Here is a 56,731-nt window from a genome sequence, read left to right as displayed (position 1 = left end):
CGGGTAAAGAGTACTACCGCTTTTTGCGACGCCATGACGCACAGCCTTGTCGAAGTCTTCAAAGCTGTAGTCCCCCAGGCCGGTTTTGTCCGGGGTAATGTTGGTGGAGTAAATCACCCCGATCGGGGTTTCCATCGGCAAGCCTCCGGCAAAGGGTTTGCCGCCCTTGGCGGTGTGGCAGGCCACGCAGTCACCGGCGCGGGCCAGGTATTCACCCTGTTTGATCAAGTCGGTTTCAGCAGCGCTCACCGAGCAACTGCTGAACAAGGCCAGGGCGGCGATAACAAATGCTTTCATGGTCGTCGCTCCTTATGCCTGAACCAGCGGGCCGGGGTTTTTCAGATACTGCTCGCGAATTGCCCGGGCTGACCAATAGGTCAGCGCTGCCACCAGGCCTGTAGGGTTGTAGCCCAGGCCTTGTGGGAAGGCAGACGCCCCTGGGACAAACACGTTGTGTACATCCCAGCACTGCAAGTAGCGGTTTACCGCACTGGTCTTCGGATCGGTTCCCATGATTGCGCCGCCGTTGAGGTGAGTCGTCTGGTAGGTCGCGGTGTTGAAGTGGTCACCGACCTTTTTGCCCAGCACGGCAATCGCCTTGGGGTTCATCGCCTCAGCAATCTTGCCCATTTTCTCGACCATGAAGCGGTTCATCTTGATGTCGTTTTCCTGCCAGTCAAAGGTCATGCGCAGCAACGGCAGACCGTAGGCATCGCGGTACACCGGGTCCAGATCGAGGTAGTTGCCCCGGTAGGACTGATGCGCACCGTGGGCGTCCATCGACACTTGGTGGGTGTAGTAATCCGCCGTGGCGCGCTTCCAGGCGCTGCCCCAGGCCGGTGTGCCGGGTGGGTTCGACGCGCCGGCAATCGGTCGACTACCCGCCTGGTTGACCCACATCGGCGAACCACCAACGAAGCCATGGGGGCCATGGTCGAAGTTGTCAGCGTTGAAATCATCCACCGCCACGCCATTGCCGCCGGCGCCGATAAAGTTATTGGTATGCACATCCTTGTCGAAATAGGCCTTGATCGTGGCCATGTTCTGATAAGCGAAGTTCTTGCCCACTACACCTTCACCGCTGATCGGGTCGTAGGGCTTGCCGATACCCGAGAGCAGCATCAAGCGCACGTTGTGGAACTGGAACGCGCCGAGAATCACCAGGTCTGCCGGCTGCTCGATCTCCCGGCCCTGGGCATCGATATACGTCACGCCGGTGGCCTTGCTCTTGGTGCTGTCGAGATTGACCTTGAGCACGTGGGAATTGGGCCGCAGTTCAAAGTTCGGCACCTGTCGCAAGGCCGGTAGGATGTTCACGTTCGGCGAAGCCTTGGAGTACATGTAGCAGACATAACCACTGCAAAAACCACAGAAATTACACGGCCCCATCTGTGCGCCATAAGGATTGGTGTACGGCCCCGACGTATTGGCGGACGGCAAGTTGTAGGGCTTGTAACCCACGTCAGCGGCAGCCTTCTGGAACAGTTGGGCCGAGACGGTATTTTTCTGTGACTGCAACGGGAACGGGTTGGAGCGGTCCGGTGCATACGGGTTGCCGCCACGGCCTTCGCCCACCAGTTGCCCTTTGACTGTCCATGCCTGGCCAGAGGTGCCGAAGACTTTTTCGGCATAGTCGAAGAACGGCTCCAGTTCTTCGTAGCTGACGCCAAAGTCCTGGATGGTCATGTCTTTGGGAATGAAGTTTTTCCCATAGCGCTCTTCGTAATGGCTGCGCATGCGCAACTCGATAGGATCAACCCGAAAATGCACACCCGACCAGTGCAACCCTGCACCACCCACGCCGTTACCCGGCAGAAAGGCACCCAACTGACGGTTGGGCAAGGCAATGTCATTCACACTATGGCGAATGGTCACGGTTTCCTTGGAGATGTCCTGAAAGAGTTTTTTACGAATGCTGTAGGTCAGTTCATCAATTACTTGCGGATAGCTGCCGTCCGGATAGGTGTCCTGCATCGGCCCGCGTTCCAGCGCCACCACTTGCAGGCCCGCTTCCGTCAGTTCCTTGGCCATGATCGCGCCCGTCCAGCCGAAACCGACGATCACCGCATCGACTTTTTTCATGATGTTCGCCACGTTTATGCCCTCTCGCCACGGATGGAAACAGCCGGGAAGGGGTATTGCTCGTTGCGTTCCACCCAATCCATGAAATCGGCGCGGGCGCCGGGAAAGCCGATCATGGTCCAACCGACCATACCTTTGTTGCCGCCATGGATCGGGTCGCAAAAGAACCCTTCCTTGGTGTTTTGCAGCAACAGGTTGAAGAAAATATTCGGCGCAACGGCGCCAAAATACGTGGCAGTTTCGCTGCCACCTGCTTCCAGGCGCTTGAGCAAATCATCCTGGGTAGCGCTGTCTTGCGCAGCAAAAGCTTTACCGTTGAACGCCTTCGACCAAGCATCCGTGGCAGCAATACCCAGTCGATAGATCTGCTTGGGCACCAATTTGCTTTGCCAACCCATCTCGGGTGGCGCATCAGCGTTGAACGGACCTTGCATGAACCACAAGGCTCCGCTGGCGTAAGGCGTATTCATCTGACGATCGATGTATTCCGGCGCACCGGCTTCCACGGCGCCTGGGCCTTGGGCGTCAGCGGGGATCAGGCGCGCCACCGCCGCATTGATGAAGGCCCATTCCTCGGCAGTGAAATAGCTCGGTTCATAGGCCTTGTCGCTGACCGGCGCCGGACTGGCCTGCACGGGTTCAGGCGTCGCCATCAGTACCGAGCCACCTAGCCCGGTACTGGCAACAGTGACCACAGGAATCAAGGTCAAGGATTTGCGTAAAAAGTCACGCCGGGGGTTGTCTCGATCTTGATCAGACATGGTGGCACCTCATCATGTGGTCACGGGTTTATCAGCCACTTCAAGGAGCGGCTTGTCGTTTTGGCAGCAAATGGGGCTCAAGGAACCCAAGAGATAGAACACGGCAGCAATTAATAGTTACAAATGATAGCAGGCTAAGGATCGAGCAGGATCGATTCAGCCTGGAAAACTTGTCGATCAACTTGTTTTTGCGTTGCGCTGTGAGCGATCAAGGGCTGGGGGGTTGCAAACAATCACGTCCGCCTTAACCCACGGCGGCCGGCCTCACGCCGAGAAAGGCCTGCAATGAGTCGAGCAACGGGCGCGCGTTTCCCGGAGCCAATACCGCCTCCCGAAACTCGCGCCCCGTTTGCGAGTTGAACAAGCCTTCGTTTTCAAAGCGTCGAAAAGCTTCTTTGGCAAGCACCCCGGACCATCGGTAGGAATACAGAGTGGCCGCATAGCCTTGCATGATGTGTGTCAGTTGATTGGCCGGTCGCCGCGCGGAAAACCCGTGGAGATGGCCAACTTGCGCTACAGCATCGTCAAATACCTGTTTGACGCTGCGCCCATCGCCCCACGTTCTGTGCAGTTCAAAGTCGAATAGGGCGGTGATCAACAACTGGGCCGTGTCCCAGCTGGCTTGAACAGAGATACGGGTCTTTTGTTTTTTCGCCAGGTCGTCCGGCAGCGGTTCGCCGCTCTGGTGATGACGGGACAACCAGATGAGGACCTGGGGATCAAAGCACCACTGCTCCAGGAACTCTCCCATGAATTCCGAAGTGTCCCGCCCGTAGCCCGATACACTCGCTATTTCCCTGCACTCGGCATTGGTAAGCACCTGCTGCAGGCAATGCCCAAACTCATGGAATAAAACCCTGAGCTGATTGTGATCAAGCAAATATGGAAGATCGACACTGTGCATGAAGTTGCACTGCAGGACCGCAATCGGACGCGTCAGTAGACCCTCGGCATTTTTGTGCCGATCACGCAACGCGAAGGTGTTGGGAGCCTGCTCTGACCCGGCACGCCAAAACGGCTCAACGAATATGTAACCCCTGACCTCGTCGTATTCCTTCACCTCGAACAGGCGAACAGACTCGGCCCACGAATCCACATCCATCCGCTCCACGAGCTGAACACCGAACAATCGGTGCAAGAGCTCGCACAAGCGAAAAAGCGTGTCGTCCAACATGAAGTATTCGCGAAAGTGTTCCGGCGAAATATCCGCTACTTGCTGACGAATTTTTTCCGCAAAAAAAGCGTAGTCCCACAGTTTCAGGTCGAAGACTCCATAAGTAGCGGCAACGGCCTGAAGTTGCTGGCGATCACTGGCAAACGCCGCTTGCTCACTTGCCACCTGTTTCTGGAAAAACGTCTGCACTTGACCGGTAGATGCAGCCATCTGCTCTTCAAGTGCCAATTGGGCAAAGTTCTCGTAACCCAGCAGCGTTGCGATCTCGTGACGCCCCGCCAGCACCACCAGCAGGTGGTCGCTATTATCGTACAACCCCGCGTGAGGGCCGATATCTGACGCGAGACTAAAAAACGCCTCACACACTTCCTGACGCAGCGCGCGGTTTTCGGCATCAGTAATCAAACGCCGAAACGTCTCGACTTCCAGCGTGACCAACCACCCCGTCAGCCCTTGCTCACGAGCCTTGGTCGCCATCGCTGCCTTGACGCTGGCCGGCAATCCCGCCAGCAACGTCTCATCTTCGACATGCTTGCTCCACGCGGCAGTCGCTTGAATGAGCAGGTCGATAAAGGCGCTTTCAAGCTGTTCATTGGCGTCTTTCAAGTCAGTCAAACGACCACGGTCGGTGGCAGATAAACTGACACCGGAGAGTCGGTACCGTGACAGAATTTTTTTCAGTACGCGTTGACGTCGTGGGTCGAAGAGCGCGGCTATCGGGCTTGCATCAAGACGCACATAAAGTGCGTACAGCTGCAGATTGACGGCCAGCTCGGCTCTATAGCTATTCAGTTGCAGATGGAAATCGCTGGCAGCATTCTCCCATTCGCTGTCGACGGCAGTCAGCATACTGACCATGCCTTGGGCAAGATCAAGACGGGCATGAACGTCATCCATGGCCAACACCAGATCATCCCACGTAGGGAACAGTGTCTGGGTTTGAATGATTTCATCCACTTGGCGGCGGCTATCGACAATCAGCGCCTCTGCCGCTGGGGCCAAGTGCGCGGTGTGCACCTGCGAGAACGGTGGTAGCTCAAAAGTTTGCAACAACGGATTCTGGTCAAGCATGGGTGCGATCCTTTTCGTCCTTGGACTGGAACGCAAAAGTCTAAGAACAACGCACCCGGACAACGCCATATCTATGTACATCGCCTCGCGCCTGGGTAGCGCGAAAGACGATGTTTGTTTCAGTCAGTCTTTCTTCAACTTGGGATTGGGAAAGAACTGCACTGTCTGCACCTTGGCGTCCGGCGCTTTCAGCGCCGATGTATTGACCCGCGTTCCCAATTCCTTGGGGACTGACAGGCCTTGCTCATTGAGCGTGTCGGAATAACCGCAGGCCACACATTCGCGGTGCGGCACGCTGTCTTCATTCCACATCATCAGCTTGTCCGGCTCACTGCACGCCGGGCAGACCGCCCCGGCGATAAAGCGTCGTTTGGTAATCACAGGCCCTTCACTCATGCTGCTGCGTCCTCACTCAGGCCGCTGTGGCGCAAGAGTGCGTCAATTGACGGTGCACGTCCGCGGAAATCGACGAACAGCACCATAGGTGCCTGGGAGCCACCGCGAGCGAGGATCGCCTCGCGGAACGCACGGCCGGTTTGAGCGTTGAGCACACCTTCTTCTTCGAACTTGGAGAACGCATCGGCCGACAACACTTCGGCCCATTTGTAGCTGTAGTAACCCGCCGCATAACCGCCGGCAAAGATATGCGCGAAACTGTTGGGGAAACGGTTGTAGGCGGGTGGACGCATTACCGAGACTTCGTCGCGCACGCCTTCAAGCACTTGCAATACGCTGCGGCCATCGCCGTGAGTGGCGTGCAGTTCGAAGTCGAACAGCGAGAACTCCAACTGGCGCACCATCATCAGGCCGGACTGGAAATTCTTCGCTGCGAGCATTTTTTCCAGCAAGTCCTGAGGCAGCGGTTCGCCGGTCTCGAAGTGGCCGGAAATCAACGCCAGGCCTTGCGGCTCCCAGCACCAGTTCTCCATGAACTGACTCGGCAACTCCACCGCATCCCAGGCCACGCCGTTGATGCCGGACACACCGGCGTGTTCGACACGGGTGAGCAGGTGATGCAAGCCGTGGCCGAATTCGTGGAACAGGGTGGTGACTTCATCGTGGGTCAGCAGGGCCGGCTTGCCGCTGTCGGCCGGGGTGAAGTTGCACACCAGGTTGGCCACAGGGCTTTGCAGTACACCGTCGCTCGTGCGGCGACGGTCACGGGCGCCGTCCATCCATGCGCCTCCACGCTTGTTGGCGCGGGCGTACAGGTCGAAGAAGAAGCGGCCGACGTGCTCGCCGTTTTCCTTGATTTCGAACAGGCGAACGTCTGGGTGCCAGGTATCGAAACCTTTCTGCTCGGCGATTTCAATGCCGTACAGGCGCTGGACGATGGCGAACAGGCCGCCCAGCACTTTGTCGATCGGGAAGTAAGCGCGCAGGGCTTCCTGAGACACGCTGTAACGCTGCTCACGCAGCTTTTCGCCGTAAAAACCACTGTCCCAGCTTTGCAGGTCCGCACAGCCTTGTTCAGCGGCGTAAGCCTTGAGCTGTCGCAAGTCCTGAGTGGCGAACGGCTTACTGCGCTTGGCCAGGTCGCGCAGGAAGCTGAGCACCTGATCGCTGGACTCGGCCATTTTTGTCGCCAGGCTCAGTTCGGAGAACGAGGCGAAACCCAGCAACCGGGCGAGTTCCTGACGCAGGTCGAGGATCTGTTCCATGATCGGGCCGTTATCATTCTGACCGGCATTAGGGCCTTGGTCCGACGCACGAGTGCAGTAGGCGGCGTAGATTTCCTCACGCAGCGCACGGTCGTGAGCGTAGGTCATCACCGCGTAATAGCTTGGAAACTCGAGGGTGATCAGCCAGCCATCGAGCCCCTTGGCCTGGGCGGCGGCGGCCATTTGTGCCTTGGCTGATTCAGTCAGGCCGGCGAGAGTGGCTTCATCGGTGACGTGTTTGGTCCAGGCCTGGGTGGCGTCCAGCAACTGGTTGGAAAATTTGCTGCCAAGCTCCGAGAGCTTACTCTGCACCTGCGCGTAGCGCTGCTGTTGCTCAGGCGGCAAATCGATGCCCGACAGGCGGAAGTCACGCAAGGAGTGTTCCAGGATGGTTTTTTGCGCCACGTCGAAACCGGCAGCTTCGGGGCTGTTGGCCAGGGCTTCAAACGCCTGGAACAGCTCGCGATTCTGGCCCATCTCGGTAGAGTAGGCGCTCAGTGCGGGCAGGCAGGCCTCGTAGGCTTCGCGCAACTCGGCGCTGTTGCACACGGCGTTGAGATGGCTGACCGGGCTCCAGGCGGCACCCAGGCGGTCATTCAACTCGTCCATGGCCAGGACAAGACCGGCCCAGGTAGGATTTTTACCCTGGGTCTGCAGGATGCCTTCGATGGCGACACGGTTATCGGCGAGGATCTGCTCGATGGCCGGCTGTACGTGCTCGGCACGGATTGCCGAGAACGGCGGCAGGTCGTAGGACTGCAAAAGAGGGTTGTTCGCGCTCACGGTTGGCACCTTGGCTGGAGAAACAGGTAAGACAAAGATGGGGCCATCTTAATTACAATCAACACCCACCGCAGCTATCAACAGAACAGAGAGAGGCTATCGTGACCCTTCGCACCTATCAGAATCACACACCGGCCTTGGGCGCCGGGGCTTTCGTCGACGCTTCGGCGGTGGTGATCGGCGATGTCGAGATCGGCACGGACAGTTCGGTCTGGCCGCTGACGGTAATTCGCGGCGACATGCATCGCGTCCGTATCGGTGCACGTACCAGCGTGCAGGACGGCTGCGTGCTACACATTACCCACGCCGGCCCGTTCAACCCTGACGGCTTTGCCCTGCTGATCGGCGACGATGTGACTATCGCCCACAAGGTCATGCTGCATGGCTGCACAGTTGGCAACCGAATCCTGATCGGCATGGGCAGCATTGTGATGGACGGCGCGGTGGTGGAAGACGATGTGATCATCGGTGCGGGCAGCCTGGTACCGCCAGGTAAGACACTCGCCAGTGGATTTCTATATGTCGGCAGCCCGGTTAAACAAATCCGCCCACTGACTGACAAGGAGCGCGCCTTTTTCACTTACAGCGCCGCGAACTACGTGAAGCTCAAGGACTTGCACCTGGCTGAGGGCTTCGACCGATGAACTTGCATCACCAAACCATTTTGTTCGACCTGGACGGCACCTTGACCGATCCTCGGGAAGGTATCACCCGCTCGATCCAATATGCCCTCGGCAAATTGGGAATCGACGAGCCCGACCTGACCAGACTCGAGCATTTTATCGGCCCGCCGCTACTTCAAGCCTTCATGCAGTTCTATGGCTTCGACGAGGCCAAGGCGTGGCAGGCGGTGAACTTCTATCGCGAACGCTTCAAGGTCACCGGGTTGTACGAAAACCGCGTGTTCGATGGCGTCATGCCGCTGCTGGAGGCGTTGAAAGGCCAGGGGCGCGAACTGTATGTGGCCACCTCCAAACCGTGGGAATTTGCCCGGGAGATCGCCCGGCATTTCGATTTCGCCAAGCACTTCAAGGTGATCTACGGCAGCGAGCTGGACGGCACGCGCACTAACAAGGTCGAACTGATCGCGCACATAGTCAACGAAGAAGGTCTGGACCCTACCAATACCTTGATGATTGGCGATCGCAAGCACGACCTGATCGGCGCGCGCAGCAACGGGCTGGATTCGGCGGCGGTGGGGTATGGATTTGGCAGCTTTGAGGAGTTGAATGCCGAGGCGCCGACTTGGCACTTTGAGACATTAGCCGATATGCACCAGGCGTTTTTGCGGCGCCCTTGAGAGTGTCTTCGCGAGCAAGCCCGCACATTTGACCTGCGTACACCGATCAAAATGTGTGCGGGCTTGCTCGCGAAGATGCCCTAAAGACCAAGACTCTCCAACTGCCTTAACGCCGCCTTGCGCTGCTCTATCGGCATCCGGCCCAACTGTTCCACCGCGCTGTAGAACTTCATCCAATCCCCGCCTTGCTGCTGAAACAGTGCTGCAAACGCCGGCACCCATTGGTCATACAGCCCAAAGGGCAGCAGTCGCGCATTGTTCATCGGCAAGTTCATCCAGGCGTCATAACGCTTGTCACCACCCCATTGGCTGTCGCGCAACTGATGGTATTCGCTGCGCATACGCTCGAACTCGGCCGTCTTGGCCTGGCGCATCACGTCGGCCGCCAGGGGCTGGGCATATAGTTTTTCCAGCCGTTGGCGGGTGTCGAGAATCAAGCGGATAAATTGATCACGCTGTTGCAACATGGCATGACTGGCCGGCGCCAAACCTCGGGCTGCACGCCATTGCCGGGTGCCTTGCTGCTCGACAAAGGTGGCAAACGACTCGTTGAACTCGGTGTCGTCCTTCACATAAAAACGCTGATGGGCCAATTCGTGGAAGATCAGCGTCGCCAGCCGCTCTTCGCCCCAGGCCATCATCGAACTCATGATCGGGTCGTTGAACCAGCCGAGGGTGGAATAAGCTTCGACCCCGCCTATCGACACGTCCATTCCACGTTGCTGCAACAATGCGGCTTCACCCCGCGCCGCGCCCTGATTGTAATAACCACGATAGGCCACGCAACCGGCCACTGGAAAGCAATGGTTCTGTGGCGACAAGGAAAACTCGGACGTGGCAAAGACATTCCAGACGACATAGGGTCGGCCGATATCGGCATACAGTCGGTAACTCTGGTTATCCGGCAAGTGCAGCTGTTGACTGGCAAAGGTGCGCGCTTTTTGGGATTGGGCCAAATGGTCGCGCAAGACCTGAGGCCGTGACGGGTCGGCAATCACCTTGGCCACCGGCTCCCGAGCTTGCAGCAGTTGCAATTGGCCGCTGGCCAGTTGGCTGTAGTAGCTGACACTGGAACAGCCGCCGAGCATCAAACACATCAGCCCCGCACATAAACGCCCGACCATCGCAAACCGCTCCTGGGTAATTGGCCCGCCAGACTAACTTGCTTGTAGGGCGTCTGCAGCCATCGGCGCTATGCTCACCTCATTCCTACCGGTGAGGGCCCGACATGCATCAGTTTTTACTTCCCCTGGCGGTGATATTTCTCAGCGCTTGTGCTTCGACACCCATTCCGCCAGCCGATCCACAACAGGCCTGGGTCGACTTCGCCACCCCGACACCAGGCGCCAAGCTGGTGATGGCGCAACGCCTGGACGGAAAATCGTTGAACGATGGGCGTTACTTCCAGGTGCCGCCGGGCAGCCACGAATTGATGGTGCGCTTTGATTTCGAGGTGCCTTCCGGGGGAGGCCTGGGCGGCGGGCTGAGCCAGCCACAGGACCGGACGTGCTTCATCACCGTGCAATACGACCACTTCGAAGCTGGCCAGCGCTATCGTCTGGAAGGGCGCTCACTGGCGTTTACCCCGAATATCCGGCTGTATAACGCCCAACGTCAGTTGTTGGCAGAAGAGCGCAGCGTCAACTGTATTCCCTGATCAGTCGTCGTTGCGCTGGTAGATGATGCGCTTGGTGCCGTTTTCACACGAGCCGACGATCATCGCGGTGTCATGTTTTTTGGCTTCTTCGGCAGTAATGATTTCGAGGGTGTAGGACGGAATGGCCTTGGCCTGGAGGCCGACCTCAATCTCTTTCCTGAGCTCTTCACAGTCCTTCGGAGCAGCCAGTGCCGACGTGGCCAAAGCACCGCAAATAATCGCCAAGGCAAAACGTTTCATGTGTGAAGCTCCCTAAATGCGCTGCGCACGGTTGTGCGCCAAGGCGGCATGATATGAGACCACATTTGCGAAACGCGAGTTCTGATTAACCTTTGGACAAAAAAGTGGGAGCACACCTGCGCGCTCCCACATGCACCTGCAATCAGTTAACCAGGGTGCCATCCAAGGTAATGGTGGCGTTGAGGACCTTGGACACCGGGCATCCTTCCTTGGCCTTCTTGCTCAACTCATCAAACTGAGCCTGGCTGGCGCCGGGGATCTTGGCCTTGAGGGTCAGATGCACTGCGGTGATCGCAAAGCCGCCCTCAACCTGGTCCAGGGTCACGTCGGCATTGGTGTCGATGCTGTCAGCCTTGAGCCCGGCTTCGCCGAGAATCATGGAAAAGGCCATGGAGAAACAACCGGCATGGGCCGCGCCGATCAGCTCTTCAGGGTTGGTACCCTTGCCGCCTTCAAAGCGCGCCTTGAAGCCGTAAGGGGCTTCACGTAGCACGCCAGTTTCGGTAGAGATGGAACCCAGGCCGGTCTTGAGGTCGCCTTCCCAGTGAGCGGATGCTTTTTTCACAATACTCATAGCTATCTCCCAGTAGTGGTTTTGCGTCAGTAAGGTTCTGAGGATAGATGGGCTGGCAAAGTTCACAAGATAGGAAAAACCGAGTGAAGCAGTAGGAAATTTCACATCCTCTATTGAATCTCGGGTATATGCCCTCATTGCATAGTCATGCACATGCAGCGGCAGGCTTTGGCTCGTCAAATCCTGCCCCCTTGGAGAAGCAGGCTTATGAAACCGCTGTCCGACGTAAAATTCTCGACCCTCGACCTGGTTCCCGTACGTGAGAACGGCAGCCCGGCGCAGTCATTGCGCAACTCGCTGGACCTGGCCCAGCACGTGGAAAAGTTTGGCTACACTCGTTTCTGGGTAGCCGAACACCATAATATGGATGGCATCGCCAGCTCCGCGACCTCCGTATTGCTGGGCTACCTGGCCGGTGGCACCTCGACTATTCGCGTCGGCTCCGGTGGCGTGATGCTGCCCAACCATGCGCCGTTGGTGATCGCTGAGCAGTTCGGCACGCTGGAAAGCCTGTACCCCGGTCGTATCGACCTGGGCCTGGGCCGCGCGCCCGGCTCCGATCAGATGACCGCCCGTGCCCTACGCCGTGAACGCTCCGGCAGCGCAGACGACTTCCCCCAGGACGTAGCCGAACTCATGGCCTATCTGGGCCCGCGCACCCCCGATCAACGGGTGATCGCAGTTCCTGGCACAGGCACCAACGTGCCGGTATGGTTGCTGGGCTCAAGCCTGTTCAGCGCACAATTGGCAGGCGAGCGCGGTTTGCCCTACGCCTTCGCCTCGCATTTCGCCCCGCGCCTGATGCACGAGGCGATACGCGTCTATCGCAATCACTTCACGCCTTCAGCGGTGCTGGACAAGCCCTACGTGATGCTCGGCGTGCCTTTGGTAGCGGCCGATACCGATGAACAGGCTGACTACCTGGCAACTTCGGTGTACCAACGGATCCTGGCATTGATGCGCGGGCAAAGCCTGGTGCAACGCCCGCCGGTAGACAGCATGGACGGCCTGTGGTTGCCCCATGAGAAGGACGCCGTCGGCAACTTCCTCGGTTTGGCGATGGTCGGCAGCCCCGCGAAGATTCGCGCCAGACTTGAGGTGCTGGTCGAACAGACCGGTGCTGATGAGTTGATCTTCACCTCTGACCTGTACGAGCACGCCGATCGGATTCACTCCTACGAACTGCTGGCTCAGGTGATGAAGGGCTGATCACCCGACATAAAAAAACCGACGCAGCAGCGTCGGTTTTTATGTCTGCCGCACGGGATCACCCGCGGTTGTAGACGATTTCCTTGGTACCGCCTTCACAGCCGCCAACCACTTCACCATTGGTCGCGGTGCCCTTGTCCACTACTTCCAGGGTGTACCCCGAAGCGCCGTTGGCCTGGATCTTCGCGTCGATTTCGCTTTTCAACTCTTCGCAAGGCTTGCCCGCCGCCAAGGCTGTACCCGCGATGCTCAACAAACCGACCGCTAATAGAAACTTCTTCATCCGTTGCTTTCCTTACGCTGATCAAAAAAGCGCGCCGACGCATATCACGTCGGCGCCCCAAGGTTGTAGCGCAGGTTATGGCAATCGGCCAGCGTGCAAGTTCAACCAACCCGATCAACTATTGGCAATACGAAAGCCCACCTTGATCGTTACTTGAAAGTGCGCGGCCTTGCCGTCCTTGATGTGCCCACGGGTTTCGGTGACCTCAAACCACTCCAAGTGCTTGATGCTCTTGCTGGCTTCGGCCAACGCGTTATTGATGGCGTCCTCTATGCTGGTGGGGGACGAACCTACCAATTCGACTTTCTTGTAGGTGTGATGATCAGACATGGCGTTTCTCCTGAGGGTGATGAATCAAGCCTAGCAGTCAATGCTCTTAATGCCTGTGGCGGCCATTGCGACCTCAAAGTTCAGATTTACTGCACTTTCTGAAACCGCCGCAGTCGGAATCAACACACCCCATTCAATTACTCCAGGAGAGCCCACATGGCCAACACCTCTTTACGCAAAGCGTCATTGGAAAGCATGGAAGCCGAGATTTCGAGCCTGCTCAAATCCCTTGAGAGTCTCAAGGATGATGCATCGGACGAGTCGCGCAAAACGCTGAAGGCCCTGAAAAGCAATGCCGAGAACGCCCTCAAGCACTCTCGCCACCTGATCAGCGACGCCTATGAAGAAAGCAAAGTGAAAATCCGCGAAACCGGTGTGGCGACCCGGGACTACGCGCAGGAGCACCCATGGACCACTGCCGGCGTCGCCGTTGGTGCATTGGGTCTGCTGGCTGCTTACCTGCTGTGCAAACGCGGAAACTGAGGCACGGTTAGACCGGCTGGCGCTCAAGCTCGGTCTTGAGCCACTGCGCCAGTTGCCAGGCGCGCCCGTCCGCGGCGCGCTTGGGTAGCCACAACGCCAGTTGCGCAGGGGTTTGACTGAAACCCCATGGCGCAACCAGGCGTCCCGCTCGCAGATCCTCCGTCACCAGCGGTTGCGGGGCAATCGCCACCCCCAAACCGGCGACGGCTGCCTCCAGCAAATAATACAAATGCTCAAAACCCTGACCGTATTTCAACGCGCCAGCGTCCAACCCATGGTGCTGCGCCCAGTTAGGCCAGGCTTGCGGGCGTGAGGTGGTATGCAGCAGAGGTTCATGCAGCAATGCGCCTGCAGGCGCTTGGCACAGACGCTCGTAACCGGCAAAGCGTGGGCTCATCACCGGGCCGATCCGCTCGCTGGCCAGCTCGTACACTTGCATATCCGCCGGCCATGGCTGCTCGGCAAATACCAGCAAGGCATCCAGCCCCGGGCGCCGAGGGTCAAGATCGCCTTCCCCCGCCGACAGGTGCAAGCGCAAGTCCGGCAAATCCGCATTCAAGCGGCCCAGCCGGGGAATAAACCAGCGCGCCAGCAAACTGCCCGAGCAACCGAGCACAAACGGCGCATCAGCGCCGCTTTGGCGCAGGTCGGCACAGACATCGCGCAAGCGTTCAAAGGCCTCGAAGCTGGCATCTCGCAACCTTATGCCCGCATCTGTGAGTTTAAGGCCGCGCCCGTCCTTGACGAAAAGGCTCACGCCCAGATGTTCTTCCAGCACTTTCAGCTGGCGGCTGACGGCACCGTGGGTCACATGCAGTTGCTCGGCAGCCTGACTCACACTATTGAGCCGGGCAGTGGCCTCGAATGCGCGCAGGGCGTTCAGCGGGGGAAGGTCTCGGCTCATGGTATCTGTGAGTTTTCCTGACAGGTTACGGCGATCTTATCGGTTTTCACAGCCAGGCGTCAGGGGTAGAGTGGCCGTCATTGCTTCCCACACTATCTTCCTGGAGCGCCTCATGACTCAGTCCCAGACCGACTTACGCAACGGCCCTGACGCCAACGGCCTGTTTGGCGCGTTCGGTGGCCGTTACGTGGCAGAAACCCTGATGCCGCTGATCCTTGACCTGGCCCGCGAATACGAAGCGGCCAAGATAGATCCGGCCTTCAATAAAGAACTCGCCTACTTCCAGCGCGACTACGTCGGACGTCCAAGCCCGCTGTATTTCGCCGAGCGCCTGACCGAATTCTGTGGCGGCGCCAAGATCTACCTCAAGCGCGAAGAGCTGAACCACACCGGCGCGCACAAGATCAATAACTGCATCGGCCAGATCTTGCTGGCGCGGCGCATGGGCAAAAAACGCATCATCGCCGAGACCGGCGCCGGCATGCACGGCGTGGCCACCGCCACCGTCGCCGCACGCTTTGGCCTGCAATGCGTGATCTACATGGGCACCACCGACATCGAGCGCCAACAGGCCAACGTGTTCCGCATGAAGCTGCTGGGCGCCGAAGTGATCCCGGTGGTCGCCGGCACCGGCACCCTGAAAGACGCAATGAACGAAGCCCTGCGCGACTGGGTAACCAACGTCGACAGCACCTTCTACCTGATCGGCACCGTGGCCGGCCCGCATCCCTACCCAGCCATGGTGCGTGATTTCCAGGCCGTGATCGGCAAGGAAACCCGCGACCAGATGCAAGACCAGGAAGGGCGCCTGCCGGACAGCCTGGTGGCATGCATTGGCGGCGGTTCCAACGCCATGGGCTTGTTCCACCCGTTCCTGGACGATACCGGCGTGCAAATCATCGGCGTCGAAGCGGCCGGTCATGGCATCGAAACCGGCAAGCACGCCGCCAGCCTCAATGGCGGTGTTCCCGGCGTACTGCACGGTAACCGTACCTTCCTGCTGCAGGACGACGATGGCCAGATCATCGACGCTCACTCGATTTCCGCCGGTCTCGATTACCCCGGCATCGGCCCTGAACACGCCTGGTTACATGACATCGGCCGCGTCCAGTACACCTCGGTGACTGACGAGGAAGCCCTCGCAGCCTTTCATCAATGCTGCCGCCTGGAAGGGATTATTCCTGCACTCGAAAGCGCCCACGCCCTGGCCGAAGTGTTCAAGCGCGCCCCGACCCTGCCCAAGGATCACCTGATGGTGGTCAACCTCTCAGGTCGTGGCGACAAAGACATGCAAACGGTGATGTTCCACATGGAACACTCTCAAAAAGAACAGTCCACGCAGGAGAAACACTGATGAGCCGCCTGCAAACACGTTTTGCACAACTCAAGGAACAAAACCGTGCCGCCCTGGTGACCTTCGTCACCGCCGGTGACCCAGGTTATGACACCTCGCTGGCGATCCTTAAAGGGTTACCGGCAGCCGGCGCCGATGTGATCGAGCTGGGCATGCCCTTCACTGATCCGATGGCCGACGGCCCGGCCATTCAACTGGCCAATATCCGTGCGCTGACCGCCAAGCAGAACCTGGCGAAAACCCTGCAGATGGTTCGCGAGTTTCGTAAAGACAACAGCGACACCCCGCTGGTGTTGATGGGCTACTTCAACCCGATCCATAAATACGGCGTGCCGCAGTTTATTGCCGACGCCAAGGCAGCGGGTGTCGATGGGCTGATCGTGGTCGACCTGCCGCCCGAGCATAACGGCGAGCTGTGTGACCCGGCCCAAGCCGCTGGCATCGACTTTATCCGCCTGACCACGCCGACCACTGACGATGTGCGCCTGCCGACCGTACTGAATGGCAGCTCAGGGTTTGTGTACTACGTTTCGGTCGCCGGCGTGACCGGTGCCGGTGCCGCTACTCTGGAACACGTCGAAGAAGCCGTGACCCGCCTGCGTCGCCATACCGACTTGCCCATCAGCATTGGCTTCGGCATCCGCACGCCGGAGCAAGCGGCGTCCATAGCCCGCCTGGCGGATGGGGTGGTGGTGGGTTCGGCCTTGATTGATCACATCGCCAATGCCAGCAATGACCAGCAAGCGATTGATGGGGTGCTGAGCCTGTGTGCGGCGCTGTCAGAAGGTGTGCGTAACGCTCGTAAGTAACAAGTCAAAACAGCCTCAGGGACTTCGGACCTCGTGCGAAGTCCTTTTTTTGTTTTCTGCGCTAGGCTAAGTCTGCGCGCCCACTCAAATCAGCACGCCTTATCAATCAGCACTTCGTGCCTATGCCGTCTAATCCCCCTGTAAGCGTCGTGCATTTCTTGTCAGCGGGTCATTAAGTTAGCTGCATCAGAAGTCATTCTGGCTCTTTGGAGTACCTCATGGCATTTGATCACATCGCCCCAACAGACCGTCGTCATTCCACCTTGCAGAAGGGTTTTAACTTGCGCTGGCCCTTGGGCAATGTGCAGGGCGAGTCGTCGTCAGCCGGCGCGCGACACATTTACATCTGCTACGACTGGCAAGGCATAGTCGACGCAGCGGCCCTGGCCTTGGCCATCCCCAATGGGCGTATTACCGTGCGCAGCGGTGGCCATTGTTATGAGGGCTTTGTGTCCAACCGAATGCCAGGCGATTCGGGCGAAGTCTTGTCGATACTCGACGTCGGGCCGATGAACACCCTGGCTTATCAGGCCGACGGAGAAATTGCCTCAGAGCTGGTGCCAGATGCACCTTATCGTTATGGCTTTCGTATGGCTGCCGGCTGCCAGAACTGGGACGGCTACTCCGCGCTGTACAAGGCAGCCGGGAAAACTCTTCCGGGTGGCTCCTGCTATTCGGTCGGAGCGGGTGGGCATATATGTGGCGGCGGGTACGGGCTCTTATCGCGCACCCACGGCCTGACCTGCGATTGGTTGTCCGGCGTCGATCTGCTGGTACCGAACACAGAAGGCACAGGCCTGGTACCGGTGCATGTGTCGCGGGAAAGTACCGAACCCGACGAGCTGGATCTGTTCGCAGCCTGCTGCGGTGCCGGCGGTGGGCAGTTTGGGATCATTACCAACTATTACTTCAAAAACTTGCCCGAAGCACCCAAGGAAGTTTATTGGCTGGTGCTGGAGTGGGATTGGGCAGACCTTACCCAAACGGCCCTCGAAAACTTGCTGATCGCCTATCAAAGCTGGTTCGCCAACAACCAGCTAGACCCCGATACCTGGGGGTTGGCAACCAAGCTGGAGATGCGCCATGAACACACTGGCAATGTCACGCTGGGCATTCACTATGTGGATAAAAATGGCCTTCTGGAAGATCTGGCGCCCTTCGATAATTTCGTGAGTGCCATGCTGAATGCTACCCACGTGACGCCTCGCGAATCTATCGTGCCGTTCTACATCATTCACCAACCAAGGGGCCAGCGAACCGGCCGCGTGATCGATTCGTCTGTGCTGGCGCATCAAGCCGCCAGACGCATGGACTGGCTGGCCTTCACCCAATCGATCAACGGCTCTGGTGACAATCAGCGCGGGCGCTACAAATCAGCCTATCAAAAGGGTGAGTTCAGACGCCCGGTGCTCGACGCGATCTGGGCGACCCTGCATCACCCGGATCCGCAGAACCGCCTGACCCAGAGCCTGATTCAGATCCAGTCGTTTGGCGGTCGCATCAATTCAGCCGATGACGCGGTACTGGCGCAGAGTTCAGTGGCCCAACGCACGTCCTACCTCAAGTGGCAACCGCAGTGTTATTGGCGCGACGATTCTGCCGAATCGGACCAGGCCCATGCCGAATGGATCCGTACACTGTATTTCGATGCTTTCGCAGATGCCGACGCAGTGCCGCTCAATGACCAGTTCGAAGGGTGCTACATCAACTACCCGGACCTGGACATGACCTATTCGGGTGGTGATCCGGCCAACGGGCCGAACGACGCCTGGTACTCGATTTTCTTCCCCGACCCGCGCATCGAAAGCCGCCTGCGCCGCACCAAGCAGCGCTGGGACCCGTTGAATATCTTCCGTAACCAGATGTCGGTGCCGATCACATCGTAATCGATAGAACGGGCAACCTCAGGTCGCTCGTTCACCTTTGAGCTCAATCCGCTCCACCTTGCCCACCAGCAGGATGTAGGACAACGCCCCGAGCAACGCCAGAACCGCAACATAGGTAATGGCTGGCGCAAACGAATCACCACTGGCCAGAAACCCAATCACAATCGGCGTGGTAATGGCTGCCAAGTTACCGATGAAGTTGAACACGCCACCCGTTAGTCCCAGCAACCGGGCCGGCGCCAGGGTCGAGACCAGAGACCAGGTGATCGATGCCAGACCATTGCCAAAAAACGCCACCGCCAGACACGCAATCACCAGCGGCGTCGAATCGACAAAGTTGGCGCCGATGATTGCCGTGGAGATCAGTAGCCCACTGATAATCGGCAGCTTGCGGGCAAAGCCGACCGAAGCGCCTCGGCGGATCAACCAGTCGGAAAACAATCCGGAGCACAACACGCCGACAAAGGCCGCGAGGAAAGGCAACGATGCCAGCAAGCCGGACTTGATGAAGTCCATTCCGCGATATTTCACCAGATACGTCGGGAACCACGTGAGGAAGAACCACAGCGTCGAGTTCAGGCAGAACTGCCCCAGATAGATGCCCCACAGCTTGCGCTTGCTCAGTACGATCCCCAGGTCGACCCAACTGAATGGCGCCTTGCGCTTGGCGGTTTGCGTCTGCAGGTCGACCAAGCCGCCGCCTTCGCGGATCAACTCGATTTCAGCATCGTTGATGCCCTTGAAATCCCGCGGTTCACGATACACCGCGTACCAGATCCCCGCCCACAGGATGCCCACGGCACCGGTGCTGACAAATACCATGTGCCAGCCATAGTGATGCTGCAGCCAGGCCAGCACCGGCGTGAGGAATGCCAGCCCGACAAATTGCCCCGACGTATAAAAGCCAATCGCCGTGGCGCGCTCGCGCTCGGGAAACCAGCTGGTGACCACCCGATTGTTGATCGGATAAGCCGGTGCTTCCAACGCACCCACCGCCATGCGCAAGACAAACAGCGCAATAAAGCTGGCAGCAAAGCCAAGCATCACCGTGGCGATGGACCACAGAAGCAAGGCAACCGTGTAGAGAATACGCGGCGGCACCCGATCCACCAGCCACCCACCGGGGATCTGCATGGCTGCATAGGTCCAGCCGAAGGCCGAGAAGATCAATCCGACATGCACTGGGTCGATCCCCAGGTCACTGGTCAGGGCCGGTGCGGCAATCGACAGATTACTGCGGTCCAGGTAGTTGATCACCACCGTGATAAACAACAGGACCATGATGAAATAGCGCTTGCGACTGGGCGCCACCAAAGGCGCGTGCCTAGTGCTTGGAGGGGGGAGCATAGAGGCCTCTTTTTATGGTTGTTGAGGACAGAAAGCTGAGGCAATGGGTCCTTCCCGCGCGATGCGTGGGAAGGATCAGTCAGCGGTGATCACCACTCCGCGAAACTGCCATCGGCATGCCGCCAGATCGGGTTGCGCCAGCGATGGCCGATGGCCGCGCGCTCGATCACATATTCTTCGTTGATCTCGATCCCCAGGCCCGGCCCGTTGGGGATTTTCACAAAGCCCTGGTCATAGTCAAAGACGCCCGGGTCGCGAACGTAGTCCAGCAGGTCGTTGCTCTCGTTGTAATGAATGCCCAGGCTCTGCTCCTGGATAAACGCGTTGTAGCAAACCGCGTCCAGTTGCAGGCACGCCGCCAGCGCAATCGGGCCCAGCGGGCAGTGCAGGGCCAGTGCCACGTCGTAGGCTTCGGCCATGTTGGCGATCTTGCGGGTTTCGGTAATACCGCCCGCGTGCGACGCATCCGGCTGGATGATGTCGACGTAACCCTCGCTGAGCACGCGCTTGAAATCCCAGCGCGAGAACAGCCGCTCGCCGAGCGCAATCGGAGTACTGGTCAGGGGCGCCAGCTCTTTGAGCGCTTCGTAGTTTTCGCTGAGCACCGGTTCTTCGATGAACATCAACTTGTACGGGTCCAGCTCCTTCATCAACACCTTGGCCATGGGCTTGTGGACACGGCCATGGAAGTCCACGCCGATACCGACGTTCGGGCCCACGGCATCGCGCACGGCCGCGACGTTGGCCAAGGCCTGGTCGACCTTTTCAAAGGTATCGAGGAACTGCAGCTCTTCGGTGCCATTCATCTTCACCGCGGTAAAGCCACGGGAGACTGCTTCCTTAGCGGCACGGGCGGTATCGGCCGGACGATCACCACCGATCCACGAGTACACCCGAATCTTGTTGCGCACCTGGCCACCCAGCAGGTCGCTGACCGAAACACCCAGCGCCTTGCCCTTGATGTCCCACAGCGCTTGATCGATGCCCGCGAGTGCGCTCATATGAATCGCGCCGCCCCGGTAGAAGCCGCCACGATAGAGCACTGTCCAGATGTCTTCGATGTTGCGTGGGTCTTTGCCGATCAAGTAGTCGGACAGTTCCTCGACGGCAGCTGCGACAGTGTGGGCACGCCCCTCAACCACGGGTTCGCCCCAGCCGGTCACGCCCTGGTCGGTTTCCACTTTGAGGAAGCACCAGCGCGGCGGCACGATGTAGGTAGTCAGCTTGGTGATTTTCATCTTTTTATCTCTCTTGTCGGATGCGGCGCCCGTGGCGCCAAACACAATCAGTTCAAGGCGTTCCAGGCCGCGACATACGCCTGGGCATGGCTCGACACTTGATCAACCGTCATGCCCGGCTTGAACAGCCCGGAGCCCAGTCCAAAACCTTTGACACCGGCATCGAGGAACACCTGCATATTGTCCGGGGTGATGCCGCCCACTGGCAGCAACACCGTGCCGGCTGGCAATACTGCAAGCCAGGCCTTGATCACCGCCGGGCCCATTTGCTCGGCCGGGAATAGCTTCAAGACATCAGCGCCTTCAGCCAGCGCCGCAAACGCTTCAGTCGGCGTGGCAACACCGGGCGACAAGTACAGGCCCGCCGCTTTCGCGGCGCGCAACACCTTCGCGTCGCTGTGGGGCATCACGATCACTTGGCCTCCCGCCGCCTTGACCTGCTGCACCTGCTCGGGGGTCAGGACCGTACCAGCGCCGATCAGGCAATCGGCTGGCAGGCTGTCGCGCAACGTGCGGATGCTGGTGTAAGGGTCAGGGGAGTTGAGCGGCACTTCGATGACCCGGAACCCGGCCTGGTACAGCACTTGGCCGATGGCCTGGGCTTCATCCGGGCGCAGGCCCCGCAGGATTGCGATCAGACCATTGTGTGTCAGTGCTTGCTTGAGCATCTCATGCCTCCAGTGAGGGTTGAACGAGCCCGGCCGCGACAGCCAGCTGCCACAGGCCCCGCTCGGTGGCCTCACGCGCCTGGGTCACAAGGGGAAAGCCGCATAACTGAAGGGCACGCTGATAGCGAATGCACAACTCGCTGCTGCCCACCAGAACGATATCGCGGTGTTGGGTGTTGTTGCGTGCCCGCAAGCCCGAAAGCTCGTGGCCAATCAGCAGGCCGGAAAGGTAATCCGGCTGTTGCTCGGGGCTCAGTTCGCCGGCCAGCCCTAGCGCACGGGTACTGAACAGCGTCGACAGCAGGCCCATCTCACCGTCGACCGACAGTGTCACCTGCACACCTCGGTCAAACGCGGCGGCCTGGAACGAGTCCGCGGTTTTTTGCGTGCGCCCCAGGATGCTGTGATCGCGCAACACGGCGAACAGCTCACCGGTCATGAAGGTGTCGAAATGGGTAATACAGCCGCGGCTCACTTCGACCCACTTGGAATGACTACCTGGCAGGCCGATCAGCAACTCATCGGCTGTCAGGCTTTGCAGTACGCCCAACACTTGGGTTTCCTCGCCGCGCATCACGTTGGGTAAACCGTCACGCTGCATGACACCGGGCACGATATGCACATCGATGCCGCGCAGGCTGCGCACCCGGTGCAATGCCTGGCCCAACGTCGTGACGTCGGCAGGGCTGTCACGGTACGCCGTCTGGCTCCAGCCCTGGGCGCTGCCCACCATGCCGCAGGCAATGACTGGCAACTGGGGCTGAATATCCAGCCAGTCTCCACAGGCGGCATCAAAGGCCAATTCGAATCCATTGCTGCAATGAACCCCGTTGATCACCCTGGGCTCAGTGGGCAAATGCATGATCCCCAATGCCAGGGAGCGTCGTTCAAGCACTTGGCCACCAGGACCGAGTTTGTAGGCACGAAGGGAACTGGTTCCCCAATCGAGCGCGATCAATTGCGCCGGCATCGCTTCACCTGAAGTCTGAGGGTGCTGAAAAGCAGATGACGCGAATATAAACCCAAGACCGGACATATCTCAATATATAAATACATATCCCATATATTGGAACAAGATAAAGAAAATCCCCACGCTTACCCATGTTTCCATGCTCAGCGGTGGGGATTCAGGGCTTAGAAAATCGATAGATCCAAGGTACGCATCGCGCCCATCCAGATCGCGTGCTCCGTGTGATCCTTCAACTCGTCACCGGTTTCGGGATGCAGGAATACCACCAACCCTTTGCGATTAAGCGCCAACCACGGCAACGCCAGGCCGATGTACTCTGGATCGAATGCCAATTGGCAACTCCAGTCCGGGTGCGGGCCCACAGGACGCTCGTGCATCCGCCCCATACGCAGGGGAAATATCGTCGCCGCGTCTTCGCAGAGCTTGCGCGCCTGGTCGATGGTAGTAGCGTCGAAATAGATATGGGCGTGATACCCCTTGATACGTTGCATGCCAGGCTCCGGGCTCGGTAATCGACAAATCCTAGACCGCAATGGATGGCAGGGCCAGCCCGGCCAATGTCTGCGCGCTGCTGGCCTGCTCCGTGGCCAGCCAGTCGACAAAACGATCGATCAGTTGTCCGCGTCGCTTGCGTTGGGGCAGCACCACGTAATAGCCAAAACGCGAAATCACCGTGTCGGCAATCGGCCTGCATAGCCATTTCTGTTGCAGCAGATCATCTACCAGATGGCGCCAACCAATGGCCACGCCCTGGCCGGCAATCGCCGCCTGGATCAGCAGCGTGTAATTATCGAAACGCAACGGCCCAGGCCCAGGCGCTGCGGTGATGCCCAACTCGCGGAACACACCGCCCCAATCGAACCATTGGCTGTTGTTTTCCTGACGCAGGTGCAGCAATGGGAAGTCCTGCAGACTCTGCACCGACAGCGGCGTATCCCGGCCCTTGAGCAATTGCGGGCTGCACACCGGGAACGCTTCCTCGTTGAACAGCCACTGGCTTTCACCTTGTTTGAAACGGCCATCGCCAAACAGCACCGCGACGTCGATATCGCTGCGCAAGGTCGCATGGTTGCGTTCGCTGGTCACCAGGCTCACGTCCACCTGCGGGTTGGCTTCGTGAAAACGGTGCAGGCGCGGCATCAACCAGTAAGCAGCGAAAGCAAAATCCGTCGCCACTTGCAGCACCTCATGTTGGTCCTGCTGGGTGATGGCACTCAAGCCTTGGTTGATCTGCTGCAAGCCACCTTGCACGTGTTCGAAAAGCAACGCGCCGGCGTCGGTCAGCTCAATGCCTCGGTAGATGCGATCAAACAGACGCACACCCAACCGCTCTTCCAGGCGTTTGATCTGTTGACTGATCGCCGGTTGGGTAGTGCCAAGCTCCATCGCCGCAGCGGTAAAGCTGCGTTGGCGGGCAGCGACTTCAAAGGCGCGCAGCAAATCGAGGGACAGGTCACCAAGAGCTTCATACATAAGCCGGGCTTATCCTAGACATTCTTTTCCATGGGCTTTACCGAGTTTTCCGTGGGCCGCATCCTCGACCACAGCACTCTCGCATAATTATTTACTATGGAATGCCGCGAAACCATGAAGCGCAAGAACATTCTTTTCATCATGGCCGATCAAATGGCCGCGCCGTTGCTTCCGCTCTACGGTTCCTCGCCTATCCAACTCCCGAACCTGAGCCGGCTGGCCGCCGCAAGCGTGGTATTTGATGCCGCCTACTGCAACAGCCCGTTGTGCGCACCGTCGCGTTTTACCTTGGTCAGCGGCCAATTGCCGAGCAAGATCGGCGCCTATGACAACGCGGCGGACTTTCCCGCCGATGTGCCCACTTATGCCCACTACCTGCGGCGCCTCGGCTACCGCACGGCGCTGTCGGGCAAGATGCATTTCTGCGGCCCCGACCAACTCCACGGTTATGAAGAGCGCCTGACCAGTGACATCTACCCGGCAGACTATGGTTGGGCCGTGAATTGGGATGAGCCCGATGTACGTCCTACCTGGTACCACAACATGTCATCGGTGCTGCAAGCCGGCCCGTGTGTGCGCACCAATCAGCTGGATTTTGACGAAGAGGTGGTGTTCAAGGCCCAGCAATACTTGTTCGACCACATCCGCGAAGACGGCGATCGACCATTCTGCCTGACCGTTTCGATGACCCATCCCCATGACCCCTACACCATTCCCAAGCCATTCTGGGATTTGTACGACGACAACGACATCCCTATGCCGACAACACCGGCGCAGACCGATCTAGACCCGCACTCCCAGCGCCTGCTCAAGGTCTACGACCTGTGGGACAAGCCACTGCCGCTGAACAAGATCCGCGATGCGCGCCGCGCGTACTTCGGCGCCTGCAGCTACATCGACAGCAATATCGGCAAGCTGCTGCAAACCCTGGAAGACACTGGCCTTGCCGACGACACCGTGATCATCTTCTCCGGCGATCACGGCGACATGCTCGGCGAGCGCGGGCTCTGGTACAAAATGCACTGGTTTGAAATGGCCGCGCGGGTGCCGCTGCTGATCAGTGCGCCGGGGCAATTCAAGGCCGGCCGGGTGAACGCGGCGGTATCCACGGCTGACCTGTTGCCCACCCTGGTAGAACTGGCCGGCGGTACATTGGACCCCAACTTGCCGCTGGACGGCCGCTCGCTGGTCCCACACTTGCAAGGGCGGGGCGGGCATGACGAAGTGTTCGGCGAATACATGGCCGAAGGCACCATCAGCCCGCTGATGATGATTCGCCGTGGCGCCTACAAGTTCATCTACAGCGAAGACGACCCCTGCCTGTTGTTTGATATACACAACGACCCGCGGGAACAGGAAGACCTCAGCCAGTCGCCGCAGCATCGCGCACTGTTCGACGCGTTCCTTTGCGAGGCGCGGGCCAAATGGGATATCCCGGCGATTCACCATCAGGTGCTCGCCAGCCAACGTCGTCGTCGACTGGTCAGCCAGGCGCTGGCCCAAGGCAAGCTCAAGAGCTGGGATCACCAGCCTCTGGTGGACGCCAGCCAGCAATACATGCGCAACCATATCGATCTGGACGATCTGGAGCGCAAGGCACGTTATCCACAACCCTGCCAAAACCAATAACACCGAGGGGAAGGCCATGATGAAGTTATCCGCACTATTGGGCGCCGGACTGCTGGCGGTGAGCAGCGACAGCGCCTATGCAGAACAAGCTTGCGAGACAGTGAAGATGGCCGATCCGGGCTGGAGCGACATTGCCGCGACCAATGCCATTACCGGTTTTTTGCTCACGGGCATGGGCTACAAGCCCAAAGTTGACACGTTGGCGGTGCCGATCATCTTTGGCGGGCTCAAGGACGGCCAGGTGGATGTGTTCCTGGGTAACTGGATGCCGGCGCAACAGGGTTTCTATGACAAGTTCGTGGCCAATGGCGAGGTGGTACAACTGGCGAAAAACCTCGAAGGCACCGAGTTCACCCTCGCGGTGCCGGACTACGTTTGGGAGGCTGGCGTGCGCGAGTTTGCCGACCTGAACAAATTTGCCGACAAGTTCGATAAAAAAATCTACGGCATCGGCTCCGGTGCGCCGGCCAATCTCTCGTTGCAGGAAATCATCAAGAAAAATGACTTCGACCTGGGTCAGTGGAAGCTGATCGAGTCCAGCGAACAGGCGATGCTCGCCGAAGTGTCCAGGGCGGTGAAGCGCGAGCGTTTCGTCACCTTCCTCGGCTGGACGCCGCACCCGATGAACGTGCAACTGAAAATGCGCTATCTCAAGGGTGGCGAGAAATACTTTGGCGACACCGGTAGCGTATACACCCTGACCCGCAAGGGTTATGCACAGGCCTGCCCGAATGTCGGGAAGCTGCTGGCCAACCTGAGTTTTACCCAGGAGATGGAGAACAGCATCATGGCCGAAGTAGCGAACAAGAAAGTCAGCAACGCCGAGGCGACGAAAGCATGGATCAAGGCTAATCCACAGGTTCTGGATAAGTGGCTGGACGGGGTGAAAACCGTGGGCGGGGAAGATGCGCTGGGTGCTGTCAAAGCCAGTCTTTGAGAGCCACCCCTCTCCCCAGGGGAGAGGGGTGGCTGGAAGCACCCAAGCCACCAGCACCTTGCCCCAGTCCCTCCAACCCTTCACCCTTGTTACCACCGCCCAAACCCGAGTTCACCATGCCACGGCCCAACCGCCACACACTCTTCCCGTTCCTGAGCTGGCTCCCACGGCAAACCCGCGCCAGCATCGGGCGCGATGCGATGGTCGGTCTCAGTGGTGCCGTTCTCGCCTTGCCGCAGTCCATCGCCTACGCATTGATCGCCGGCCTGCCACCGGAATATGGCCTGTATGCAGCAATCATCCCGGTACTGATCGCCTGCCTGTGGGGCTCATCCTGGCATCTGATCTGCGGCCCGACGGCGGCGATCTCCATCGTGCTCTACGCCAGCATCAGCCCGCTGGCAGTGCCTGGCTCCCAGGACTACATCACCCTGATCCTGCTGCTGACCTTTATCGCCGGGGTATTCCAGTGGTTGCTGGGGCTGTTGCGCTTCGGTGCGCTGGTGAATTTCGTCTCACATTCGGTGGTCCTCGGGTTCACGTTGGGCGCGGCGGTGGTGATTGCATTGGGCCAACTGCCTAACCTGTTGGGGCTGGATATGCCGAGTGAGGCAACGGCGATCAATAGCCTGCTGGCCTTGATCAACCATGCCGGAGAGTGGGACCGCCCATCCCTGTTGCTCGGGCTAGGCACGCTGCTGGCGGGCGGACTGCTTAAATATTGGAGGCCGCGCTGGCCGACCTTGTTGATCGCCCTGACCGTGGGCAGCCTGGTGACGTGGCTGTGGCCAGCGATGTTCGGGCATGTCGCGCTGGTCAGCGCCTTTGTCGGCAAGCTTCCGCCGTTCAGCCCGCTGCCGATGGATCTGGATATGGTCCTGCGCTTGCTGCCCAGCGCCGTGGCGGTGGGCATGCTGGGACTAGTGACCAGCCTGTCGATAGCCCGCTCATTGTCGGCGCGCTCGCAACAACTGCTCGACGCCAATCAGGAAGTCCGCGCTCAGGGCCTGTCGAATATGGTTGGAGGATTTTTCTCTGGCTATCTGTCGGCAGGGTCCTTCACACGCTCGGGCTTGAGCTTTGAAGGTGGCGCCCGTTCGCCTCTGGCGGGTGTGTTTTCGGCCCTATGGGTCGCGCTATTTGCAGTGTTCGGCGCGGCGCTGATTGCGCATATTCCCATCCCCAGCATGGCCGCCAGCATCCTGCTGATTTGCTGGGGCCTGGTGGATCATCGGGGCATTCGCGCATTGTTGCGGGTCAGTCGCGCCGAGTTCGTGGTGATGGGCCTGACGTGTGTCGCCACCCTGCTGCTGGAGTTGCAGACGGCGATTTACGCCGGCGTCCTGACATCGTTGTTTTTTTACCTCAAGCGCACCTCACAGCCGCGGGTTCAGCACTGGCGCGATGGTGAAGACGATGTATTGCGGGTCGGTGGCTCGATCTTTTTTGGTGCTAGCCATTATCTGCAAGTGCGCTTGCAACGCTTGCAAGGCCAGCGCGTCGTGATCGAGGCGCAACAGATCAATTTTATCGACTATTCCGGGGTGGAAATGCTGCATCAGGAAGCACGCCGGTTGCGCGGGTCAGGACGCAGCCTGACGTTGCGCCGGGCCAGGCCGCAGGTGGTGGAAGAGTTAAGAAAACTGGAAGGGGCACAGCATTGCCCCATCCAGTTCGAAGACTGACTACAGCGCCAGTTGTCGACGCAGCTCGGCGAGCACCGGCGCCGAATCCGGCCGCACGCCGCGCCACAGGAAGAACGCTTCCGCGGCCTGCTCCACCAGCATGCCCAGACCATCCATCACCTTGGATGCGCCTTGCTCACTGGCCCAGCGACAGAACGCCGTAGGCTCCTTGCCGTACATCATGTCGTAGCAAAAGGTCTTGCCCGGTTCGATCAAACTGCCTGCAATCGGCGGTACATCGCCTGACAAGCTGGCGGACGTGGCATTGATGATCAAGTCCACCGGTTCACGCAACCAATCGAAACCACTGGCAGAGACCGGTCCTAGGTCATCGAACAATTCGGCCAGTAACTCGGCTTTTTCCACCGTGCGGTTGGCGATGACCAGGGACTCCGGCTTTTGCGCCAGCAACGGCTCCAGCGCGCCGCGTACTGCACCGCCCGCACCGAGCAGCAGAATACGCTTGCCCGCAAGGCTCAAACCGGCATTCACCGTCAGATCGCGTACCAGCCCGGCACCGTCGGTGTTATCGCCCAAAAGGCTGCCATCAGCCAGCTTGCTCAAGGTGTTCACGGCACCAGCGCGTTGCGCACGCTCGGTAAGCGCATCGGCCAGGCGATAGGCGTCTTCCTTGAACGGCACCGTCACGTTGGCGCCTCGGCCTTGTAGGAAAAACTCACGGGCACAAGCAGTGAAATCCTCCAGAGGGGCGAGCAAGGTGCTGTAGTCCAACTGCTCGCCGGTCTGCTCGGCGAACAGGCGGTGGATCAGCGGCGACTTGCTGTGCCCGATCGGGTTGCCGAACACCACATAACGATCCATCAGCTCGCCGCCTTCGGCGTAGTAATGCCGAGCCAGTCGCGGTCTTGCAGGAAGTAATCGGTCAGGCGCGCTTCTTCGCTACCCGCAGTCGCTTTCCAGTCGTAGCTCCAGCGTACTTGAGGCGGCAACGACATCAGGATCGATTCGGTACGCCCGCCCGATTGCAGGCCGAACAAGGTGCCACGGTCATACACCAGATTGAATTCCACGTAGCGACCACGGCGCAACTCCTGGAATTGGCGCTGCTGCTCGGTGTAGGCCATGGCCTGGCGGCGCTGGACAATCGGCAGGTAGGCGTCGATGTAGGCATCACCGATGGCGCGGATGAAAGCAAAGCAGGTATCGAAGTCCCACTCGTTCAAATCGTCGAAGAACAGGCCGCCAATGCCTCGGGGCTCGTTGCGATGCTTGATGTGGAAGTAGTTGTCGCACCAGGCCTTGTAGCGCGAATAGACATCCGCTCCGAACGGCGCGCAGGCCTGCTCGGCCACGCGGTGCCAGTGAACGCAATCCTCTTCGTTGCCGTAGTAAGGCGTCAGGTCGAAGCCACCGCCGAACCACCAGACCGCTTCTTCGCCTGCTTTTTCCGCGATGAAAAACCGCACATTGGCGTGGGACGTCGGCACATGGGGATTGTGCGGATGGATCACCAGGGACACGCCAAGGGCCTCAAAGCCGCGACCGGCCAGCTCCGGACGGTGGGCGCTGGCCGACGGTGGGAGGTTGGCGCCGAATACGTGGGAAAAGTTAACGCCGCCTTTTTCGATCACCGAGCCGTTCTCGATCACTCGCGTGCGGCCACCGCCACCGGCAGGCCGGGTCCAGGCGTCTTCGATAAAGCGGGTGTGCGTCTCGAAGGTTTCCAGGGCACTGCAAATACGGTCTTGCAGGTCGAGCAGGTAGGCTTTAACAGCCTCGGTGCGGGTAGTCATGGCATCACCTTGAATCGGGCAAAGCTACGCGAGGCCATTGGGCGTCGGCGGCAAATGGGCGCACAGGATAACACCGCGTCGGGCACTGCCACAGTTGACGAAGGTCAAGCTTAGGAGTCCGATAGGGGCCCTTCGTGCAAATGACTCAAGGAGAGTGCAGAGATGGCCAAACGTATCCAGTTCGGTGCCCATGGTGGCCCCGAAGTACTCGAGTATGTGGACTACACGCCAGCAGAGCCGGGCCCGCAGCAGGTTCGTGTTCACAACAAGGCCATTGGGCTGAACTTTATCGACACCTATCTGCGCAGTGGTCTGTATGCACCACCGGCCTTGCCATCGGGCCTGGGCGCCGAAGGCGCCGGTGTGGTGGATGCGGTGGGTAGCGAAGTCACGCAATTCAAGGTCGGCGACCGTGTGGCCTATGGCACCGGCCCACTGGGAGCCTATAGCGAACTGCATGTGCTACCAGCCGCCAACCTGGTGCATCTGCCAGACGCCATCAGCTTCGAACAAGCTGCCGGCGCCATGCTCAAGGGCCTGACCGTACAGTACCTGCTGCGCCAGACCTATGAGCTCAAAGGCGCAGAAACCATCCTGTTCCATGCGGCAGCGGGCGGTGTCGGCTCCCTGGCGTGCCAATGGGCCAAGGCCTTGGGCGTGAAACTGATTGGCACGGTCAGCTCGCCGGAGAAAGCGGCGTTGGCCAGATCTCTCGGGGCCTGGGAAACCATCGACTACAGCAAGGAAGATGTCCCACAACGAGTACTGGAGTTAACCGACGGCAAGAAATGCCCAGTGGTGTATGACGGTGTAGGCAAAGACACTTGGCTGGCCTCACTGGACTGCGTGTCACCGCGCGGCCTGCTCGTCAGCTTCGGCAATGCCTCGGGCGCAGTAGACGGGGTCAATCTGGGAATTCTGGCGGCCAAGGGCTCGCTCTACGTGACTCGGCCAACGTTGGCGTCCTACGCCAACACTGCGCAGAACTTGCAGGCCATGGCCGATGATCTGTTCAGCATGATCGCAAGTGGCAAAGTGCGGATTGATATCAACCAGCGTTATTCCCTGGCGGATGCGGCCAAGGCACAGGTTGAGCTGTCGGGGCGGCGCACGACTGGATCGACTATTTTGCTGCCATAACATCCAGGTATTTGGAAGGATGCTATCGCGAGCAAGCCCTCACATTTTGATCGGTGTACGCAGGTCAAATGTGGGAGCGGGCTTGCTCGCGATAGCCACACCTGTGTATCAAGACGGGCGCCGAACCTCGCCAGTAGCCAGATCGCGAATCAAACTGGGATTCTTGCGCCCACCCAGACTCCCGCCCAGCACCAAATCCACTTGGCCACGGAAATATTGCTCGATGCGAATCCGCGTGCGAGCTGATGGCCGGCCCTGAGGGTTGGCCGACGTGGAGATCAGCGGCCCCACCAGCGAACACAAATCCCGCACCAGTGGATGATCACTGACCCGTAAGGCGACCGTGTCATGCACGCCTGTAATCCACTGCGGCAGCAGGTCCTGATGAGGTACCAGCCAGGTATTGGGGCCAGGCCAAGTGCTGGCCATGCGGTCTATCCAAGTGTCCGGAAAATCTTCGAAGAGAAAATCGAACTGACGAATATTGTCGGCAATCAGGATCAACCCTTTATCCACCGAGCGGCCCTTGATTGCCAATAAACGGTCTACCGCCTCTTCGTTCCAGGGATCGCAGCCAAGGCCCCATACGGCCTCGGTTGGATACGCAATCACCGCGCCTGCGCGAATTTCTCGTGCGGCCTCTTGCACACGCCACCTGTTGACCATTGTTCACTCTCCGGAATAAAGCTCTGTGCAGTTTACCGATCTTCGTTACAAAACCTACCTGCGTGCGAGCCAACGACCGCTTTCACAGACCACACGGCCCTCCAGCTCCAATTCCATAAGGCTCGCCAACACTTCGGACAGCGATTTTCCGCTGGCAATCGCCAGGCCTTCGCTGGTATGGGGGGCGGCATGCAACAAGGCGATCAACGGATGTGTGACAGGAATCGGCGCCGGCCGTGACAGCGCCTGCCAACCGCGCAGGCCTTCGAGGATGTGCTCGATGGTTTCCACCAGCATCGCGCCGTCACGGATCAACTGGTGACACCCCCTGGCTCCCGGATGATGGATGGAACCCGGAATCGCGTACACCTCACGCCCTTGTTCCGCCGCCAGTCGGGCAGTGATCAGCGAACCGCTGGCGACACTGGCTTCTACCACCAGCACCCCCAAGGACAGTCCACTGATGATGCGATTTCGTCGCGGGAAGTTGCCGGCCTGGGGACAGGCGTCCAACGGAAACTCCGAAACCACCGCGCTGCCCTGCTCAATCATCGCCTCGGCCAGTCGTCGGTGGCGCTGTGGATAAAAATTTTCAAGGCCGGTGCCCAACACGCCGATTGTCTGACCCCCGACATCTAATGCTGCCTGATGAGCCGCACCGTCTATTCCCAAGGCCAGGCCACTGGTGATGACAAAACCGGCAGCCGCCAGGCTTCGGGAAAAAGCGGCGGCGGTGTCCATTCCAGGTCGCGATGCGCGTCGACTGCCCACCATGGCCAACTGCGGCTTTTCCAGAATCCCACAAGCGCCAGCCACGAAAAGCAGGGGCGGAGCATCCTCCAGCTCCGCCAGCAGTTGCGGGTAGCCAGGCTGGTCCCACATCAGCAAATGTTGAGCGGGACGCTCTAGCCAGGCCAAAGCGTCACTGGCGCCATCCCGAATCTGCTGACTGCGCCGAGCCTCGGCACAGGCCATCGGCAACCCCAGCGAACGCCAGGCACTGGCCGGCGCGCTGATGGCTTTGGACGCAGAACCGAAAGCATCGATCAGTTTTTTGAAACGTTGGGGACCCAGCTCCGGCAGCCGGTGCAAGCGCAACCGCGCTTCCAGTTCCGCAGGTGAAATGCGGGGGGCATCGATTGGTGGCATGTGATCATCCTTGATCAGGAACAAGCTGTGGATAACTCTGTTGGTAACTTCTTTAGCTGGCTAATTATTGCGTTGGATCAGCACTTTGAAATTTATCCATTACCGCCAGGGGACGGTTCGCCCTGAGAACCAGGCCGTAACTAAGCTTTTCATAGGTGCGAAACACCAGGAGCGTTCCCGCGTATTCGTCAGGCGTCTTCAGCAACGTGCCAGAGATTTTGTCTCGCAAGACTGCGCCTGTGCTCGTCACGGCGAGCAAATATCCCTCCCTCAGTCCATCGCGTTTGCCCCTGTTCAGGATGACCGTATCCAATACGCCTATCTGTGTGACGCCGCGTGGCACGTCGATGATGGTGCCTGCCAGCCCTGGAGCCGGCGCGGATACCAGCATTTTTGAAAGGTCTGTCGAGAAGTGTGTATCGAGCAGGCGATCACCCGCTCGAATTTCCTGGGTTATTCGCGATACCGCCAGGGAAGTGACATCCCCAGCCGCCACGAAGCATGCGGTGCCTATGTCATCCAGATTGATTCCCAGCAGCTCCTGGCTGACCGGATCGGTAAAGACCTTGCCCTTGCGGACAATGGCATAGCTCCGTCGCACGGGGTCCAGGGCACCTCGGGCGTAGATGCGCTCACCACTGGCGCCCAGCACTCGCCCGGCTTGTGCGGCGACAATGTAAGGAGCCGTGTCCAACAGCTGTGGCGTGTCGAGAATACGGTTGTGCAACAAAAACCGCTGGATAGCCTGTTGGGTCTGGCTGTCCAGCGGTCGTGGCGACTGTGGGTAAATACCCTTGGGTGGGGCCGGCACGGTGGCTGTCACGGCGTGGGCCCACAGCAGCAAGACGAGTAGCGATTTCCTCATGGGGTCAATCTCCTTTATTATGTACGTTCGCGTGAAACGCCAAGGCCTTCGCGGCTTGCAAGCGTTCCACACCGGCAGCGCGGGTTCCGTCCCGATGCCGATTTGCCTTTACCTCACATGTGCAGCAATTACGCTTATGGCTATTTTGAACATCCTCGAATTTCCTGACTCGCGCCTGCGCACTATCGCCAAACCAGTGGCCGTAGTGGACGACAAGATTCGTCAGTTGGTCGATGACATGTTTGAAACAATGTATGAAGCCCCGGGGATCGGTCTCGCGGCGACTCAGGTCAACGTACATCTGCGCGTCGTGGTCATGGACCTGTCCGAAGATCGCAGTGAACCTCGGGTGTACATCAACCCCGAATTCGAACCGCTGACCGACGAGATGGGCGAATACCAGGAAGGCTGCCTGTCGGTGCCGGAGTTCTACGAGAACGTGGAACGTCCGCTGCGGGTCAAGATCAAGGCCCTGGATCGTGACGGCAAACCGTTCGAGCTGATTGCCGAAGACCTGCTGGCTGTATGCATCCAGCACGAATGCGACCACCTCAACGGCAAGCTGTTTGTCGATTACTTGTCCACGCTCAAACGCGACCGGATCAAGAAGAAGCTGGAAAAAAAGCATCGCCAGCAAGCTTGATTCCCTTCTTTCAAAGGCTTGCTGCGGCAAGCCTTTTTCTTTTGTGAGACGTTTCCCATGACCGAGCCACTGCGCATCGTTTTTGCCGGCACCCCCGAATTTGCTGCCGAACACCTCAAGGCCCTGCTTGCCAGCCCTTACGAGATCGTCGCGGTGTACACCCAGCCGGATCGGCCGGCCGGCCGTGGACAAAAGCTGATGCCCAGCCCGGTCAAGCAATTGGCACTGGAGAACGGCATTCCCGTGCTGCAACCGCCTACTCTGCGCAATGAACATGCCCAGGCCGAGCTGGCCGTGCTGAAGCCGGACCTGCTGGTGGTGGTGGCCTACGGCCTGATCCTGCCGCAAGCGGTTCTGGATATTCCGCGCCTGGGTTGCATCAACAGTCACGCCTCGCTGCTGCCACGCTGGCGTGGTGCTGCGCCGATCCAACGCGCCGTCGAAGCCGGTGACGCCGAAAGCGGTGTGACGGTAATGCACATGGAGGCCGGCCTGGATACCGGCCCTATGCTGCTGAAAGTCACCACCCCGATCACTTGCGAAGATACCGGCGGCAGCCTGCACGACCGCCTGGCCGTAATGGGCCCGCCCGCCGTGATCCAGGCCATCGCCGGCCTGGCCGCTGGCACGTTGCACGGTGAAGTACAGGACGACACGCTGGCCACTTACGCCCACAAGCTGAACAAAGACGAAGCACGTATCGACTGGAGCCGCCCGGCCGTAGAGCTGGAGCGCCTGGTGCGCGCGTTCAACCCGTGGCCGGTATGCCACAGCACTCTCAATGGTGAAGCCTTGAAAGTCCTTGCCGCCAGCCTGGTCGAAGGCAAGGGCGCACCTGGTGAAATCATCGGCGCCAGCAAGGATGGTCTGCTGGTGGCGTGTGCTGAACAGGCGTTGTGCCTGACCCGCGTGCAATTGCCGGGGGGCAAGGCGCTCAACTTCAGCGATCTGTTCAACAGCCGGCGTGAAAAATTTGCCCTGGGCACCCTCCTCGGAGCGGCCGCGCAATGAACCCACGTCTGGCCGCCGCCAAGGCTCTGGCTGCCGTACTCAGCGGCAAGGCCTCCCTCAACAGCTCGTTGCCCATCCAGCTGGATAAAGTCGAAGACCGCGACCGCGGCTTCACCCAGGACCTGGCATTTGGCACCGCACGCTGGCAGCCGCGCTTGACGGCACTGGCGGCCAAGCTGCTGCAAAAACCGTTCAAGGCCGCCGATGCCGATGTCGAGGCCCTGCTGTTGGTAGGCCTTTACCAATTGCTCTACACCCGTGTGCCGGCCCATGCCGCTATCGGTGAAACCGTCGGTTGTGCCGACAAGCTGAAAAAGCCCTGGGCCAAAGCCTTGCTCAACGCAGTATTGCGTCGTGCGCAGCGCGAAAGTGAAACACTACTGGCCGAGCTAGAACATGACCCGGTAGTGCGCACCGCCCATCCACGCTGGCTGCAAAAGTCCCTGAAGGCCTTTTGGCCCGAGCAATGGGAAGCAATCTGCGCCGCCAACAATGCTCACCCGCCGATGATTCTACGAGTCAACCGTCGCCATAACAGCCGCGATAGCTATCTGCAATTGCTGGCCGACGCCAACCTCAATGCCAGCCCGTGCGTGTACAGCCAGGACGGTATCGTCCTCGAGGCCGCCGCCGATGTGCGCAGCCTGCCAGGCTTTGCCGAAGGCTGGATCAGTGTGCAGGACGAAGCCGCGCAACTGGCTGCCGACCTGCTCGACCTGGCCCCTGGACAACGTGTGCTGGACGCCTGTTGCGCACCTGGCGGCAAGACCTGCCACATCATGGAGACCGAATCCGAGCTGGCCGGTGTCGTGGCCGTCGACCTGGAGGCCAAGCGCCTGGTGCGCGTACGGGAAAACCTCGCACGCCTGGGCCTGAGCGCCGAGTTGATCGCCGCCGACGGTCGCGACACGGCTACCTGGTGGGACGGCAAGCCGTTCCAGCGCATCCTGCTGGATGCGCCGTGTTCCGCCACCGGCGTGATCCGTCGCCACCCGGACATCAAACTGACACGCCAACCCGACGACATCGCGGCGCTGGCGGTGCTGCAGGGTGAGTTGCTGGATGCGCTGTGGCCCACGCTGGAAGTCGGTGGCATTCTGCTCTACGCCACCTGCTCGACCTTGCCGACCGAAAATACCGAGGTGATCCAAGCCTTCCTCGCTCGCACCAGCGGCGCGCGGGAACTGGACCTTGCCACGGCGGCAGGTATCAAGCAGCCTCACGGTCGCCAGTTGCTGGCGCAGGAGGGCGGACACGACGGTTTCTACTACGCCAAACTGATCAAGATTGCCGCCGCACGCGGTTGAGTGGTTTTTAAGGGAGTGACCGGATGAAAATCATCATCCTCGGGGCAGGGCAGGTCGGCGGTACGCTGGCCGAGCATTTGGCCAGTGAAGCAAACGACATCACGGTGGTCGACACCGACGCCGAACGCCTGCGTGACCTGGGCGACCGCCTGGATATCCGCACGGTCCAGGGTCGCGCCTCGTTCCCTACCGTATTGCGCCAGGCCGGCGCCGACGACGCCGACATGCTGGTGGCCGTGACCAACAGTGACGAGACCAACATGGTCGCCTGCCAGGTCGCCCATACGCTGTTCCACACCCCGACCAAAATCGCCCGGGTACGTGAAGCGGCTTACCTGACCCGCACCGGTCTGTTCGACAACGATGCGATCCCGGTCGATGTACTGATCAGCCCCGAGCAAGTGGTCACCCACTACATCAAGCGTCTGATCGAGATTCCCGGCGCCCTGCAGGTGATCGACTTCGCCGAAGGCAAGGCGCAACTGGTAGCGGTCAAGGCGTACTACGGCGGGCCGCTGGTGGGCCAGCAACTGCGCCAGCTACGGGAGCACATGCCAAATGTGGAAACCCGTGTCGCCGCGATTTTCCGGCGCGACCGGCCGATATTGCCCCAGGGCGATACGGTGATCGAAGCCGATGATGAAGTCTTTTTCATCGCCGCCAAGGCCAATATTCGCGCGGTCATGAGCGAAATGCGCCGCCTCGACGAAAGCTACAAGCGCATCGTCATCGCGGGCGGCGGGCAGATCGGCGAGCGTTTGGCCGAAGCCATCGAAAGCCGTTACCAGGTCAAGATCATCGAGATGAATGCGGCGCGTTGCCGCTACTTGTCCGACACCCTCGACAGCACCGTAGTCCTGCAAGGTAGCGCCTCGGATCGTGATTTGCTGATGGAAGAAAACATCGCCGACGCCGATATCTTCCTGGCCCTGACCAACGATGACGAGGCCAATATCATGTCGTCGCTGCTGGCCAAGCGGCTGGGGGCGAAGAAGGTGATGACCATCATCAACAACCCGGCTTATGTCGACCTGATCCAGGGCGGAGACATCGACATCGCCATCAGCCCGCAGTTGGCGACTATCGGTACGTTGCTGGCACACGTGCGGCGTGGCGATATCGTCAGCGTGCACTCGTTGCGCCGGGGCGCGGCGGAAGCCATCGAGGCAATTGCCCATGGCGACTCGAAGTCGAGCAAAGTGATTGGCAAGGCGATCCGCGATATTGGCCTGCCGCCAGGTACTACCATCGGCGCGATCATTCGTGACGAGGAAGTGATCATCGCCCACGACGACACGGTGATCGCCACGGGCGACCATGTGATTCTGTTCCTTGTGGATAAAAAACATATCCGCGACGTGGAGAAGTTGTTCCACGTGGGCCTGAGCTTTTTCTGATCAAACGGAGTACACCTGCATGCTCGAATCCCTGGAGAAGATGCTGGCCAAGGGTGTGGATAACTCACTTCTTCGCTTCGGCTTGGGCAAGGGTTATCTGGATCTCAAGGACAACGCCAAGGCGGCGGAGCATTTACACAAGTGCGTCGAGTTCGATCCGAAGTATTCGGCGGCGTGGAAGCTGCTGGGCAAGGCGCAGCTGGGGCAGGGTGACCACGCCGCCGCACGGCAAGCGTGGGAGAAGGGCATTGAAGCGGCCCAGGCCCATGGCGACAAGCAGGCCGAAAAAGAGATGACGGTGTTCTTGAAGAAACTCGACCGCCAGGCTTGAACGAAACCAAAATGTGGGGCTTATGTGGGAGCGGGCTTGCTCGCTCCCACATAAGCCCATATTGGGTTTGTATTGGCTCAGTACCACCGCGCCTCACCCGGCGGGCGTTTCTTGAAGCGTTTCATGCTCCACATGTACTGGCTCGGATACGCCCCCACATAACGCTCCACCACCTTGCTCATCGCCGCGCATGAGGTGGCTGTGTCGGTGCTGTACATGTCCTCCGGCGCCGCTTCCAGAATCACTTTGTACCCGGAACCGTCCGGCAGTCGCAGGGCATGCAGGAACACGCCAACCGCCTTGCCGCCCGCCAGCATGTTTGGCACAAACTTGCTGGTCAGCGCCTGGGTGGCAAAGAACGGTACAAAGATCCCGGCCGATTCTGCAGGCTCCGGGTCTGCTGGAATCCCGACCTGGCCACCTTTGCGCACTTCTTTGATCACACTGAGAATGCCTTCCTTGGTGGACGCCGCCACCCGGTTCCCCAGTTGCACCCGTTGTTTGCGCAACAGCTCATCCACCGCCTTGAGCTTGGGCGGACGGTAGAAAATGATCGGTTTGCACTGGCTGCAATAGAAATGGTTCAGCACTTCCCAGTTGCCCAGGTGGCTGGTGATACCGACCACGCCCTTGCCTGAAGCCAGTGCTTGATGCAGCACTTCCAGGCCTTCGACTTCGCGCACCAGGTCGATGGAACGTTGGGCCGGCCAGATCCAGGCACAGGCACTTTCAGTCAGCGACTTGCCGATGTCCATCAGGCTCTGGCCTACAAGACGCTCGCGCTCAGCCGGGTCCATGTCCGGGAAACATTTGGACAGGTTGATCCGCACCGTGTCGCGGGAACGGTTGGGGGTTTTCCACATGATCCAGCCAATGGCCGTGCCGACGGCCTGGACCGCGCGCCAAGGCAGCAGGGCAAATAACCGAAGAGCGCCGACCAGCAAGGCGCCTTTAAACTTTTCCACAGGTCACTCCTGATGTTGTGCGGTGCGCAAAGTGCGCCATTCTAACCGGCGTTGACCAACTCCGCGTAACGGTCACAGTCCTGAGTGTGGTCCATGACCATGCCTGAGGCCTGCATGAATGCGTAGCAGATGGTCGGGCCGACAAAAGTAAAACCGGCTTTTTTCAGGGCGCGGCTCATGGCTTGGGCCTCAGGCGTAATGGCCGGGACTTCGCTGCGATCTCTGAAATGATTGACCTTGGGCGCTCCGCCGACAAATGACCAAAGCCATTCCACCGGGTTTTCCAGCGCCAGCCAGGCCGCGGCATTGCGGCGGGTAGCATTGAGTTTCAGGCGGTTGCGCACAATCCCCGGATCGAGCATCAACTGCTCGATTTCGGTATCGCTTAGCAGCGCCAGCCGTTGTGCATCAAAACCAAACAAAACCTTCCGATAATGCTCGCGTTTGCGTAAAACGGTGATCCACGACAGGCCTGCCTGGAACCCTTCGAGCAAAAGCAGCTCAAACAAACCCTGCGCATCGCGCAGCGGCGTTCCCCACTCCTGATCGTGATAAGCCATGTACAGCGGATCTTCAGAACACCAAAAGCAGCGTGGCATAAGGCTCCAGAGAGTGGTGGCGGGGCCGAATCGGGTATACTCCCGCTCTTTAAATCGCAGCCCAAGTAACAGGTGAATTTCGTGAGCCAGCCTACGCCAGCCGTGCGTACCTTCCAAGACTTGATCCTCGCCCTCCAGCAATACTGGGCCGAGCAAGGTTGTGTGGTACTTCAGCCCTACGATATGGAAGTAGGCGCCGGCACTTTCCATACCGCTACATTCCTGCGGGCCATCGGCCCGGAAACCTGGAACGCCGCTTATGTGCAGCCCAGTCGTCGCCCGACTGACGGCCGCTACGGCGAAAACCCGAACCGTCTGCAGCACTACTACCAATTCCAGGTAGTCTTGAAGCCCAACCCGGACAACTTCCAGGAGCTGTACCTGGGCTCGCTCAAACATGTCGGCCTGGACCCGCTGGTCCACGACATCCGTTTCGTCGAAGACAACTGGGAATCGCCAACCCTGGGCGCCTGGGGCCTGGGCTGGGAAGTCTGGCTCAATGGCATGGAAGTGACTCAGTTCACCTACTTCCAGCAAGCGGGCGGCATCGAGTGCTACCCGGTGACCGGCGAGATCACCTACGGTCTCGAGCGCCTGGCCATGTACCTGCAGGGTGTGGATTCGGTCTACGACCTGGTATGGGCTGATGGTCCATTCGGCAAAGTCACCTATGGCGATGTGTTCCACCAGAACGAAGTGGAGCAGTCGACCTATAACTTCGAACACGCCAACGTCGAAAAACTCTTCGAGCTGTTCGATTTCTACGAAAGCGAAGCCAAGCGCCTGATCGAACTCGACCAGCCACTGCCGTTGCCAAGCTACGAAATGGTGTTGAAGGCCTCTCACACCTTCAACCTGCTGGATGCGCGCCGTGCTATCTCGGTAACCGCGCGCCAGCAATACATCCTGCGTGTACGCACCCTGGCGCGTTCCGTCGCCCAAGCCTACCTGCTGGCTCGCGCCAAGCTGGGCTTCCCGATGGCAACCCCGGACCTGCGTGATGAAGTGTTGGCTAAGTTGGAGGCTGCACAATGAGTGCTCAAGATTTCCTGGTTGAACTGGGCACAGAAGAGCTGCCACCCAAGGCACTCAATACCCTGGCCGATGCATTCCTGGCCGGTATCGAAAAAGGCCTGCAAAGCGCCGGCCTGAAGTTTGAAGCCAAGAAGGTCTACGCCGCGCCGCGTCGTCTGGCTGTGCTGCTCACTGCGCTGCAAACCCAGCAACCGGACCGCAGCATCAACCTCGACGGCCCGCCACGCCAGGCCGCTTTCGATGCGGAGGGCAACCCGACTCAGGCCGCCCTTGGTTTTGCCAAGAAATGTGGCGTGGATCTGAGTGAAATTGACCAGAGCGGCCCGAAACTGCGTTTCAGCCAGGTCATCACCGGCAAGCCAACTGCCAGCCTGTTGCCGACCATCGTTGAAGATTCGCTGAACGACCTGCCGATTCCCAAGCGCATGCGCTGGGGTGCCCGCAAGGAAGAATTCGTGCGTCCAACCCAATGGCTGGTCATGCTGCTCGGTGACCAAGTCATCGATTGCACCATCCTTGCCCAGAAGGCCGGTCGCGATTCCCGCGGGCATCGCTTTCATCATCCGCAGAACGTGCGTATCACCTCGCCGGCCAGCTACCTCAATGACCTGCGCGCGGCCTATGTGCTGGCCGATGCCAATGAGCGTCGCGAGCTGATCAGCAAGCGCACCGAAGAGCTGGCCCGCCAGCAGGAAGGCACGGCCATCGTGCCGCCAAGCCTGCTGGATGAAGTCACCGCCCTGGTTGAATGGCCGGTGCCACTGGTGTGTTCCTTCGAAGAGCGTTTCCTCGATGTACCGCAAGAAGCCCTGATCACCACCATGCAGGACAACCAGAAGTATTTCTGCCTGCTGGACGTGGACGGCAAACTGCTGCCGCGCTTTATCACCGTGGCCAACATCGAAAGCAAGGACCCGCAGCAGATCATCGCCGGTAACGAAAAAGTCGTTCGCCCGCGCCTGACCGACGCCGAGTTCTTCTTCAAGCAAGACAAGAAGCAGAAGCTGGAAGACTTCAACCTGCGCCTGCAAACCGTGGTGTTCCAGGAAAAACTGGGCAGCGTCTACGACAAGGCCGTGCGAGTGTCCAAACTGGCGGCCTACATCGCGCCGCGCATTGGTGGCGATGCCGCCTGGGCTGCGCGCGCAGGCCTGCTGTCCAAGTGCGACCTGGCCACCGAGATGGTCGGCGAGTTCCCAGAGATGCAGGGCGTTGCCGGTTATTACTACGCCCTCAATGACGGCGAGCCGCAAGACATCGCGCTGGCATTGAACGAACAGTACATGCCACGCGGCGCCGGGGCCGAGCTGCCGAGCACCCTTACCGGTGCAGCCGTGGCGATTGCCGACAAGCTGGACACCCTGGTGGGTATCTTCGGCATCGGCATGTTGCCAACCGGCAGCAAGGATCCCTATGCCTTGCGTCGTGCGGCCCTGGGCGTACTGCGGATCCTGATCGACAAGCAGTTGGACCTCGACCTGACCCAGGCCGTGGTGTTCGCTGTCGGCCAGTTCGGCACCAAGGTCAAGCAGGCCGGCCTGGCCGAGCAAGTACTGGAGTTTGTGTTCGACCGCCTGCGTGCGCGTTACGAAGACGAAGGTGTGGACGTTTCGGTCTACTTGTCGGTACGTGCCCTGCAACCGGGTTCGGCGCTGGATTTCGATCAGCGCGTACAAGCCGTACAGGCCTTCCGCAAGCTGCCGGAAGCCGATGCGCTGGCCGCTGTGAACAAGCGTGTGTCAAACCTGCTGAGCAAGGCCGAGAACCTCGGTTCGGCCGACGTGGACCCAGGCCTGTTTGCCGATGCCAAGGAGTTCTCGCTGAACTCGGCGATCGTCAAGGCCGAGAACGCGGTGAAACCACTGATTGCCGAGCGCAGCTACGCCGAAGCCCTGGCACGCCTGGCCACCTTGCGCGAGCCGGTGGATGCGTTCTTCGAGGCGGTGATGATCAACGCCGAAGATGCAAACGTGCGGAAAAATCGCTACGCCATGTTGGCGCGCCTGCGCGGGTTGTTCATCAACATCGCTGATATTTCCGTACTGGGCTGATCATGTCGAAACTGCTGATTCTCGATCGGGATGGCGTGATCAACTACGACTCCGACGCTTACATCAAATCGGTGGAGGAGTGGATTCCACTCCCCGGCTCGATCGAGGCCATCGCGCAGTTGAGCAAAGCCGGCTGGACGGTGGCTGTCGCTACCAACCAGTCCGGCATTGCCCGTGGCTACTACGACATCGCCACCCTGGATGCCATGCACGCGCGCTTGCGCAACTTGGTGACGGAGCAGGGCGGGGAGCTCGGGCTGGTGGTTTATTGTCCTCATGGACCGGATGAAGGCTGCGACTGCCGCAAGCCAAAATCGGGCATGCTGAAAACCATTGCAAAACATTACAATGTTTCGTTGACGGGCCTATGGTTCGTCGGGGACAGTCTCGGTGACCTGGAGGCGGCAAAAGCCGTCGATTCACAGCCTGTTTTGGTAAGAACCGGGAAAGGCGAAAAGACCCAGGGCAAAACCCTGCCGGTAGGCACCTTGATTTTTGACGATCTGGCGGCGGTAGCCGCAGAACTTATCAACAGATAGCAGCTCTTCTGACTTCCTGACCAAGGATTGTCCGGGAGTGCGCTTTTAACAGGCGGGCCTTGTCCCGCAACGGTAAATGCCGCCATGTCGATTTTGCAGGCCATCAGAACCTTTTTCTTTTACCTGCTGCTGGGCACCAGCTCCTTGCTCTGGTGCACCCTGAGCTTTTTTATCGCGCCCTTTTTGCCGTTCAAGGCGCGCTACCGTTTCATCAACGTTTATTGGTGCCGCTGTGCGTTGTGGCTGACCAGGGTATTCCTGAACATCCGCTTCGAAATCAAAGGCGCCGAGAATGTCCCGGACCAGCCCTGCGTGATTCTGTCGAACCACCAGAGCACTTGGGAAACCTTCTTTCTCTCGGCCTACTTCTCACCCTTGAGCCAGGTGCTCAAGCGCGAGTTGTTGTTTGTACCGTTCTTTGGATGGGCCATGGCCATGTTGCGCCCCATTGCCATTGACCGCGACAACCCCAAGGCGGCGCTCAAGCACGTCGCAAAGAAGGGTGACGAGTTGCTCAAGGACGGGGTATGGGTGCTGATCTTCCCTGAAGGTACCCGGGTGCCGTTTGGCACTGTGGGCAAGTTCTCCAGGGGCGGTACGGCATTGGCCGTCAACGCCAACCTGCCAGTACTGCCGATTGCGCATAACGCCGGCAAGTACTGGCCCAAAGAAGGCTGGGCCAAACGCGAAGGCACCATTACCGTGGTGATCGGCGAGCCGATGTACGCCGAAGGTGAGGGGCCACGCGCCATTGCAGCGCTGAACGATCGTGCGGCGGCGTGGAACGAGGCTCAACAACGGGCGATGGGATCGCTGCCACCGCTACCGGTTGCAGAAGACCAAGCGGCCATTTGAGATTTTGTGGATAAGCTGTGTACGCTTTTTTGAAAATGATGATTTTTAGCTTATAGGCATATGATTTTATTACATATTTCTTAAGCTAATAAAAACACGAAAAACGTGCATAAGTTTTTCCATTCAATAAAAAACCGGCTTTTGAGGCCGGTTTTTTATGCACACGTGAAAATCGGCCCCCTACCATCGCCTTACTCTTCCCATAACGGCAATTGCAGGCTGAAAGTCGTGCCCTGCCCAACGACGCTTTCGCACTCGATTCGACCACTGTGACGATCGACCACGGCTTTGACCATGGTCAAGCCCAGCCCCAAACCTTCGCTGCCCTGGGAAGAAGCGAAGCGACGATATTGGCCGAACAGCTCAGGCAGATCCTCGGCGGCGATACCGGGCCCCTGGTCCCTGATGCGGCATATCAACCATTGGCTATTGCTCTCTACGCTCAAGGTGACGGTCGTACCGCCAGGGCTATATTTGATCGCGTTCTGCAACAGGTTGAACAAGGCCCGGGTCAGCAACGATTGATCTGCCAGGACCATTTCCTCACCAGTCTCATCCAGTTCATGCACCAGTTGGATATCTTTCAACTGAGCAAACAGTGCCACCTGATCAAACGCATCAAGCACCAGCATGGCGAACAGGCTCGGTTGAAAGTGATAGCCGTCGGATTCTGCCTTGGCTAGTTGCACAAACGACTCGGTCAGGTTCAAGGCACGGCGCACCTGTTGTTCGATTTGCGCAAATATGGGTGCCGCCGCAGGCGTCTCGTGGCGCTGAACATCGAGCAACGCGAGAATTGCTGAGTGCGGTGCTCGCAAGTCATGGGACAAAAACCGCAGAAGCGTTTCGCGCTGCTGCTGGGCTTCACGCTCAATGCTTAAATCCGTCAGGCTGAGTAACCAACCCAACGCCACATCGTCGTCAGCCGGCAGCAATGGCGCAAGCTCCAGACGCAGGCTGCGTTGGCGTGTATCGCGAAACTCGACGATTTCCAACGCCGACAACGGCGGACGTTCCCCATTCAACAACGAGGGATAACCCAGTGCCGCGAGCTGGTCCAGCAGGTTTTCGTTGACCAGTTGGCTATCAAACACTTCACGGGCGATGCGATTGGCCAGTAAAACGTCGCCTTTCGGATCGGTAATCAGCGTTGCTACCGGCAGACACTCCAACCCATCAGCCATGAAACGCCGGGTGTCACGCGTGCGGCTCACTGCTTGCTCCAGGGCATAGATACGGCCCTGCAATACGTCACCATTGCTGACGGGTGCGCGGCGGCGTTCTGGCAGAACCTTGGGCTCATTATCGAGTCGCGCCAGTTCCCAGCCGAAATAGGCCAGAATCACGCTCAGGCGACGCCAGTTCCAGATCAGGTAACCGAGCAACAATCCGATCAGGCAAGCCGCCGGTGACCACCATACGCCCAGACGCAATAAACCCCAGGCACCGAGAAGGGCAAAAAGCATGCTACCCAAGGTCAACCACAACGCGTAACGCGGACGAAACAGTAGCAAGCCCAACAGTAACGCCACCATCGAAGACGCCAGCAGCGCCGCCAGCCAGGCGGGCAATACGGTAATGCTGCGCTCTTGCATCAGGCCATTGAGGATGTTGGCCTGGATTTCGACGCCTGGCGTGGTTCCCACGCTGGCCGACAGGGGGGTGACGTATCGATCGCCCATACCAGGAGCCGTGGCGCCCACCAGGATCAATCGATCGCGCAACAACTCAGGCGGCACATCGCCGCGCAGGACGCTGATATAAGGCACGCTGGGAAAGCCGTCATTGGCGGCAATAAACGGTATGCGAATGGCTTTGTCGCGCTGCCAGTGCTGTGCCGTCGAAGCGACGGACAACCCCGGCATATCGATTTGCCCGCCCGTCAGCTCAAATGCCAGCCATGCCAATTGCGGCGTCATTTGCCCAGCGGGCCCCTCACGCAGATAGAGACTGCGTACGATACCGTCGCTGTCAGCTTCCACGTTGATATGGCCAATGCCCCTGGCGCAATCACGCAGTGGCAGTACCGGGAGTATTTGCGTCACGGGCAGACCGTAGCGCGGCGTGCTTTCACGGATCAGTGGCAGCAGGACATTACCTGCCTGGCAAATAGCTTGGGCCAGGCGTTGATCATCGGCGGGATCACGTGCCGGTTCACTGAAAATCACATCGAACAGAATACCGACGGGTTTTGCAGCGCTTAATCGGTCGATCAGATCAGCATGCACGCGACGTGACCAAGGCCACTGACCCATCTGCTTGAGACTCAGGTCATCGATAGTCACCAGCAAGATTTGCGGCTCCACCGATAGCGGTGTTAACCGCCGCAGGCTGTCATACAACAGGTTATTAAGTGCAAAGCCAGGGCTCAGGGACAGGAAGGCCGTCATCGGCAACAGCAGTAGGCTGATCCACAGCCATTCGCGCACAAGGCCGTTAAACAGATTCTGAGCCTGGGTCGGCTGGCGCTTTTCAGCCCTGTGCCACAGCCTCACCGGCGCGATACCGCTGCGTTACTGCACGCGGGTGGCAGGCGGATAATAGAAAATGTCATAAACCCCGGCCTCTCCCTCCAGTCCCTGAACATCGAAAGCAGAGACGCGCACGTGATAAAACGATGCCTTGAGTCCAGTGAAGCTTACGCGAGGCTCACTGGAAAAACTTTCCTGCTTGATGTTCATGAACGCTTTATCGGTGGCCACCTGGGCACGATAGCGCTGGGCGCCGGGAAGGGGATGCAGGAATAACGTCCAGACTGGCGCATCGCCTTTTTGCCCGTCCTGACCGACCAATCTCGGGGCGTCCAGCAACTCCACGGTTTTAAGCTCACCCTGTTTTTTGAGCAAGACGCCTTGCCTGGCTCCAACCTTCAATTCACCTTGCGCCGGGTCTTTTGGCATTTTCGCCGGGAGCCCGGCTACAGCGGGTTCAACACGGCTGGCAGCCACTTGACCATTGAGCACCTCGACCACCGATTGAGAGTCATCGTTACGTACCCGAAAGTGAGTACCGCGCACCCCCAGTACGCCCACAGGGGTCACGATCTGAAAACGGTCATGATCACTGGCACGTTCGAGCACATAAGCTTCGACCTGTCCCAGCTCCAGAATCACCTGGGGGATGGCTGGCTCTTGTGCCAGATGGAGACGAACTTGCGAGCTGGATGGCAAAACCACTCGTGAACCGTCCCCCAGCAACAAGCTGACAAACGCCGACGGCGATGTCTGCACGCCTTCCAGCTCATCGATTAGCATGCCTTCTTGCAGCACGCTCGATCGGCCTTTGGCATCCAGTTTCCAGGCTTCACCCGTGAGGTGCTGAACGACGGCAGGAAGCGGCTGTGCCCGGCAAAGCAAGTTATCGTCAATATAGGGAGCACGAACGGGAGCAGGCTTGCCCATGACAATCGGGCTGGTGGCACACAACGCCAGGATCAGGCCAGGGCCTAATAAAAGAGAGAGGGCAGAACAGGTCCGGTGCGGGAAGAGGGTCATGGTATCCATCAAGGTTCTAGTTCTAATGGTTCATCAGAAAGCAGGTTCAGAAAGCGTCTTGCTTGGGCAGGACCTTGAATATTGCCTACGATACCCGATGACACATCGCATTCGATAGGCGAAATTTCTGAGGCAAGAGAAGTGGACCGTGATCCTTTGGTGAAGATGACACATCCCTGTGTCGACCGGATCGACACTGTCGGGTCCGGGTGTACATCGAAGGAATACTGTCCTTACATCCCTCCGACCATAGCCCGTGGCGAGCCTAGGACTACAGATGACACATCCGTGTGTCGGGGGCGCTTCCCGCGCACGCCCTCCGTGTGTCACACAGTGATTAGGAATTTACCTACAAGAAAGGTGTACGGGTAGCTTTGCCATATTTGTTCAGATTCAGAAGACCCAACGCTGGTTTTGCTGATGTGGGCGGGCCATATCAACCTGCTGGCCTGCGTAGCCCAAAGAATCTGTCTCGTTCAATGTATGAAACTGCGCAAGGGTCGGGGTCGGGTTGCTGGCATCAACCGATTCTGTGCCGAGCGTCGCAGCCGCCACCACCATCAGCATCTTTCCCCATACACTAACCTTCTGCATGACGATCATTCGTCGTGACAGCGCATAAAAGCTGATTGCCATTGATCCTTTTCCTTAGGAGCTTGAGCCGGTATCTTTCCAGTCGGACACGCGATATCTAATGGCCTAAGGGCTATTTGATATCAGCGTACCGAGAGTTTCATGGGGCTTGAGAATCTGGCCATAATTGTTCAGATTCGATGCCCGGCTTTTGCGCAGTACCTGCGGCCTTAAGTACCTGCGTAGCACTCATCAAGAAGAAAGGACCCTCCCACATGCGTGTCGCGATACTGGATGACGAACCTGCTGAATTGAAGCGGGTGGAACAGACACTGCGACAAATTCCAAACGCCTCGGAGCAGCCATGGACGCTGCATTGCTTTGAGCGCGGTGAAGACTTGCTGCGTCAATTGCGCCGAGAAACATTTGATTTGCTGGTGCTTGACTGGCAGTTGCCTGACCTCAGCGGGCTGGCGATTTTGCGCTGGACCCGTGAGCACTTGGAAGCGCCGCCTCCCGCGATCATGCTCACCAGCCGTGATGCCGAGAGCGATATCGTCACTGCGTTGAACAGCGGTGCGGATGATTACGTCAGCAAACCTTTTCGCCCCAACGAACTAAAGGCACGCGTTACAGCGGTCCTGCGTCGGCATGGCTTACAAAAAGCCAAGACCAGCGAGGTATTGGTTTTTAATGACCTGACGTTTGACGATGCGGAACTCACCGTGACCCGCAGCGGTAACCCTATCAATCTCACCGAACGAGAATACCGCCTCGCTCGCTGCCTGTTCGACAACCTCGCCCGCCCGCTGTCCCGGGAGTATCTGTATGAACGCTTCTGGACCCATGAGGAGATGGTCTCTTCAAGGCCTCTGGATACTCATATCTATCGGCTGCGGAACAAACTGGGGCTGACTGCCGACCGAGGTTGGCAGTTGCTGACCATCTACGGCTACGGCTACCGACTAGAGAGCGTCAATGCTGCCAGTGCGCAAGAGGAAGACAAATTGGCTTGATGTTCCACGTGGAGCATTTGGATTTTATGTTTTTTGCGCAATAAAAAAGGCCAACGCTAAGCGTTGGCCTTTTTTATTTGGCGCTTCTGGATCAGAAATCCAGGTTGGAAACCGCCAAGGCATTGCTCTCGATGAAGTCACGACGAGGCTCGACCGCGTCACCCATCAGGGTGTTGAAGATCTGATCCGCGCCAATGGCGTCTTCGATGGTCACACGCAACATACGACGCTGGCTTGGGTCCATAGTGGTTTCCCAAAGCTGATCAGGGTTCATTTCGCCCAGACCTTTGTATCGCTGAATGGTGTGACGCTTGGTGCTTTCAGTCATCAACCAGTCAAGGGCTTCTTTGAACTCCTTGACGGCTTTCTTGCGTTCACCGCGCTGAATATAAGCACCGTCATCCAACAAGGTGCTCAATTGCGCACCGAGGGTAACAACTGTCTTGTAATCGTTGCTGCCGAAGAAATCGCGATTGAACGTAATGTAGTTCGACAGGCCGTGGGAGATCAGTTCGACCTCTGGCAGCCAGACGTTACGTTCACGGTCTTCACGCAGGCTGGCTTTGTAAACCAGTCCGGACTTTTCTACCGTACGCAGACGTACTTCGTACTGAGCCAGCCAATCCTGCATTGCTGCATGATCGCTCAACTGTTCCAGACTAACGGCCGGCAGATAGATGAAGTGCTCGGTCAACTCCTGGGGGTACAGGCGCGACAAACGCTTGAGCGTTTTCATCACCATGCGGAAGTCGTTGACCAGACGCTCCAGCGCTTCACCGGAGATCCCAGGGGCTTCGTCGTTCAAGTGCAGGCTGGCATCTTCCAGGGCCGACTGCGTCATGTACTCTTCCATGGCGTCGTCGTCTTTGATGTATTGCTCTTGCTTACCCTTTTTCACTTTGTACAACGGCGGCTGGGCGATGTAGATGTAGCCACGTTCGATCAGCTCAGGCAATTGACGGAAGAAGAACGTCAGCAGCAGGGTACGAATGTGCGAACCGTCAACGTCAGCATCGGTCATGATGATGATGTTGTGGTAACGCAACTTGTCGATGTTGTACTCGTCACGACCAATACCGCAGCCCAGCGCCGTGATCAAGGTGCCGACTTCCTGCGAGGAAATCATCTTGTCGAAGCGGGCTTTCTCAACGTTGAGGATCTTACCCTTCAACGGCAGGATCGCCTGGGTGCGACGGTTACGACCCTGCTTGGCGGAACCGCCAGCGGAGTCACCTTCCACCAGGTACAGTTCGGAGAGGGCAGGGTCCTTCTCCTGGCAGTCCGCCAGTTTGCCCGGCAGGCCGGCGATATCCAGGGCACCTTTACGGCGGGTCATTTCGCGGGCTTTACGCGCCGCTTCACGAGCCCGCGCCGCGTCGATCATCTTGCCGACAACCAGTTTGGCTTCGTTCGGGTTTTCCAGCAGGAAGTCAGAGAAGTACTTGCCCATTTCCTGCTCGACCGCGGTCTTCACTTCGGAAGAGACCAACTTGTCCTTGGTTTGGGAGCTGAACTTCGGATCCGGGACCTTTACCGAAATAATTGCGGTCAGGCCTTCACGGGCATCGTCACCGGTGGTGGCGACTTTGTGTTTCTTCGCCAGGCCTTCTGCTTCGATATAGGTGTTCAGGTTACGGGTCAGTGCGGAACGGAAACCCACCAGGTGAGTACCGCCATCGCGCTGCGGAATATTGTTGGTAAAGCACAACAGATTCTCGTTGAAGCTGTCGTTCCACTGCAGGGCAATTTCTACACCGATGCCATCTTCACGCTGAATATTGAAGTGAAACACCTGGTTGACCGCAGTCTTGTTGGTGTTCAGGTATTCAACGAACGCACGCAAGCCGCCTTCGTACTTGAACAGTTCTTCCTTGCCGCTGCGCTCATCCTTGAGGACGATACCGACACCGGAGTTGAGGAAAGACAGTTCACGAATCCGCTTGGCCAGGATATCCCAGCTGAAGTGGATATTCTTGAAGGTTTCAGCCGATGGCTTGAAATGGATCTGCGTACCGGTGGTCTCGCTGTCACCAACGATTCTCATTGGTTCTTGTGGAACACCGTGGACGTAGGTCTGTTCCCAGATTTTGCCGCTACGGCGCACAGTCAGGATCAGCTCTTCAGAAAGAGCGTTCACAACCGACACACCTACACCGTGCAGGCCACCGGATACCTTATAGGAGTTGTCATCGAATTTACCGCCAGCGTGGAGCACGGTCATGATGACTTCTGCTGCCGAGACGCCTTCTTCTTTATGCACATCTACCGGAATACCGCGACCGTTGTCGCGCACGGTAATGGATTCGTCTGGATGGATGATGATGCTAATGTCGTCGCAGTGACCGGCCAGAGCTTCGTCGATGGAGTTGTCGACCACCTCGAACACCATGTGGTGCAAACCGCTACCATCATCGGTGTCGCCAATGTACATACCGGGACGTTTGCGTACGGCATCCAAACCTTTCAGCACTTTAATGCTGGTCGAGTCGTACGTGTTTTCTTCGCTCATGCCTTCACTCCCGATGGTCGTGGGTCTGGGTGATACGGCCTTGTTCCACGTGGAACAAAGCGACTGGCGTTTCCGTCTGCCAGCCTTCCCTCAATAATTCGTGGTCTACACAGGTGATAAACACCTGGCAGCGTAAGTCTTCCAACAAGCGGCATAACGCGCGGCGGTGCTGCTCATCCAACTCGGACGGCAAATCATCCACCAGATAAATACACTGACCGCGCCGGGCTTGGCTAACCAAATGCCCTTGGGCAATACGCAGTGCACAGACCACCAACTTCTGCTGACCACGGGACAAAATGTCTGCGGCGTTATGTGCACCTAATCTAAGGCGCAGATCAGCCCTTTGGGGTCCAGCCTGGGTATGGCCTATTTGCTGATCCCGCTGTAAGGATGTTGCGAGCACTGCACTCAGCTCACGCTCTTTATCCCAACCACGGTAGTAACTCAACGTCAGCCCTTCGAGCTCCAACAACTCGCTCAAAGTCTGTTCAAAGACTGGTTTCAAGGCTTTGATATAGGCGCGGCGGTATTCATCTATTTCATCGCTGGCCAGGCACAGTTCCCGGTCCCAGGCTGCTTGTGAAGCGGCGTCAAGTGTACCATGCCGCAGCCATGAGTTCCGCTGCCGCAGGGCCTTCTGCAGGCGCTGCCAAGTGGCCATGAAGCGCGGTTCCACGTGGAACACGCCCCAATCGAGGAATTGCCTGCGAATTTTTGGCGCACCTTCCAACAAACGGAAACTGTCAGGGTTGATCAATTGCAGTGGCAGGATTTCAGCGAGCTGGGCTGCACTGCGCGCATTTTGCCCATCAATACGAATCTGGAACTCCCCGGCACGATCACGAGATATCCCCAGGCTGCTATGACCACCTTGCGCAAGCTCGACCTGGCCAAACACCGTGCACGCCAACTGCTCGTATTGAATCACCGGTAACAGACGGGCACTACGAAAGGAACGTGCGAGCCCCAGCAAGTGAATGGCTTCCAGCACGCTGGTTTTACCACTGCCGTTAGCGCCATGGAGGATATTGATGCGGGGGGAAGGGGAGAAGGTCACCGGGTGCAGATTGCGCACCGCGGTGACCGAGACGCGACTGAGGGACATCTAGCTTCTGCTGAACATAATTACAGACGCATCGGCATGACAACGTAAGCCGAGTCATCATTATCGGATTCTTGCACCAGTGCGCTGCTGTTAGAGTCCGACAGAATCAGACGTACCTGTTCGGTAGTCATCACACCCAACACATCCAGCAGGTAGCTGACGTTAAAGCCAATCTCCAGCGAGCCGCCGTTGTAATCAACGCCAACTTCCTCTTCCGCCTCTTCCTGCTCCGGGTTATTGGCCTGGATTTTCAGTTGACCGTTGGCCAATTGCAGACGAATACCACGGTATTTTTCGTTCGACAGGATCGCGGTACGGCTGAACGCTTCACGCAAGGCCTGTCGGTCGCCAATCACCAACTTGTCGCCACCTTTAGGCAACACACGCTCGTAATCCGGGAATTTACCGTCGACCAGTTTGGAGGTGAAGGTGAACTCACCGGTGGTTGCGCGAATGTGATGTTGGCCAAGGACAATGCTGACGTTGCCATCCGGCTCGGTAAGCAAGCGCGCAAGTTCAAGGATACCTTTACGTGGCACGATCACCTGGTGACGATCTGGCTGGCCGATATCGGCACGCATCGAGCACATCGCCAGACGGTGACCATCGGTGGCCACGGCACGGATGATGCCTTCCGAGACTTCCAGCAGCATGCCGTTGAGGTAGTAACGCACGTCCTGCTGGGCCATGGCGAAGCTGGTGCGCTCGATCAAGCGACGCAGCCTGCTTTGCTCCAGGCTGCAGGTCAGGGAGCCTGGGCCTTCTTCAACAGTAGGGAAATCGTTGGCTGGCAAGGTAGACAGGGTAAAACGGCTGCGACCGGCCTTGACCACCAGTTTCTGCTCATCGACTTTGATGTCGATCAGCGCATCATTGGGCAGGCTTTTGCAGATATCCATCAGCTTGCGCGCCGGCACGGTGATCTCGCCAGGTTCGGCGGGCTCTTCGAGCTGTACACGACCAACCAGTTCGACTTCCAGGTCGGTACCGGTCAACGATAACTGCTGGCCTTCGACAACCAGCAATACGTTGGAGAGCACCGGCAAGGTCTGTCGGCGCTCGACGACGCCGGCGACCAGTTGCAGGGGTTTCAACAGGGCTTCGCGTTGAATGGTGAAATGCATGGTCTAGTCCCTTGCCTTAATAAGCTGCGCTGGTGTTCATCAAGTTGTCAGTGTACGCAGCAGGTTCTTGTAGTCCTCGCGGATGTCCGCGTCGGATTCCTTAAGTTCATTGATCTTGCGGCATGCATGCAAGACAGTAGTGTGGTCGCGACCACCAAACACATCACCGATTTCCGGCAGGCTGTGGTTGGTCAGCTCTTTGGAGAGCGCCATGGCCACCTGACGAGGACGTGCCACCGAGCGCGAGCGGCGCTTGGACAGCAAGTCGGAAATCTTGATTTTGTAATACTCGGCGACCGTGCGTTGAATGTTATCAACACTGACCAACTTGTCTTGCAATGCCAGCAAGTCTTTCAAGGATTCGCGAATCAGTTCGATAGTGATATCGCGGCCCATGAAGTGCGAATGTGCAATGACTCGCTTGAGCGCGCCTTCCAGCTCACGCACGTTGGAGCGGATACGCTGGGCAATGAAGAACGCCGCGTCGTGGGGTAGATCGACCTTCGCCTGGTCGGCTTTCTTCATCAGGATCGCAACACGGGTTTCCAGCTCTGGCGGCTCTACCGCAACGGTCAGGCCCCAACCGAAACGCGATTTCAGACGTTCTTCCAAACCTTCGATTTCCTTCGGATAACGGTCGCTGGTCAAGATGACCTGCTGACCGCCTTCGAGCAAAGCATTGAAGGTGTGGAAAAACTCTTCCTGGGAACGTTCCTTGCGGGCGAAGAACTGAATGTCATCGATCAGCAAGGCATCCACGGAACGGTAGAACCGTTTGAACTCGTTGATTGCATTGAGCTGCAAGGCCTTGACCATGTCAGCAACGAAGCGCTCCGAGTGCAGGTACACGACCTTGGCATTCGGGTTCTTCTTTAATAGATGATTACCCACCGCGTGCATCAGGTGAGTTTTACCCAGGCCAACCCCACCATAAAGGAAGAGAGGGTTGTAACCGTGCTTGGGGTTATCGGCGACCTGCCAGGCGGCCGCACGGGCCAATTGGTTGGACTTACCCTCTACAAAATTCTCAAAGGTAAACGTGCGGTTCAGGTAGCTGGTGTGCTTGAGCGCGCCTTCAACTTGCACCGTGCGCTGCTCGGCGCGTACAGGTGCCTGTTGAGAACTGGCGCCGGCCATCGGATCGAAGCTGTCCCGGGACGGCTCTTCATTGACCGGCGCATTTTTCTGAACTGCGGACTTCGTCGGAGCAGGCGCGGCAGGCGAGTTGTTAACCGGTGCGGCTGCCTGGGCTTGCGAGGCGGCGGCAGCCAACGGCGCATTCGGCGCAGCGCGTGGTGCCGAGCTGCGCTTGCTACCTATTAATAAGGAAAGCGCCGGGGCTAGCCCATTACCGTGCTCATCGAGCAATTCGAGAACGCGGCTCAGGTACTTCTCATTAACCCAGTCGAGAACAAAGCGGTTGGGTGCATAGACACGCAACTCGTCGCCTTCGGCTTCGACCTGTAGCGGACGGATCCAGGTGTTGAATTGCTGGGCAGGCAGCTCATCGCGCAAAAGTTCCACGCACTGCTGCCAAAGTTCCACTGACACGGATATCCCCTAAGTTGAAAGCCGGTGAGGCAAAAACAGCCGCCATTGTAGCGGCGAGCCGTCCACTTATCCACATGTAGCTTGCTCACAGAACGTCGAGAATCAATGTCTTAACGATGAAAAAGGCGACAAGTGGTCTGTGCATAAGCTCTGTGGATAAACGCCCCTGAGCCCATTGTACAAGTGGGGTCGAAACTCTGTGGGTAACTAGGCTGTGGATAAGTAGGCATTCCACACACAGCTTATCCGATAGCGCAGCACAGGCAGAGCACCGTTTCTCCCCCGTGTTGTCATTCTCTGTACATCACGTATCACATGGTCTCAAGGCACTTATCCACAGAGGAAGGCGCCTCTAGCTTTTATAAGCTTTACAGAAAAGCTTTAAATAACTTCCTTCTTTATTTTTATATCTATGGCATGCCTGGCGAAAGCGGAACGGTCTCGAACGGCACAGATATCTAATTGAAGGAAAAGCTGGTTGGAAATTGACCTAGAGGCTTGCTTTCTCTAGAATCGCCGGTCTCTTAAAACGGGGGCCATT

General features: G+C 58.5%; 54 protein-coding genes (1 of these 54 cut by a window edge). 22 read left to right on the top strand and 32 right to left on the bottom strand.

The annotated features are described in order from the left end of the window. From OQ460_RS00270 to prlC, 6 genes are all read right to left on the bottom strand, one after another. Positions 1-297 carry the start of a c-type cytochrome gene (locus OQ460_RS00270; RefSeq protein ID WP_410019957.1) on the bottom strand. It extends 987 nt beyond the left edge of the window, so only the first 297 of its 1,284 coding nucleotides appear in the window; the start codon lies at positions 295-297; its stop codon lies off the left edge, out of view. Between the two features lie 12 nt (positions 298-309). After that, positions 310-2,082: a GMC family oxidoreductase gene (locus OQ460_RS00265; RefSeq protein WP_410019956.1), complete on the bottom strand. Its 1,773-nt coding sequence runs from the start codon at positions 2,080-2,082 to the stop codon at positions 310-312. A 14-nt stretch (positions 2,083-2,096) separates the two neighbouring features. Then, positions 2,097-2,843, bottom strand: a complete 747-nt coding sequence (locus OQ460_RS00260; RefSeq protein ID WP_410019955.1) for a gluconate 2-dehydrogenase subunit 3 family protein — start codon at positions 2,841-2,843, stop codon at positions 2,097-2,099. Between the two features lie 244 nt (positions 2,844-3,087). Next, a complete protein-coding gene (locus tag OQ460_RS00255) occupies positions 3,088-5,169 on the bottom strand; it encodes a M3 family metallopeptidase (protein WP_410019954.1) in 2,082 nt (693 codons plus the stop codon). A 42-nt stretch (positions 5,170-5,211) separates the two neighbouring features. Beyond that, entirely contained in the window at positions 5,212-5,484 is a 273-nt protein-coding gene (locus tag OQ460_RS00250; RefSeq protein ID WP_410019953.1) for a YheV family putative zinc ribbon protein, read from the bottom strand. After that, positions 5,481-7,532 (bottom strand): oligopeptidase A, encoded by a 2,052-nt coding sequence (gene prlC / locus OQ460_RS00245; RefSeq protein ID WP_410019952.1) that lies wholly within the window; start codon positions 7,530-7,532, stop codon positions 5,481-5,483. The genes OQ460_RS00250 and prlC overlap by 4 nt, the downstream gene beginning before the upstream one ends. 101 nt (positions 7,533-7,633) lie before the next feature. On the opposite strand from prlC, the gene OQ460_RS00240 reads away from it, so the two are divergent. Together OQ460_RS00240 and OQ460_RS00235 are read left to right on the top strand one after the other, a co-directional pair. Further along, entirely contained in the window at positions 7,634-8,176 is a 543-nt protein-coding gene (locus OQ460_RS00240; protein ID WP_410019951.1) for a gamma carbonic anhydrase family protein, read from the top strand. Then, positions 8,173-8,832 carry an HAD family hydrolase gene (locus tag OQ460_RS00235; protein ID WP_410019950.1) on the top strand — a complete coding sequence of 220 codons (660 nt, stop codon included), beginning with the start codon at positions 8,173-8,175 and terminating at the stop codon, positions 8,830-8,832. The genes OQ460_RS00240 and OQ460_RS00235 overlap by 4 nt, the downstream gene beginning before the upstream one ends. 80 nt (positions 8,833-8,912) lie before the next feature. Here OQ460_RS00235 and OQ460_RS00230 read toward each other — a convergent pair whose 3' ends face one another. Beyond that, positions 8,913-9,956, bottom strand: a complete 1,044-nt coding sequence (locus OQ460_RS00230; protein ID WP_410019949.1) for an aminopeptidase — start codon at positions 9,954-9,956, stop codon at positions 8,913-8,915. 104 nt (positions 9,957-10,060) lie between these two features. On the opposite strand from OQ460_RS00230, the gene OQ460_RS00225 reads away from it, so the two are divergent. After that, positions 10,061-10,489, top strand: a complete 429-nt coding sequence (locus OQ460_RS00225; protein WP_410019948.1) for a hypothetical protein — start codon at positions 10,061-10,063, stop codon at positions 10,487-10,489. Here OQ460_RS00225 and OQ460_RS00220 read toward each other — a convergent pair whose 3' ends face one another. Both OQ460_RS00220 and OQ460_RS00215 read right to left on the bottom strand, forming a co-directional pair. Then, a complete protein-coding gene (locus tag OQ460_RS00220; protein WP_410019947.1) occupies positions 10,490-10,729 on the bottom strand; it encodes a DUF1161 domain-containing protein in 240 nt (79 codons plus the stop codon). A 142-nt stretch (positions 10,730-10,871) separates the two neighbouring features. Next, positions 10,872-11,303 (bottom strand): OsmC family protein, encoded by a 432-nt coding sequence (locus OQ460_RS00215; protein ID WP_410019946.1) that lies wholly within the window; start codon positions 11,301-11,303, stop codon positions 10,872-10,874. A gap of 207 nt (positions 11,304-11,510) precedes the next feature. Here OQ460_RS00215 and OQ460_RS00210 point away from each other — a divergent pair, with 207 nt between their 5' ends. Then, a complete protein-coding gene (locus OQ460_RS00210; protein WP_410019945.1) occupies positions 11,511-12,512 on the top strand; it encodes an LLM class flavin-dependent oxidoreductase in 1,002 nt (333 codons plus the stop codon). 58 nt (positions 12,513-12,570) lie between these two features. Here OQ460_RS00210 and OQ460_RS00205 read toward each other — a convergent pair whose 3' ends face one another. Both OQ460_RS00205 and OQ460_RS00200 read right to left on the bottom strand, forming a co-directional pair. Next, positions 12,571-12,795 (bottom strand): DUF1161 domain-containing protein, encoded by a 225-nt coding sequence (locus OQ460_RS00205; protein WP_410019944.1) that lies wholly within the window; start codon positions 12,793-12,795, stop codon positions 12,571-12,573. A gap of 114 nt (positions 12,796-12,909) precedes the next feature. After that, the gene (locus OQ460_RS00200; protein ID WP_410019943.1) at positions 12,910-13,125 is read right to left on the bottom strand and encodes a dodecin; all 216 of its coding nucleotides are present in this window, start codon (positions 13,123-13,125) and stop codon (positions 12,910-12,912) included. 156 nt (positions 13,126-13,281) lie between these two features. Here OQ460_RS00200 and OQ460_RS00195 point away from each other — a divergent pair, with 156 nt between their 5' ends. Continuing rightward, positions 13,282-13,608: a DUF883 family protein gene (locus OQ460_RS00195; RefSeq protein ID WP_102618190.1), complete on the top strand. Its 327-nt coding sequence runs from the start codon at positions 13,282-13,284 to the stop codon at positions 13,606-13,608. A 7-nt stretch (positions 13,609-13,615) separates the two neighbouring features. Here OQ460_RS00195 and OQ460_RS00190 read toward each other — a convergent pair whose 3' ends face one another. Continuing rightward, complete coding sequence (locus OQ460_RS00190; RefSeq protein ID WP_410019942.1) at positions 13,616-14,512, bottom strand: LysR family transcriptional regulator; 897 nt, start codon at positions 14,510-14,512, stop codon at positions 13,616-13,618. A gap of 112 nt (positions 14,513-14,624) precedes the next feature. On the opposite strand from OQ460_RS00190, the gene trpB reads away from it, so the two are divergent. The 3 genes from trpB (at position 14,625) to OQ460_RS00175 (ending at position 18,561) form a co-directional block, all read left to right on the top strand. Then, positions 14,625-15,866, top strand: a complete 1,242-nt coding sequence (trpB, locus tag OQ460_RS00185; RefSeq protein WP_410019941.1) for a tryptophan synthase subunit beta — start codon at positions 14,625-14,627, stop codon at positions 15,864-15,866. After that, positions 15,866-16,675: a tryptophan synthase subunit alpha gene (gene trpA / locus OQ460_RS00180; RefSeq protein WP_410019940.1), complete on the top strand. Its 810-nt coding sequence runs from the start codon at positions 15,866-15,868 to the stop codon at positions 16,673-16,675. The genes trpB and trpA overlap by 1 nt, the downstream gene beginning before the upstream one ends. A 218-nt stretch (positions 16,676-16,893) precedes the next feature. Next, positions 16,894-18,561 carry a BBE domain-containing protein gene (locus OQ460_RS00175; protein ID WP_410019939.1) on the top strand — a complete coding sequence of 556 codons (1,668 nt, stop codon included), beginning with the start codon at positions 16,894-16,896 and terminating at the stop codon, positions 18,559-18,561. 18 nt (positions 18,562-18,579) lie between these two features. On the opposite strand, the gene OQ460_RS00170 is transcribed toward OQ460_RS00175, so the two are convergent. The 6 genes from OQ460_RS00170 to OQ460_RS00145 all read right to left on the bottom strand — a co-directional run bounded on the left by OQ460_RS00170 (position 18,580) and on the right by OQ460_RS00145 (position 24,257). Then, positions 18,580-19,908, bottom strand: coding sequence for an MFS transporter (locus OQ460_RS00170; protein ID WP_410019938.1), 1,329 nt, complete (start codon positions 19,906-19,908; stop codon positions 18,580-18,582). Between the two features lie 89 nt (positions 19,909-19,997). After that, on the bottom strand, positions 19,998-21,146 hold the full coding sequence (dgoD, locus tag OQ460_RS00165; protein WP_084378404.1) for a galactonate dehydratase: 1,149 nt from the start codon (positions 21,144-21,146) through the stop codon (positions 19,998-20,000). A gap of 47 nt (positions 21,147-21,193) precedes the next feature. Next, a complete protein-coding gene (locus OQ460_RS00160; RefSeq protein ID WP_410019937.1) occupies positions 21,194-21,814 on the bottom strand; it encodes a 2-dehydro-3-deoxy-6-phosphogalactonate aldolase in 621 nt (206 codons plus the stop codon). A gap of 1 nt (position 21,815) precedes the next feature. Beyond that, positions 21,816-22,784 (bottom strand): 2-dehydro-3-deoxygalactonokinase, encoded by a 969-nt coding sequence (locus tag OQ460_RS00155; RefSeq protein WP_410019936.1) that lies wholly within the window; start codon positions 22,782-22,784, stop codon positions 21,816-21,818. Positions 22,785-22,948: 164 nt separating this feature from the next. Next, positions 22,949-23,275, bottom strand: a complete 327-nt coding sequence (locus OQ460_RS00150) for a DOPA 4,5-dioxygenase family protein (protein WP_410019935.1) — start codon at positions 23,273-23,275, stop codon at positions 22,949-22,951. Between the two features lie 31 nt (positions 23,276-23,306). Further along, positions 23,307-24,257: a choline sulfate utilization transcriptional regulator gene (locus OQ460_RS00145; RefSeq protein ID WP_410019934.1), complete on the bottom strand. Its 951-nt coding sequence runs from the start codon at positions 24,255-24,257 to the stop codon at positions 23,307-23,309. 114 nt (positions 24,258-24,371) lie between these two features. On the opposite strand from OQ460_RS00145, the gene betC reads away from it, so the two are divergent. The 3 genes from betC to OQ460_RS00130 all read left to right on the top strand — a co-directional run bounded on the left by betC (position 24,372) and on the right by OQ460_RS00130 (position 28,508). Continuing rightward, positions 24,372-25,886: a choline-sulfatase gene (gene betC, locus OQ460_RS00140; protein ID WP_410019933.1), complete on the top strand. Its 1,515-nt coding sequence runs from the start codon at positions 24,372-24,374 to the stop codon at positions 25,884-25,886. A gap of 16 nt (positions 25,887-25,902) precedes the next feature. Further along, positions 25,903-26,823 (top strand): choline ABC transporter substrate-binding protein, encoded by a 921-nt coding sequence (gene choX / locus OQ460_RS00135; protein WP_410019932.1) that lies wholly within the window; start codon positions 25,903-25,905, stop codon positions 26,821-26,823. Positions 26,824-26,939: 116 nt separating this feature from the next. Further along, complete coding sequence (locus OQ460_RS00130) at positions 26,940-28,508, top strand: SulP family inorganic anion transporter (RefSeq protein ID WP_410019931.1); 1,569 nt, start codon at positions 26,940-26,942, stop codon at positions 28,506-28,508. On the opposite strand, the gene aroE is transcribed toward OQ460_RS00130, so the two are convergent. Both aroE and hemF read right to left on the bottom strand, forming a co-directional pair. Continuing rightward, positions 28,509-29,330, bottom strand: a complete 822-nt coding sequence (gene aroE, locus OQ460_RS00125) for a shikimate dehydrogenase (protein ID WP_410019930.1) — start codon at positions 29,328-29,330, stop codon at positions 28,509-28,511. Continuing rightward, the gene (hemF, locus tag OQ460_RS00120) at positions 29,330-30,262 is read right to left on the bottom strand and encodes an oxygen-dependent coproporphyrinogen oxidase (RefSeq protein WP_410019929.1); all 933 of its coding nucleotides are present in this window, start codon (positions 30,260-30,262) and stop codon (positions 29,330-29,332) included. The genes aroE and hemF overlap by 1 nt, the downstream gene beginning before the upstream one ends. 162 nt (positions 30,263-30,424) lie before the next feature. Here hemF and OQ460_RS00115 point away from each other — a divergent pair, with 162 nt between their 5' ends. Further along, the gene (locus tag OQ460_RS00115; RefSeq protein ID WP_410019928.1) at positions 30,425-31,402 is read left to right on the top strand and encodes an NADPH:quinone reductase; all 978 of its coding nucleotides are present in this window, start codon (positions 30,425-30,427) and stop codon (positions 31,400-31,402) included. Between the two features lie 108 nt (positions 31,403-31,510). Here the strand turns inward: OQ460_RS00115 and OQ460_RS00110 are convergent, their stop codons facing one another. From OQ460_RS00110 to OQ460_RS00100, 3 genes are all read right to left on the bottom strand, one after another. After that, entirely contained in the window at positions 31,511-32,068 is a 558-nt protein-coding gene (locus OQ460_RS00110) for an L-threonylcarbamoyladenylate synthase (protein ID WP_410019927.1), read from the bottom strand. Positions 32,069-32,122: 54 nt separating this feature from the next. Further along, on the bottom strand, positions 32,123-33,217 hold the full coding sequence (dprA, locus tag OQ460_RS00105; RefSeq protein ID WP_410019926.1) for a DNA-processing protein DprA: 1,095 nt from the start codon (positions 33,215-33,217) through the stop codon (positions 32,123-32,125). Between the two features lie 64 nt (positions 33,218-33,281). Next, complete coding sequence (locus OQ460_RS00100) at positions 33,282-34,082, bottom strand: peptidoglycan-binding protein (protein WP_410019925.1); 801 nt, start codon at positions 34,080-34,082, stop codon at positions 33,282-33,284. Positions 34,083-34,218: 136 nt separating this feature from the next. Between OQ460_RS00100 and def the strand changes: the two genes are divergently transcribed. From def to OQ460_RS00075, 5 genes are read left to right on the top strand one after another with little or no spacing between them, the layout of a single operon-like run. Then, complete coding sequence (def, locus tag OQ460_RS00095) at positions 34,219-34,725, top strand: peptide deformylase (protein WP_410019924.1); 507 nt, start codon at positions 34,219-34,221, stop codon at positions 34,723-34,725. A gap of 57 nt (positions 34,726-34,782) precedes the next feature. Continuing rightward, complete coding sequence (gene fmt, locus OQ460_RS00090) at positions 34,783-35,736, top strand: methionyl-tRNA formyltransferase (protein WP_410019923.1); 954 nt, start codon at positions 34,783-34,785, stop codon at positions 35,734-35,736. Beyond that, positions 35,733-37,043: a 16S rRNA (cytosine(967)-C(5))-methyltransferase RsmB gene (rsmB, locus tag OQ460_RS00085; RefSeq protein ID WP_410019922.1), complete on the top strand. Its 1,311-nt coding sequence runs from the start codon at positions 35,733-35,735 to the stop codon at positions 37,041-37,043. Before fmt ends, rsmB begins: the two co-directional genes overlap by 4 nt. A 23-nt stretch (positions 37,044-37,066) precedes the next feature. Then, positions 37,067-38,440: a Trk system potassium transporter TrkA gene (gene trkA / locus OQ460_RS00080; RefSeq protein WP_410019921.1), complete on the top strand. Its 1,374-nt coding sequence runs from the start codon at positions 37,067-37,069 to the stop codon at positions 38,438-38,440. A gap of 19 nt (positions 38,441-38,459) precedes the next feature. Then, a complete protein-coding gene (locus OQ460_RS00075; RefSeq protein ID WP_410019920.1) occupies positions 38,460-38,771 on the top strand; it encodes a tetratricopeptide repeat protein in 312 nt (103 codons plus the stop codon). 77 nt (positions 38,772-38,848) lie between these two features. On the opposite strand, the gene OQ460_RS00070 is transcribed toward OQ460_RS00075, so the two are convergent. Together OQ460_RS00070 and OQ460_RS00065 are read right to left on the bottom strand one after the other, a co-directional pair. Continuing rightward, a complete protein-coding gene (locus tag OQ460_RS00070) occupies positions 38,849-39,736 on the bottom strand; it encodes a lysophospholipid acyltransferase (RefSeq protein ID WP_410019919.1) in 888 nt (295 codons plus the stop codon). Between the two features lie 41 nt (positions 39,737-39,777). After that, complete coding sequence (locus OQ460_RS00065) at positions 39,778-40,335, bottom strand: DNA-3-methyladenine glycosylase I (protein WP_410019918.1); 558 nt, start codon at positions 40,333-40,335, stop codon at positions 39,778-39,780. A gap of 81 nt (positions 40,336-40,416) precedes the next feature. Between OQ460_RS00065 and glyQ the strand changes: the two genes are divergently transcribed. The 4 genes from glyQ (at position 40,417) to OQ460_RS00045 (ending at position 44,815) form a co-directional block, all read left to right on the top strand. After that, on the top strand, positions 40,417-41,370 hold the full coding sequence (gene glyQ / locus OQ460_RS00060; protein ID WP_003213601.1) for a glycine--tRNA ligase subunit alpha: 954 nt from the start codon (positions 40,417-40,419) through the stop codon (positions 41,368-41,370). After that, on the top strand, positions 41,367-43,421 hold the full coding sequence (gene glyS, locus OQ460_RS00055; RefSeq protein WP_410019917.1) for a glycine--tRNA ligase subunit beta: 2,055 nt from the start codon (positions 41,367-41,369) through the stop codon (positions 43,419-43,421). Before glyQ ends, glyS begins: the two co-directional genes overlap by 4 nt. 2 nt (positions 43,422-43,423) lie before the next feature. Beyond that, on the top strand, positions 43,424-43,960 hold the full coding sequence (gene gmhB, locus OQ460_RS00050) for a D-glycero-beta-D-manno-heptose 1,7-bisphosphate 7-phosphatase (protein ID WP_410019916.1): 537 nt from the start codon (positions 43,424-43,426) through the stop codon (positions 43,958-43,960). A gap of 84 nt (positions 43,961-44,044) precedes the next feature. Then, complete coding sequence (locus OQ460_RS00045; protein ID WP_410019915.1) at positions 44,045-44,815, top strand: lysophospholipid acyltransferase family protein; 771 nt, start codon at positions 44,045-44,047, stop codon at positions 44,813-44,815. 191 nt (positions 44,816-45,006) lie between these two features. Here the strand turns inward: OQ460_RS00045 and OQ460_RS00040 are convergent, their stop codons facing one another. From OQ460_RS00040 to OQ460_RS00030, 3 genes are all read right to left on the bottom strand, one after another. Continuing rightward, positions 45,007-47,310 (bottom strand): CHASE2 domain-containing protein, encoded by a 2,304-nt coding sequence (locus OQ460_RS00040; RefSeq protein WP_410019914.1) that lies wholly within the window; start codon positions 47,308-47,310, stop codon positions 45,007-45,009. Positions 47,311-47,328: 18 nt separating this feature from the next. Then, the gene (locus tag OQ460_RS00035; RefSeq protein ID WP_410019913.1) at positions 47,329-48,318 is read right to left on the bottom strand and encodes a FecR family protein; all 990 of its coding nucleotides are present in this window, start codon (positions 48,316-48,318) and stop codon (positions 47,329-47,331) included. Positions 48,319-48,702: 384 nt separating this feature from the next. Then, complete coding sequence (locus OQ460_RS00030) at positions 48,703-48,945, bottom strand: hypothetical protein (protein WP_410019912.1); 243 nt, start codon at positions 48,943-48,945, stop codon at positions 48,703-48,705. A gap of 212 nt (positions 48,946-49,157) precedes the next feature. Here OQ460_RS00030 and OQ460_RS00025 point away from each other — a divergent pair, with 212 nt between their 5' ends. Beyond that, the gene (locus tag OQ460_RS00025) at positions 49,158-49,898 is read left to right on the top strand and encodes a response regulator transcription factor (RefSeq protein ID WP_410019911.1); all 741 of its coding nucleotides are present in this window, start codon (positions 49,158-49,160) and stop codon (positions 49,896-49,898) included. 91 nt (positions 49,899-49,989) lie between these two features. Here the strand turns inward: OQ460_RS00025 and gyrB are convergent, their stop codons facing one another. From gyrB to dnaA, 4 genes are read right to left on the bottom strand one after another with little or no spacing between them, the layout of a single operon-like run. Beyond that, the gene (gene gyrB, locus OQ460_RS00020) at positions 49,990-52,407 is read right to left on the bottom strand and encodes a DNA topoisomerase (ATP-hydrolyzing) subunit B (RefSeq protein ID WP_410019910.1); all 2,418 of its coding nucleotides are present in this window, start codon (positions 52,405-52,407) and stop codon (positions 49,990-49,992) included. Between the two features lie 4 nt (positions 52,408-52,411). Beyond that, on the bottom strand, positions 52,412-53,515 hold the full coding sequence (gene recF / locus OQ460_RS00015; RefSeq protein ID WP_410019909.1) for a DNA replication/repair protein RecF: 1,104 nt from the start codon (positions 53,513-53,515) through the stop codon (positions 52,412-52,414). Between the two features lie 20 nt (positions 53,516-53,535). Continuing rightward, positions 53,536-54,639, bottom strand: coding sequence for a DNA polymerase III subunit beta (gene dnaN / locus OQ460_RS00010; protein WP_122306928.1), 1,104 nt, complete (start codon positions 54,637-54,639; stop codon positions 53,536-53,538). A 39-nt stretch (positions 54,640-54,678) separates the two neighbouring features. Further along, on the bottom strand, positions 54,679-56,190 hold the full coding sequence (gene dnaA, locus OQ460_RS00005) for a chromosomal replication initiator protein DnaA (RefSeq protein ID WP_410019908.1): 1,512 nt from the start codon (positions 56,188-56,190) through the stop codon (positions 54,679-54,681). Positions 56,191-56,731 lie beyond the last annotated feature (541 nt).

Source organism: Pseudomonas imrae (assembly GCF_046352735.2).
In the GTDB taxonomy this organism is placed as follows: Bacteria; Pseudomonadota; Gammaproteobacteria; order Pseudomonadales; family Pseudomonadaceae; genus Aquipseudomonas; species Aquipseudomonas imrae.
This window is presented reverse-complemented; position numbering and strand designations above follow the sequence as displayed.

Excerpts from the sequence above, each read along its gene's own strand:
- hemF (WP_410019929.1), bottom strand. The coding sequence starts at position 30,262 with ATGACTACCCGCACCGAGGCTGTTAAAGCCTACCTGCTCGACCTGCAA.
- OQ460_RS00065 (WP_410019918.1), bottom strand. The coding sequence starts at position 40,335 with ATGCCACGCTGCTTTTGGTGTTCTGAAGATCCGCTGTACATGGCTTAT.
- OQ460_RS00265 (WP_410019956.1), bottom strand. The coding sequence starts at position 2,082 with ATGAAAAAAGTCGATGCGGTGATCGTCGGTTTCGGCTGGACGGGCGCG.
- dnaN (WP_122306928.1), bottom strand. The coding sequence starts at position 54,639 with ATGCATTTCACCATTCAACGCGAAGCCCTGTTGAAACCCCTGCAACTG.
- trpB (WP_410019941.1), top strand. The coding sequence starts at position 14,625 with ATGACTCAGTCCCAGACCGACTTACGCAACGGCCCTGACGCCAACGGC.
- glyS (WP_410019917.1), top strand. The coding sequence starts at position 41,367 with ATGAGTGCTCAAGATTTCCTGGTTGAACTGGGCACAGAAGAGCTGCCA.
- OQ460_RS00195 (WP_102618190.1), top strand. The coding sequence starts at position 13,282 with ATGGCCAACACCTCTTTACGCAAAGCGTCATTGGAAAGCATGGAAGCC.
- OQ460_RS00150 (WP_410019935.1), bottom strand. The coding sequence starts at position 23,275 with ATGCAACGTATCAAGGGGTATCACGCCCATATCTATTTCGACGCTACT.
- OQ460_RS00205 (WP_410019944.1), bottom strand. The coding sequence starts at position 12,795 with ATGAAGAAGTTTCTATTAGCGGTCGGTTTGTTGAGCATCGCGGGTACA.
- dprA (WP_410019926.1), bottom strand. The coding sequence starts at position 33,217 with ATGCCACCAATCGATGCCCCCCGCATTTCACCTGCGGAACTGGAAGCG.
- trpA (WP_410019940.1), top strand. The coding sequence starts at position 15,866 with ATGAGCCGCCTGCAAACACGTTTTGCACAACTCAAGGAACAAAACCGT.
- OQ460_RS00130 (WP_410019931.1), top strand. The coding sequence starts at position 26,940 with ATGCCACGGCCCAACCGCCACACACTCTTCCCGTTCCTGAGCTGGCTC.
- OQ460_RS00110 (WP_410019927.1), bottom strand. The coding sequence starts at position 32,068 with ATGGTCAACAGGTGGCGTGTGCAAGAGGCCGCACGAGAAATTCGCGCA.
- OQ460_RS00260 (WP_410019955.1), bottom strand. The coding sequence starts at position 2,843 with ATGTCTGATCAAGATCGAGACAACCCCCGGCGTGACTTTTTACGCAAA.
- betC (WP_410019933.1), top strand. The coding sequence starts at position 24,372 with ATGAAGCGCAAGAACATTCTTTTCATCATGGCCGATCAAATGGCCGCG.
- rsmB (WP_410019922.1), top strand. The coding sequence starts at position 35,733 with ATGAACCCACGTCTGGCCGCCGCCAAGGCTCTGGCTGCCGTACTCAGC.
- OQ460_RS00075 (WP_410019920.1), top strand. The coding sequence starts at position 38,460 with ATGCTCGAATCCCTGGAGAAGATGCTGGCCAAGGGTGTGGATAACTCA.
- OQ460_RS00200 (WP_410019943.1), bottom strand. The coding sequence starts at position 13,125 with ATGTCTGATCATCACACCTACAAGAAAGTCGAATTGGTAGGTTCGTCC.
- fmt (WP_410019923.1), top strand. The coding sequence starts at position 34,783 with ATGACCGAGCCACTGCGCATCGTTTTTGCCGGCACCCCCGAATTTGCT.
- gmhB (WP_410019916.1), top strand. The coding sequence starts at position 43,424 with ATGTCGAAACTGCTGATTCTCGATCGGGATGGCGTGATCAACTACGAC.
- OQ460_RS00230 (WP_410019949.1), bottom strand. The coding sequence starts at position 9,956 with ATGGTCGGGCGTTTATGTGCGGGGCTGATGTGTTTGATGCTCGGCGGC.
- OQ460_RS00250 (WP_410019953.1), bottom strand. The coding sequence starts at position 5,484 with ATGAGTGAAGGGCCTGTGATTACCAAACGACGCTTTATCGCCGGGGCG.
- OQ460_RS00045 (WP_410019915.1), top strand. The coding sequence starts at position 44,045 with ATGTCGATTTTGCAGGCCATCAGAACCTTTTTCTTTTACCTGCTGCTG.
- OQ460_RS00175 (WP_410019939.1), top strand. The coding sequence starts at position 16,894 with ATGGCATTTGATCACATCGCCCCAACAGACCGTCGTCATTCCACCTTG.
- OQ460_RS00190 (WP_410019942.1), bottom strand. The coding sequence starts at position 14,512 with ATGAGCCGAGACCTTCCCCCGCTGAACGCCCTGCGCGCATTCGAGGCC.
- OQ460_RS00220 (WP_410019947.1), bottom strand. The coding sequence starts at position 10,729 with ATGAAACGTTTTGCCTTGGCGATTATTTGCGGTGCTTTGGCCACGTCG.
- OQ460_RS00255 (WP_410019954.1), bottom strand. The coding sequence starts at position 5,169 with ATGTACATAGATATGGCGTTGTCCGGGTGCGTTGTTCTTAGACTTTTG.
- trkA (WP_410019921.1), top strand. The coding sequence starts at position 37,067 with ATGAAAATCATCATCCTCGGGGCAGGGCAGGTCGGCGGTACGCTGGCC.
- recF (WP_410019909.1), bottom strand. The coding sequence starts at position 53,515 with ATGTCCCTCAGTCGCGTCTCGGTCACCGCGGTGCGCAATCTGCACCCG.
- OQ460_RS00145 (WP_410019934.1), bottom strand. The coding sequence starts at position 24,257 with ATGTATGAAGCTCTTGGTGACCTGTCCCTCGATTTGCTGCGCGCCTTT.
- OQ460_RS00025 (WP_410019911.1), top strand. The coding sequence starts at position 49,158 with ATGCGTGTCGCGATACTGGATGACGAACCTGCTGAATTGAAGCGGGTG.
- OQ460_RS00170 (WP_410019938.1), bottom strand. The coding sequence starts at position 19,908 with ATGCTCCCCCCTCCAAGCACTAGGCACGCGCCTTTGGTGGCGCCCAGT.
- aroE (WP_410019930.1), bottom strand. The coding sequence starts at position 29,330 with ATGGATCGTTATGTGGTGTTCGGCAACCCGATCGGGCACAGCAAGTCG.
- OQ460_RS00115 (WP_410019928.1), top strand. The coding sequence starts at position 30,425 with ATGGCCAAACGTATCCAGTTCGGTGCCCATGGTGGCCCCGAAGTACTC.
- OQ460_RS00100 (WP_410019925.1), bottom strand. The coding sequence starts at position 34,082 with ATGAGGAAATCGCTACTCGTCTTGCTGCTGTGGGCCCACGCCGTGACA.
- OQ460_RS00235 (WP_410019950.1), top strand. The coding sequence starts at position 8,173 with ATGAACTTGCATCACCAAACCATTTTGTTCGACCTGGACGGCACCTTG.
- OQ460_RS00225 (WP_410019948.1), top strand. The coding sequence starts at position 10,061 with ATGCATCAGTTTTTACTTCCCCTGGCGGTGATATTTCTCAGCGCTTGT.
- OQ460_RS00035 (WP_410019913.1), bottom strand. The coding sequence starts at position 48,318 with ATGGATACCATGACCCTCTTCCCGCACCGGACCTGTTCTGCCCTCTCT.
- def (WP_410019924.1), top strand. The coding sequence starts at position 34,219 with ATGGCTATTTTGAACATCCTCGAATTTCCTGACTCGCGCCTGCGCACT.
- gyrB (WP_410019910.1), bottom strand. The coding sequence starts at position 52,407 with ATGAGCGAAGAAAACACGTACGACTCGACCAGCATTAAAGTGCTGAAA.
- OQ460_RS00215 (WP_410019946.1), bottom strand. The coding sequence starts at position 11,303 with ATGAGTATTGTGAAAAAAGCATCCGCTCACTGGGAAGGCGACCTCAAG.
- OQ460_RS00030 (WP_410019912.1), bottom strand. The coding sequence starts at position 48,945 with ATGGCAATCAGCTTTTATGCGCTGTCACGACGAATGATCGTCATGCAG.
- OQ460_RS00210 (WP_410019945.1), top strand. The coding sequence starts at position 11,511 with ATGAAACCGCTGTCCGACGTAAAATTCTCGACCCTCGACCTGGTTCCC.
- dgoD (WP_084378404.1), bottom strand. The coding sequence starts at position 21,146 with ATGAAAATCACCAAGCTGACTACCTACATCGTGCCGCCGCGCTGGTGC.
- OQ460_RS00155 (WP_410019936.1), bottom strand. The coding sequence starts at position 22,784 with ATGCCGGCGCAATTGATCGCGCTCGATTGGGGAACCAGTTCCCTTCGT.
- choX (WP_410019932.1), top strand. The coding sequence starts at position 25,903 with ATGATGAAGTTATCCGCACTATTGGGCGCCGGACTGCTGGCGGTGAGC.
- OQ460_RS00160 (WP_410019937.1), bottom strand. The coding sequence starts at position 21,814 with ATGCTCAAGCAAGCACTGACACACAATGGTCTGATCGCAATCCTGCGG.